Genomic DNA, 47802 nt, shown 5'->3' on the forward strand with positions numbered 1-47802 from the left:
CGAAGGCCGGGGCCCAGGAGCGCAACCGGCATGGCCGCAGGCTGCGCACAGTTGCAAAAACCTTCGCTACTGGGCCCCGGCCTTCGCCGGGGAAGCGTTTCTATTGGGGGGAAGCGGAGGATGTACCTTACGCGATCGGCGTCCCCGCAAGCTGCGCCCGCGCGCGTTCCTCGCTCAGCCGCTCGAGGATCGTCAGCGGGACCGGGCCGTCGCGCAGCACTTCGTGGAACTGCTTCTGGTCGAACTTCGCGCCCAAGATCTTCTGCGCCGTGTCCCGCGCCCGCATCCAGCTGAGATGCCCGAGCTTGTAGCTGCACGCCTGCCCCGGCATCGCGCAATAGCGCTCGATCTCGCTTTGCGAGCGTCCGCGCGTGAAGCCGACGACCTCGACGAAATAGTCGGTTGCCTTGTCGCGGCTCCAGCCCTTGGCGTGGATCCCGGTATCGACCACCAGCCGCGCCGCGCGGAACAGGAACGACTGGATATAGCCCGCGCGCTCGATCGGCGTCGCATAGCCCCCCAGCGGTTCGGCGAGCTGCTCGGCATAATGCGCCCAGCCCTCACCGTATGCGCTGAAGAAGCCGAGCTTGCGCAGCACCGGCATGTCGAGTGCGGCGACCAGGCTGAGCTGGAGGTGATGCCCCGGCACGCCCTCGTGATAGCTCAGCGACGGCAGCGTGTATTTCGGCCAGTTCTCGATGTTCTTCAGGTTGATGAAGTAGATCGCCGGACGCGAGCCATCGAGCGCGGCGCGCTTGTAATAGCCGTTGGGCGCGCCGTCCTGGATCTCGACCGGGACGGCACGGATATCGAGCGGCGCGGACGGCGGGTTGAGGAACGCCTGCCCGAGCTTCGCCTGCATCGCCGCGACCCCGGTGTTGAGCCCCGCGATCAGCTCGGCGCGACCGGCGGGCGTATCGGGATAGAGCTGTTCGGGCCGCTGGTTGAGCGCGGTCAGCCGCGCGCCGGTCGAGCCTTGCGTCAGCCCCTGCGTCTTGAGCAGCGCATCGAGCTGTGCGCTGAGGTCGGCGACCTGGTCGAGCCCGATCTTGTGGACTTCATCAGGTGTAAAGCTGGTCGTCGTCGCGGCGGCGAGCGCGGCGGCGTAGATCTCGCTCCCGCGCGGGAGCGGGGCGATCCCGGCGGTGCTGCGCGCGCCCGCGCGAAGCGTCTTGACCAGCGCGATCTGGCGATCGAGCGCGGGATAGACCTTGTCGTTCAGGCTCGCCGCCGCGCGCTTGTCCCAGTCGCCCGACAGGCCGCGCGCCTTGGCACGGGTCGCGACCGACGAGACGATCGAGCTGTCGGCGGCGGCGGGCGCGCGCAGCTTGGCGAGCTGCCCCAGCGTCAGGTCGAGCAGGAAATCGGGCGCGACCATCCCGCGCGCGGCTTCGCTCCGCTGCAGTGCGCTGTCCTGGTCGAGCGCGGTCGCGAACGCATCGACTCGCGCGCAATAGGCGTCGGCATCGGCGGCAGTAACGATCGTGTGCGTGCTGTTGAGAAAATCGGGAACGTCGAAATAGGCACCGGACTGCTGCGACAGCACATAGGGCCGGTTCGGCGAACCGAGCCCGAACTTCTCCGGCCCGACGGCGCGTTGGGTCAGCGAATAGAGCACGACCTCGCGGTTGAGCTTGCCGCTGCGCGACAGGCCGGCGACCGGCACCGCCTGCACCGCGGCGATCGCCTTGCGGGTGCGGGCAAGCGCTGCGGCGCGCGCGGCGGGGGTGCGTTCGTCGAGGCGGCTTTTCAACGCGGCGTTGGCGCCTTTGTCGAGCCCGAGGCTGCTCGCCTGTTCGGGCGATTCCTGGACGTTCTGCTCGAAGATCGTCTGGAAGGCCGCGTTGAGCGCGGCGTCGCCCGCGGGTACGGCGGCGGCGGCGACGCGGGGGACGAACGCGATGGCGGTAGCGGCGCTGCCTGCGCCAAGAAATGTACGGCGTTGCAAGGGGTAAGTCCTTCCGGTGACGATCTCTGGCGGGATCGTACCAGCGTCGACCGGATCGACAAGACGCCCCCTGCAGCAAATCTCCTGCGAAGGCAGGCGTCCAGGGTCGCGCGCACTCCAGGGCCGACCCCGCCCCAATGGTCATATGGCGCGTCGGCGGGAGGTACCGACGACGGTACAACCCGGGCGGCAGCTTTCCGGATTGACGCAGTGCAGCATAAAACCTACCTGCCCGCGCTCGTACGCTAAGCCCGTTCCGGCGCAGCCTTGCTCAGCGCTGGAGGCGCCGCGATCATGACCACGACTTTCGCCGATCTCGCCTTGTCCCCGCTGATTCTCCAGGCGCTGGCCGAGGAAGGCTATGCCACCCCGACCCCGATCCAGGCGCAGTCGATCCCGCTGCTGCTCGAGGGGCGCGACATGCTCGGCATGGCGCAGACCGGCACCGGCAAGACCGCCGCCTTCGCGCTCCCGCTGCTCCACCGCCTCGCCGCGAACCCCCGCCCGGCGCCCAAGGGCGGCGCGCGCATCCTCGTGCTTGCGCCGACGCGCGAGCTCGTGTCGCAGATCGCCGCGGGGTTCGAGAGCTTCGGCCGGCATCTGTCGCTCACCGTCACCACCATCTTCGGCGGCGTCAGCCAGTTCCATCAGGTCGCGGCGCTCGACGCCGGTGTCGACATCCTCGTCGCCGCCCCCGGACGCCTGCTCGACCTCGTCGACCAGGGCCTGTGCGACCTCTCCGCGCTCGAGGCGCTGGTGCTCGACGAGGCGGACCAGATGCTCGACATGGGCTTCGCCAAGCCGATCGAACGCCTCGTCGCGACGCTGCCGAAGGACCGCCACACGCTGCTGTTCTCGGCAACGATGCCCAAGGCAATCGCCGCGTTCGCCGAGAGCCTGCTGACCGACCCCGCCAGCGTCGAGATCGCGCCGCCCTCGACCACGGTCGACCGGATCGCGCAGTCGGTGATGTTCCTCGACGCCGCGAACAAGAAGACCGCGCTGCTCGAACTGCTGCGGACCCCCGACATTGGCCAGGCGGTCGTCTTCACGCTCCAGAAGAACATCGCCAACGAAGTCTGCGCGTTCATCACCGAAGCGGGGATCACCGCCGAGGCGCTCCATGGCAACAAGTCGCAGGGCCAGCGCGAGCGCGCGCTCGATGCGTTCCGCGCGGGCACGGTGCAGGTGCTGGTCGCGACCGACATCGCCGCGCGCGGGATCGACGTCGACACGGTGACGCACGTGTTCAACCACGATCTGCCGAGCCTGCCCGAAAGCTATGTCCACCGCATCGGCCGGACCGGGCGCGCCGGGCGCAGCGGTTTCGCGATCACGCTGTGCGATGCCGAGCAGCGCGCCTGGCTCCACGACGTGGAGCGCGAGATCGGGCGGACGCTGACCGTCCACGACGACCACGCCTGGCATTGCGAAGTCGCGCGCCACTCGACCAAGCGCGCGCCGGTGCTCGGTGGCGGCCCGGTCAAGCAGGTCAAGCCCGCGAAGGCACCGCGCGAACGCAAGGTCTGGACCGAGGAAGAAAAGCTCGCCGCGCGCATGGCGGCCCGCGCCGCCTGAGCGGAGCGCATCACAAGCGCGTGACGGGCGTCGCGGGACGTGTTCTTCTTATGTCGGACCGCCGTCACCCCGGCGCAGGCCGGGGCCGCCAAATAAGCGCGCAAAACCGGTGATACCGCACCCAGCCGTCTCGCCGCGCCCGGGTAACACCACGGCCCCGGCCTGCGCCGGGCCGACCGCGCAATCCTAGACCCGCGCCACCCCGTTGACCGCATCCGCCGCGCGCAACGCGCCGATCACGCGCATCAGGTGATGCACATCGTGGACTTCCACGTCGATCGTGTTGGTGTGGAAACCGGTATCGCGATTGTCGAGCCGCAGGTTGACGATGTTCGCCTTCTGCGCGCCGATGATCGTGGCGATCGTGCCCAGCGCGCCGGGTTCGTTCTTGACCTCGACCGAGATCCGCCCGGTCGCACCTTCGGTCTTGTCACCCCAGGACAGGTCGACCCAGTCGGCGTCGTCGGCATCCCCCAGCACGTCGCAGTCGATCGCATGGACCTCGATCCCCGCATCGGGTCGGCGCAGCCCGACGATCCGGTCGCCCGGGACCGGGTGACAGCATTCGGCCAGGTCGAACGCCACGCCCGCGGTCAGCCCGCGGATCGAGATCGCGTTCGATTGCGGCGGCAGGTCGCGCATCGCCTCGGTCCCCGCCGATCCCGGCATCAGCGCTTCCATCACCGCCGCATCGGGAATCCGCCGCCGCGCGATCGCCTCGAGCAAGGCCGCCTCGTCGGGCACCTTCAGCCGCTGCAACGCCATCGCCTGCGCCTCGCCCGACAGCGGCGCGGGCAGGCGCGAGACGAGCTCGTCGTACATCTTGCGCCCGAGCGCCTGGGTCTCGATCCGCTCCTTGTGGCGCAGATGCCGGCGGATCGCCGCGCGCGCCTTGCCGGTGATCGCGAAGTTCAGCCAGTTGGGTTGCGGCTCCTGCGCCTTGGATCGCAGGATCTGGACCTGATCGCCATTTTCGATCGTGGTGCGCAGCGGGACAACGCGCCCGTTGACCTTGGCACCGACCGCCTGGTCGCCGAGATCGGTATGGACCGCATAGGCGAAATCGATCGGCGTGGCGCCCTTGGGGAGCTGTTGCAGCTCGCCCTTCGGGGTGAAGGCGAAGATCCGGTCCTGGTACATCGCCATGCGCGTGTGTTCGAGCAGCTCCTCGGGGCTCTCGGCATTGTCGAGGATCTCGACCAGGTCGCTGATCCAGCTGTGCTGGGTGTCGGGGCGAACCTTGTCCTGCTTGTACGCCCAGTGCGCGGCGAGCCCGAGTTCCGCTTCCTCGTGCATCTCGCGGGTGCGGATCTGGATTTCGACACGGGTATTGTCGGCGTGGATGATCGTGGTGTGGAGCGAGCGATAGCCGTTGCGCTTGGGGGTGGAGATATAATCCTTGAACCGCCCCGGCACCATCGGCCAGCGCCGGTGGATGACGCCGAGCGCCTCGTAACACGCCTCCTCGCTCGGCACGATCGCGCGGAACGCCATGATGTCGCTCAGTTGCTCGAAGCTGATGTGCCGTTCGGCCATCTTCTTCCAGATCGAATAGGGGTGCTTCTCGCGGCCCGAAATCTCCGCTTCCAGCCCGTGGCGCGACAGCAGCAGTTTGAGCCCGGATCCGATCTTGGTGATCCGGTCGCCGCCGCCCTCCTTCAGTTGGGCGAGGCGGATCGTGATCGATTCATACGCTTCGGGCTCGAGCTGCGCGAAGGCGAGCGTCTGCATCTCCTTCATGAACTCGTACATGCCGATCCGCTCGGCGAGCGGGGCGTAGATATCCATCGTCTCGCGCGCGATGCGTTTGCGCTTGTCGGGGTTCTTGATGAAATGCAGCGTGCGCATGTTGTGCAGCCGGTCGGCGAGCTTGACCAGCAGCACGCGGATGTCGTCCGACATCGCGAGCAGGAATTTGCGCAAATTCTCGGCGGCGCGCTCGTTTTCGGTCTGCGCCTCGATCTTCGACAATTTGGTGACGCCGTCGACGAGTCGCGCGACGTTCGCCCCGAACAGCCGGGTGATCTCCTCGGGCGTTGCGACCGTATCCTCGATCGTGTCGTGCAGGATCGCGGTGGCGATCGTCTCGTCATCGAGATGGAGATCGGTCAGAATTCCCGCGACTTCGATCGGATGGCTGAAATAGGGGTCGCCATTGGCCCGCTTCTGGCTGCCATGCGCCTGCATCGAGAAGACATAGGCGCGATTGAGCAGGGCTTCGTTTGCCGTGGGATCGTAGTCCAGGACCCGATCGACAAGTTCATACTGACGCAACATCCGCATCAAGATGGCGTCGCGACGGCTTGATTTGCAACCTGTTTGCGCAACAAACCGAAAAAACCCCTCCCGCGCGCGCGGCGCGGAAGGGGGTAAAGGTCCTCGCGAGGAGGATCCGCGGGATCGGAAACCGCCAGCGCCTTGCTTCCGGCCCTTACTTGGCGTGCGCGTTGCACTTGGTCAGGGCCGCGTCGTCGAACACCTTGCCGCCGGCGCTGAAGGCGGAAAGCTTGCCCGCGTGCTGGACGATCATCTCGCACATGATGTTCTCGCGCTGCGGCCCTTTGCTGGCCGTGAACGCGGTATCGCGCCACTTCCACACGGTGCCGCTGGTGATCAGCATTTGTTGTGCAGGTGCAGCAGCCGGCGTTGCGACATAATAGCGACCGGCATCGGCGGCATGGCCGACGACCGGGGTCAACAGGAGGGCAGTCGCCAGGAATGGCGCCGCGGCACGAAAGGTCGAGGACATCAGAACGACTCCAGAGATATGTTTGCAATGCAGCAATTAGCAAAGTAGGTTGCGACTTGCAACTGAAACTTGCGGTGTTGGTGGCGTGCCGTTTCCCTGCCGTGCAAAAATGCGATACGATGAGGAATCATGGACGAAAAACTCCGCGAACCGCTGCGCGAACAATTGGTCAACTGCAGCCTGCCCGCCGCGCTCGAGGCGATGGGCGAGCGCTGGAGCTTCATGATCCTGCGCGCCGCGTTCAACGGCCTCCATCATTTTGAGGAATTCCAGTCCGAACTGGGGATCGCGCGCAACATCCTCGCCAACCGGCTGGGGCGGCTGGTCGAGCACGGTATCCTGACGCGCGACGCGATGATCAAGGACCGGCGCAAGATCCATTACCAGCTGACCGAAAAGGGCACCGCGCTGTTGCCGACGATGCTCGCGCTGCGCCAGTGGGGCGAGCGGTGGGAGACGGGATTCCGCGCGTCGCCGGTGCTGGTCGATGCGCGCGATCGCCGCCCGATCGGCCCGATCGAGGTGCGATCGTGGGACGGGCGCACGCTGACCAAGCACGACCTGTTGTGGGCCCTGCCGGAGGACGTCAATTATGCGGAGCCGGAAGGGATCGAAGCGACCGCCCGTGCGGCCGAATAGCGTGCGCGGGCCCGCGATGCCTTATGGATTCGCGCGGCGATCTTGCGTATCCCTGTCGCGTGCCTAGCCTTCACGCCCTTGCGAACCCCGCGCGCTTCCTCGCGCTCGCACGGCCGTTGACGCCGGTGCTGTTCTGGGCGGGGGTCGCGCTGATCCTGTTCGGCGGCTGGGCCGGGCTGACTCAGACCCCGCCCGATTATCTCCAGAAGGACAGCGTCCGGATCCTCTACATCCATGTCCCGACCGCGTGGCTCGGCATGGGGGGGTGGAGTGGTATCGCCTTGTCTTCGTTGGTCTTTTTGGTCTGGCGCCATCCACTGGCGATGATCGCGGCGCGCGCGATCGCGCTGCCAGGTGCAACCTTCGCTGCCTTGTGCCTGGCAACCGGATCGATCTGGGGGCGGCCGACCTGGGGGACGTGGTGGCAATGGGACGGGCGGCTGACCTCGATGCTGCTGCTGTTCTTCGTCTATCTGGGCTTCCTCGCGCTGGTCCGCGCAGAGGATGAGCGCGCGGGCTTCGGTGGCGGCGGGCGGATCGCGGCGCTGTACGGCGTGGCCGGGTCGGTGCTGTTGCCGATCATCCGTTACTCGGTGGTGTGGTGGAACACGCTGCACCAGGGGCAGAGCATCGGCCTGACCAAGTCGACGATCGCCCCCGCGATCCTGTGGCCCTTGTGGTTCACGCTCGGCGGTTTCACGCTGTTCTTCGCGGGGATCGTGCTGATGCGGATGCGCACGATCCTCGCGCGGACCAAGGCGGAGGCGCGATTGCGCCGGCGCGCGCATCATGTCGAGGTGCCGGCATGAGCCACTGGCCCTTCATCATCGCCGCTTATGCGCTGACCGCAGCCGGATCGGTCGCGCTGGCGGCGTGGAGCTATCTCGCGATGCGGAGGGCGGAGAAATGAAGGCCAAGCACCAGCGCCTGACGCTCGCCGCGCTCGCGGTGGCGGCGGTCGGCGGGTCGAGCGCGCTGGCGCTGTCGGCGCTCAAGGACCAGGCGGCGTTCTTCTACGCGCCGGGCGACGTGAAGAAGGACGGTTTGCCGTTGGGGCGCGCGGTGCGGCTCGGCGGGATGGTCGCGGGCGGGTCGCTCCACAAGCGCGCGGACGGCGTGACGATGCAGTTCGTCGTGACCGACGGGGTCGCGCGCGTGCCGGTCGCGTTCCGCGGGATCGCGCCCGATCTGTTTAAGGAACATTCGGGTGTGGTGGCGGAGGGGCAGTTCAACCCCGATGGCAGCTTCACCGCGAGCAACCTGCTCGCGAAGCACGACGAGAAATACATGCCCCCCGAAATGGCGGGCAAGATGCACGAGACGAAGACGCTGGTGCAATGAGGGTTGATTTGACGGTTGCTTCCTCGGGTTTTGCGCCGTGTTCCTGCGAAGGCAGGAACCCAGGGCTGGGGGGCGCAACGCCCGTTGGTATTCGGGACTCCTGGGCTCCCGCTTTCGCAGAACCTCCACGAAGGTTGGGTTATGGACCCGTCCTTTGCTGTTTTCCCGCGAAGGCGGGAATCCAGAGCCAAGCAGAACAACGGCTCACAGCTCTCGCAACCTCTGGACTCCCGCTTTCGCGGGAGAACGAAGAGACTTTAGCGATGAGGACGCGGCATGATCGCTGAAGCAGGTCTGGCCGCACTCTGGTTCGCCGCCGCACTGGCGGCGTTGCAGCTCCTGCTCGCGGCGCTCGGCGTCTGGCGGTCGGCCAAGCCCGCGCTCGCCGAGCTTGCGTCCACCGAGGACGTGCTGCGGGCGGTCCGCCCGGTCGCGGTTGTGCAGGGCGTGCTGGCGCTGCTTGCGATGCTGCTGCTGATCGCGCTGTTCGTGCGCAGCGACATGTCGGTGCTGCTGGTTGCGGAGAACAGCCACTCCGCCAAGCCGATGCTGTACAAGGTGGCGGGCGCGTGGGGGAATCACGAGGGCTCGATGCTGCTGTGGGTCACGATCCTCGGCATTGCCGGCGCGGCGGTCGCGCTGTTCGAACGCAGCCTCGCACGACCGACGCTGATCGCGACGCTCGGCGCGCAGGCGGCGATCGCGCTCGGCTTCTATGCCTTCCTGCTGTTCTCCTCCAATCCGTTCGCGCGGATCGATCCGGCGCCCGCGGACGGCAACGGGCTCAACCCGTTGCTGCAGGACCCCGGCTTGGCGTTCCATCCGCCGACCCTGTACATCGGCTATGTCGGCATCTCGATCGCCTTCTCGTTCGCGGTCGGCGCGATGATCACGCGCGATGTCGGCCCCGCCTTTGCGCGCGCGATGCGGCCATGGGTGCTGGGGGCGTGGATCTTCCTGACGCTCGGGATCACCGCGGGATCGTATTGGGCCTATTACGAGCTCGGCTGGGGCGGCTGGTGGTTCTGGGATCCGGTCGAGAACGCTTCGCTGATGCCGTGGCTCGCGGCGACCGCTTTGCTCCATTCGGTGACGGTGCTGGCGACGCGCGATGGCCTGCGTGCGTGGACGTTGATGCTCGCGGTGGTGGCGTTCTCGATGTCGATGATCGGCACGTTCCTGGTGCGCTCGGGCATTTTGACGAGCGTCCACGCCTTTGCGGTCGATCCGACGCGCGGGAGCTTCATCCTTGCGCTGCTCGCCATCTATATCGGCGGCGCGTTGCTGCTGTTCGCGCTCCGCGTGGGGACGGTGCGCGCGGGCACGACGTTCGACTTCGTCAGCCGAGAGGGGGCGCTCGTTGCGAACAACCTGTTGCTGACGGTGATCCTCGGCGTCGTTTTGATCGGGACGCTGTACCCGATCGTCGCGGCGGGGTTCGGGACGCAATTGTCGGTCGGGCCGCCGTTCTTCGACAAGGCCGCCGGGCCGGTCGCGCTGGTGCTGATCGCGGTGATGGCGGTCGGCCCGTTGCTGCGCTGGCGACGCGATACCGCGCAGGCGGCGCTGGGGCGCGTCACCATCCCGATCGCGGTAACCGGCGCGGTGCTGATCCTCGTCGCGGCGACCAGCGGCGGGATCGCGTTGCTGCCGTTGCTCGGGCTGGCGCTCGCGGGTGGCCTGGCGGCGGCAAGCGTCGCGCCCTTGTGGAAGCGCAACCTGCGCCGGACGCCGCTGTTCACCTATGGGATGGTGGTCGCGCATCTCGGGATCGCGGTCAGTCTCGCGGGGATGGCGTGCGATACCGCCTTCACCCAGGCGACGCTGGTCGCCGCGCGGGTCGGCGAGCCGCAGCGGGTTGGGCCCTATACCGTGACGCTCGACGGGGTGAAGCCGGTGATCGGCCCGAACTGGTCCGCGATCGAGGCGCGGCTCAGCGCGCGGCGGGGGGCGGATGGCGGCGTCTTCTTCCTACGGCCGCAATCGCGGTTTTTCGCCAATCCGGTAACGGTGACCAGTGAGTCGGCGATCGCGACGCGCTGGGACGGGCAGCTCTATACCGTGCTCGGCGAACCCGATGCGCAGGGGCGCTGGCAGGTGCGGTTGTGGTGGAAGCCGTTCGTCACGCTGATCTGGCTCGGCGGCGCGCTGGTGGCGGTCGGCGGGGCACTGTCGCTGCTCGGGCGGCTGTTGCGCACCCGCCGCGACCGGGTGCGCACGGACGCCTACGCATGAGTCGGCAACTGATCTGGATTCCGTTCGCGGTCGCGCTCGGGCTGCTCGCGCTAATTGCCTGGGGGTTGTACAAGCCGGCGGACCGCACGGTGCATTCGGCGCTGGTCGGGCAGACTCTGCCCGCTTTCGACCTGCCGCCGATCCTCCCGACCAAGCCCGGGCTGGCCAGCACGCAGTTCGGCGCAGGCAAGCCGCGATTGCTCAACGTCTTCGCGAGCTGGTGCATCCCGTGTGTCGCCGAGGCACCGCAACTGCTTCGGCTGCAACAGGCGGGCGTGGTGATCGACGCGGTTGCGATCCGCGATACGTCGGCGGACATTCGGCAGTTCCTGACGCGCAACGGCGATCCTTATGCCGCGATCGGCGACGACAAGACGAGTTCGCTGCAACTCGCGCTCGGCTCGTCGGGCGTGCCGGAGACGTTCGTGATCGACGGGCGCGGGCGGATCGTCCAGCAGCATGTCGGCGACATCCGCGAGGACGAGGTGCCGGGGCTGATCGCGCTGATGCGGGGGTTGCAATGAGGGGTTTCCCCGTTCTTCTTCCCCGGCGAAGGCCGGGGCCCTGTCGCGATGGCGGATTTCGCGGCGGACTGCGCGCGATGACAAAGCGCCCTCGTCTGGGCCCCGGCCTTCGCCGGGGAAGCGCGGTGGTGGGAATGCTTCTCCTCACCGCTCCGGCCTTCGCCGACAGCAGCCTGCCGCCCGCGCCACTCGCCAACGTGCAGCTCAAGGATCCGGCCAAGGAAGCGCAGGCGCAGGCATTGATGGCGACGCTCCGTTGCGTCGTCTGCCAGGGCCAGTCGATCGCGGACAGCAATGCCGAGATGGCGGGCGACATGCGCTCGCTGGTGCGGACGCGGATCGAAGGGGGGCAGAGCCCGGCGCAGATCCGCGACTGGCTGATCGCGCGCTACGGTGACTACATCAGCTACGATCCGCCCTTCAGCGCGCTGACCGCGCCCTTGTGGATCGCACCGCTGTTGTTGCTCGTGCTCGGCGTCTGGCTTGCGCGAGCCAGCTTCAAGCGACGGCGGCGGTAGCAGACCACCGTCACCCCGTCGGAAGCCGGGGCCGCGTCGTGCCGCGCGCGTGACGGTTCCGCGCGGCAACGGGACGGTGCCAGCCTCCGCCGTGGCGACGGAAGACCCGGGTCAGCCCAGCACCGTTCCCCAATCCCCCGCAACCGCCGCGTCCGCGGCCGCTGCGACCGCCGTCATGACCATCGCATCCTGCGCCAGCGCCGGATCGAACCCCAGCCCCGCCGATACCAGCCGTCCCAGCACCGCCGCTGCATCGCCGTCGCGCGCCGCCAGCGCGAGCGCTTCGCCCGCCGGATCGACGATCGCCACGCCGCCGCGCGCGCGCTGCATCAGGAAGGCGACCCAGCACCCCAGCGCCGCCACCACATGCCGCGGCAGCTGCCCCCGCGCGCGGTGCGCGGCGAGCGTGTCGCCGAGTCGATAGGGCAGCTTCTGGCTGCCATCGGCGGCGATCTGCTCGAGCCGGTGGACGATCGCGGGATTGCGGAACCGGGCCAGCACCGCAGCGCGATACGCGTCGTGATCGAACCCGGCGACGCGCGGAAGGATCGGTACGATCTCCGCGCGGATCATCGCGTCGACGAAGGCGGCGAGCGGCGCATCCTGCATCGCCTCGGCGACGCTGGTCGCGCCGCGCAACAATCCGGCATAAGCGAGCGTCGAATGCGATCCGTTGAGGACGGGCAGCTTGGCCTGTTCGTACCCCGCGACATCGTCGGTCAGCGTTGCGCCCGCGCTGGCCAGCGCCGCCCCGACCGGTCCGCCGAGATCCTGGATCACCCATTGCGCGAATCCCTCGCGCTGGACCGCGGCGCGATCTACGACGCCGAGCGTGTCCGCGACGTCGGCGTAGAGCGCTTCATCCGCGGCGGGGGTGATCGAATCGACCATCGTCCCCGGCACGCGGACTTCGCCCGCGATCCATTCGGCGAGATACGGGTCGAGCAAGCCGGCGTAGGCGATCAGCGCGGCGTGCAGCTTCGCGCCATTGTCGGCGAGATTGTCGCACGGCATCACCACATAGGCGGGCGTCCCCGCGGCGTGCCGCGCCGCCAGTCCCGCGACGATCCAGCCGATCACGCTGCGCGGGGTCTCGGTGCCGGTCAGATCGTGCGCGATATCGGGATGCGTCAGGTCGAGCGTCCCGTTAGGGGCGAGGCAATAGCCCTTCTCCGTCACCGTCGTCGTGACCAGCCGCACCGCCGGGTCCGCCAGCAACGCATGGGTCTCCACGGCGTCGTCGGGGCCGAGGAAACGGCTGTGCGCGCCGATCACGCGGTAGCGCGGTTCGGCATCGCGGATCGCGAGCGTGTAGAGCCCCTGTTGCGCGGCGAGCTCGGTCACCGTGCCCGCGCTGCGCAGCGAGACCGCGGCGATCCCCCAGCTCGGGTCGTGCTGGAGCAGCGTATCGATATACGCCGCCTGATGCGCCCGGTGGAACGCGCCGGGGCCGAAATGGACGATCCCGATCGGCGCGGGTGCCGACCGATCCGGACGGGCAACGGTGGCGGGAAGCGCACCGAGTACGGCATAATCCAGTCGCTGGCGGTCGTCCTGCATCGTCATCCTGCTTCCGCGCTGTTCGAACTGAAGATGTGCGGCGTTACCCGCAGAGGGGCCGGGGATGCCAGCCTCTTTCGCCATCTCCCGCTCGTTGCGGACGACGTCGAGAAACGGCCACGCATGCTGTGCCGGGTTTTTCGACCGGGCTCGCAACGACTGGGGGGGGCGGCGTTTCGGCTGTACGGGACGGGCCCGGCGTGCCGCAGCAGGTTGCCAACGTCGCCCGGCATCGCACCTTGTCCCTGTGCCCGCCACCGCCTACCAGATCGCACGGCAACCCGGTTCGGGAGAAACAGAATGACGCGACGCCTGGATTTGCACCCCGACCGCCTGTTTCCCGCCGATCCTTCCACGCGCGCCATCGCGCGGACGCTCTACGCCGAGATCGCCGACCTGCCGATCGTCAGCCCGCATGGCCATACCGATGCGCGCTGGTTCGCCGACGATGCGCCGTGGAGCGATGCGACCGCGCTGCTGCTCGCGCCGGATCACTATATCTTCCGCATGCTCTACAGCCAGGGCATCGCGCTCGACGCGCTCGGCATCCCGAGCCGCGCCGGCGTTCCCGCGACCGACCCGCGCGCGGCGTGGCGGACCTTCGCCGAGCATTACACGCTGTTCCGCGGCACCCCTTCGCGCATGTGGCTCGACCATGTCTTCGCCGACGTGTTCGGCTTCGACGTCGCGCTGGAAGATGCCACCGCCGACCTGTATTTCGACACGATCACCGAGAAGCTGGCGACGCCGGCGTTCCGTCCGCGCGCGCTGTTCGACCGCTTCGACATCGCGTTTCTCGCCACCACCGAGGGGCCGCAGGACGATCTGGACGCGCACCACCGGATCCGCGAGTCGGGCTGGAACGGGGGCGTCGTCACCACCTATCGCCCGGACGGGGTGATCGATGTCGAGCACGAACAGTTCGGTGCGGCGATGTCGCGTTTTGCCGAGCTGACCGGCGAGGACGTCCACAGTTGGCAGGGGTATCTCGCCGCGCACCGCAAGCGCCGCGCCGACTTCCGCGCGGCAGGCGCGACCGCCACCGATCACGGCCACCCGACCGTCGCGACCGCCAACCTTTCCGCGGTCGAGGCCGAGGCGCTGTTCGGCAGGATCGTCGGCGGCCGCTGGACGCCTGCCGATGCCGAGCTGTTCCGCGCGCAGATGCTGACCGAAATGGCGGCGATGTCGGTCGAGGACGGGATGGTGATGCAGATCCATCCCGGCTCGTTCCGCAACCACAATGCCGGCCTGTTCGCGAGCCACGGGCGCGACAAGGGTGCCGATATCCCGGTACGCACCGAATATGTCCACGCGCTCAAGCCGTTGCTTGACCGGTTCGGGACAAGCACAGACCTTTCGATCATTCTCTTCACGCTCGACGAGAGCGTGTACGCGCGCGAACTGGCCCCGCTGGCGGGGCATTATCCGTGTCTCAAGCTCGGGCCCGCCTGGTGGTTCCATGACAGCCCCGAGGGGATGCGCCGCTTCCGCGAGATGACGACCGAGACCGCCGGATTCCACAACACCGTCGGATTCAACGACGACACGCGCGCGTTCCTGTCGATTCCGGCGCGGCACGATGTCGCGCGGCGCGTCGATTGCGGCTTCCTCGCACGGCTGGTGGCGGAACACCGGATCGAGGAGTGGGAAGCGGCCGATCTCGCGCACGAGTTGACCAGCGGGTTGGTGCGACGGGCGTATCGGATCGATCGGTGACGGGCGACGCCGAGCACGCGCCGCATATGGCTGCCACTGTCCCTTCCCGTCACCCCGGCGAAGACCGGGGCCGCCACGTTGCGGGGCGCGACCGGCGATACGACACCTGGTCGCCCGCCGAGCGCGGGTAACCACACGGCCCCGGCCTCCGCCGGGGTGACGGACGCGGGGGCAAGCAAGTTCGCAGAGGTCTTGCCTCCGCGGGGATGACGGAGGGGGCAGTCGACAACACGGCCCACGCCCGCTTCAATAAAGGACGACACGATGAAGATCCTGGCATTCGGCGAGATCATGCTGCGGCTCTCCCCGCCGGGGCGCGAGCTGTTGCTCCAGACGCCCAAGCTCGACGTGTGGTTGGCGGGTGCCGAGGCGAACGTCGCGGGCGCGCTCGCGCGGCTCGGGCATGACGTCGCCTTCGCCAGCGCGCTGCCCGACAATGACCTCGGGCGATCCGCGATCGCGACGCTGCGCGGCGCTGGCGTCGAGACGCGCGGCATCCAGCTCCGCGGCGACCGCATGGGGCTGTATTTCGTGACCTCGGGCGCCGGCCTGCGCGCGACCGAGGTGATCTACGACCGCGCGCATTCGTCCTTCGCCGAAACGCCGAGCGAAGCGTGGGACTGGGACAGGCTGCTCGACGGAGTCGACCGGCTGCTGCTGTCGGGCATCACCCCCGCGCTCGGCCCGGTGCCGGCGGCCAGCGCGATCGCCGCCACCGAGGCGGCGTCCGCGCGCGGGATCGCGATCGCGTTCGACGGCAACTGGCGCGGCAAATTGTGGGAACGCTGGGACAGCGACCCGCGCGGCATCCTGATGCAGCTGGTGGACAAGGCGGACCTGCTGTTCGGCAACCACCGCGACATCGCACTGCTGCTCGACCGCGACTTCGCATCCGACGGCGAGGACCGGCGGCGCGCGGCGGTTGCCGCGGCGTTCGAGGCCTTTCCCCGCTTGCAGACGATCGCCTCGACCGCGCGGCACGTCGAGCATGTCGACCTCCACCGCCTGTCGGCGCGAGTCGATACGCGCGAGGCCAGTGCCCAGACCGAGGACGTCGTGCTCGCCGGGATCGTCGACCGGATCGGCGGCGGCGACGCGTTCGCGGCGGGCGTGCTCCACGCGCTGCGGCAGGGTGGCGATCCGGCCGCGGCGGCACGGACGGGGCTGGCGCTCGCCGCGCTCAAGCATTCGTTGCCGGGCGATGCGTGCCTGTTCCGCCAGGCGGATATCGACGCCTATCTCGCCGGCGGGCTGGACGTCCGGCGGTGAGCGCGCCGATCCGCGTCGGGCTGATCGGCTACGGTCTCGCCGGGGCGTGCTTTCATGCCCCGCTGATCACGGCGCTGGACGCTTTTACGCTGAGCACGGTGGTGACGTCGCGCGATGCGGCGGTCGCGCAGGCGCTGCCGCAAGCGCGGGTCGTGCGCGACAGTACCGACCTGTTCGAGGATCGCGCGATCGATCTGGTCGTGATCGCCGCGCCGGACGCGCAGCACGCGCCGCTGGCGCGGGCAGCGTTGGAGGCCGGCAAGCATGTCGTGATCGACAAGCCGTTCGTGACCGATCCTGCCGACGGCGCGGCGCTCGTGGCGCTGGCGGCCGCGCGCGGGCTTATGCTGTCGGTGTTTCACAACCGTCGCTGGGACGGGGACTTTCTGACGGTGCGCCACATGCTCGACTCCGGCGTGCTGGGGGAGATCGCCTTGGCCGAGCTGCGCTGGGATCGGTATCGCCCGGCGATCAAGCCCGGCTGGCGCGAAAAGCCGGGGGCGGGGCTGCTCAACGATCTTGGCCCGCATCTGATCGACCAGGCAATCCAGCTGTTCGGCATGCCGGACGGGGTTACGGGCGATGTGGCGATGCAGCGTGCGGATGCACTCGCCGACGATTATGTCGAGGCGACGCTGCATTACGGATCCCGCCGCGTGATCGTCTCGGCGGCCACGCTCGTGGCCGCACCGCGCCCGCGCTTCGCGCTGCATGGCCGGTACGGCAGTTTTGTCAAACACGGCATCGATCCGCAGGAAGCCGTGCTGCGCGGCGGTGGCGGACCGCGCGATCCCGGCTATGGCATCGATGCCCCGGCGGACCACGGGATGCTGACCTTCGGCGACGGACGGCGCCAGTCGGTGCCGACCGAACCGGGGAACTGGTACGCCTTTTACGAAGGGGTTGCCCGCGCGATCCGCGAGGATGCTGCGCCGCCGGTCGCCGCCGCCGATGCCCTGATGGTCATGCAAGTGATCACCCAGATCCGCCGCAGCGCCGCGCAACGGAGCCCATGATAGCGGCGGTGTGACGGTTCCTTGCCAGGATCATTCTTTAGATCGATGGCAGGAACCGAAGCGTCCCCCTTCGGTTTGACGCTGGTGGGAGGCACTTTGTCGCACGGCGTCCGAAGCGTCTCCGCAGGAGGAGCGTGGGATGAACGGAACCATCGTTTTTCGCGCCGATTACGAATTGATCGGGCGCGTACTCGCAGAAAAGCTGCGTCGCCGGACCGAGCGACCCGATTTTCAGGACTGTATCCGGGTCATCCCGCCACGCCCGCTCCCCTGGGCGGAACGGGCTGGTCGCTGACGGGGAACGGCGCGCGTTCGATCGCAGGACCGCCTTGCGCCTGACGGGACCGAGCGCTTTGTGCGACGTTGACAACGTTTGGCGGGTGGGCAGCTGTCAGGCCGACCGAACGATCCGCGCCGCATAGCACCCGCGCAACGCATAATGCGCGTGAAGATAGGCGACGCCCGGATCGGCGAACAGGCGTTCGATGCCGGGTATCAGCGCCTCGCCGGCACAGAGCTCCGCCGCGCGCATGTCGCCGACGTCGTCGAACGCGCGCAGCGATATCGGGCGACGGTAGAGCGCGTCGGGAATCGTATCGACAACGTCCAGTGCTTCCCGCGCTGTCTCCCCCACGAAGATCGCGTGGCGTGAGCGATAGGGCGTATCCGCCGGCTGATGTTCGTAGTTCAGCAGGATCGCGGTTTCCCCAATGGCGAGGTCGCGCACCGCGATCCTGTCGGGAAACCCGGGGTAGGTATCAACGCGACAGCGCCGCGCCCCGCACGCGGCTAGTTCGGCATCGGTACGCCCGATGAAATTGGCGAAAAGGCCGGGATCGAGGCCCAGAACGCGAAATGCCATGGTTTGCTCCTTTGTCGCAGACGGCATTGGCGCAATCCGGCGCCAATGCCGTCCCGGAGCTTGCGGGCAAAGAAATTGGCGCGTCTACGGCCTGTTCAGCGGCGCATGATCGATCTGCGGCAGCACATGTCGCGCGAACAGATCGGCCTCCGCAGCGTGCGGATAGCCCGACAGGATGAACGCCTCGATCCCCATGTTGCGATAGGCATTGATCTTGGCGAGTACCTGGTCGGGATCCCCGACGATCGCCGCGCCACAGCCCGAGCGCGCGCGGCCCACGCCGGTCCACAAATTCGGCTCGGCATAGCCGTCGTCCGCGGCATTCTCCCGCAGCGCTGCCTGTGCGGCGACACCGGCCGAGGTCGAATCGAGCGATCTGGCGCGGATCGCCGCGCCTTCCGCCGCATCGAGCTTGGACAGCAGCCGCACTGCGGCGGTGCGCGCCTCGGCCTCGGTGTCACGGACGATGACGTGCGCGCGGTAGCCGAACTTGAGCGTGCGCCCGTAAGCGGCGGCGCGCGTGGTCATGTCGGCGATGATCGCGGCGACCGCTTCCTGCCGGTCGGGCCACATCAGGAAGACGTCGGCTTCGCGCGCGGCGGCATCGCGGGCGTCGGGCGAAAGGCCGCCGAAATAGAGCAGCGGTGCCTTGCCGGAGACGGTGCCGATCCGGGGCGGGTCGAGCTTGAGCTTCCAGAATTCGCCGTCATGGTCGAGCGGCTCGCCGTTGAGCAGGGTCTTCAGGATCCGCATCAACTCGACCGTGCGCGCATAGCGCGGGCCGGAGCCGAGCGTCTCGCCGGGCATGTCGGACGAGATGATGTTGACCGTCAGGCGCCCGCCGAGCAGCCGGTCGATCGTCGCGATCTGGCGCGCGAGTTGCGGCGGCCAGCTTTCGCCGACGCGCACCGCCATCAGCAGCGCCATCCGCTTGAGCATCGGCGCGATCGCGGCGGCGAAGGCGGTGGTATCCATCCCGAGCGCATAACCCGAGGGGAGCAGGATATTGTCGAACCCGCCGGTTTCCGCCTGGAGGACGATGTCGCGGCAATGCTCCCAGCTCGACTTGAGCTTCGCATCGGGGACACCGAGGAACTCGTAATCGTCGTCGCACAGCGCCGAGAACCAGCTGACCTCGCACGGCACGCGGGTCGCGCTCATGGCAGGCGTTCCCCGCGCGAGGCGATCAGCACATCGTACCAGCTCTGGCGGGTGAAGCGGACCTTGTAGACGTCGGCGATCTCGGCGATTCGGGCGGCGTTCTGCGTCCCGACGATCGGGATCGCGCGTGCCGGATGCGCCATGATCCAGGCATAGGCCGCAGCCGCGCGCGACACGCCGGCGTCCTGCGCGACTACGTCGAGCGCGACCGAGACCGCCTTGGAGCGATCGTCCTCGGGCGACCCGATCCGCCCACCGCCGAGCGGCGACCAGGCGAGCACCGCATGGTCGCGTTCCATCGCGAGATCGAGCAGGCCGTTTTCGATCGGCCCCAGTTCGAGCGGCGACAGTTCGGGCTGAAGGCTGGCGAGCGGGATCGTGAGGAACGCCTCGAGCGCCCGGATCTGCGGAATCGTGAAGTTTGACACGCCGACTGCGCGAACCTTGCCCGACGACACCATCTGCTCGAGCGAACGCGCGAGCTCCTGCGGGTGGGTCAAAATGTCGGGCCGGTGGATCTGGTACAGGTCGACTTGGCCGACCCCGAGTCGCGTCAGCGAATCCTCGAGCGCCTTGGTCAGATAGGCGGCACTCTGGTCGTAGGGGACCGGCGGTAGGATCCCGCCCTTGGTGGCGAGCACCATCCGGTCGCGCAGGGCGGCGTCCTCGGCAAACACCTTGCCAAGCAGCGACTCGGCATCGCCGAAACCGTCCACCCCATTGAATCCGTAGATATCGGCGGTGTCGAACAGCGTGACGCCCGCCTCGAACGCCGCGTCGATCAGCGCGCGGCCTTCCGCGACCGAGGACTGGCCGAAGCGCCACATCCCCCAGGCGACCGGGCTGACCATCAATCCGCTCTTGCCGAGCGGACGCAATTCGGGTGTAAGGATGATCTCAGACATCGTTGTCATATAGAGGCGAAGACCTTGGCAGAGCAAGTGCGTTACGGGTTGGTCGGCACTGGCATGATGGGGGTGGAGCATATCGCCAACCTCACGATCACCCCGGGCGCGGTCATCACCGCACTGGCCGATCCGGCGGAAGGTTCGCTCGGCTGGGCTCGCGATGCGCTCAGCGACCGTGCGAGCGGGGCGACCGCGTTCGGCTCGGTAGAGGCTCTGGCGGCGAGCGGTCTGTGCGATGCGGTGATCGTCTCCAGTCCGAACTATACGCATCGTAGCGTGCTCGAGCCGTTGTTCGATGCCGGCCTCCACATCCTGTGCGAAAAGCCGCTCGCGACGACGCTGGACGATTGCCGCTGGATCGTCGAGCGCGCAGACCGCAGCGACCGCGTGTTCTGGACCGCGATGGAATATCGCTACATGCCCCCCGCCCAGGCGTTCATCGAGGAAATCCGGAACGGTGCGATCGGGCGATTGCAGATGCTGTCGATCCGCGAGCATCGCTTCCCGTTTCTCGTCAAGGTCGCCGACTGGAACCGCTTCAACCGCAACACCGGCGGGACGATGGTCGAGAAATGCTGCCATTTCTTCGACCTGATGCGGCTGATTACGCAGAGCGAGGCGGTGCGCGTCTATTGCTCGGGCGCGATGGACGTGAACCATGTCGACGAAAGCTATGGCGGCGAGCGGCCCGACATCATCGACAATAGCTACACCACCGTGGATTTCGCCAATGGGGTCCGCGCGATGCTCGACCTGTCGATGTTCGCGGACGGCGCGGAGAATCAGGAAGAGATCACCGCGGTCGGCGACCAGGCACGGCTCGACGTGCTGATTCCGGAGGGCGCTTTGGTCCATTCGCCGCGTGTCGGGTTCCGTAATCCCAAACAGGTGACGCGGCGCGTGGTCGAAGTCGAGCAGGCGGCGCTCGATGCGGGGAGCCACCACGGCTCGACCTTCTACGAGCATCAGCGGTTCAATGCAGCCGTGCGCGGGTCGGGGCCGGTCGAAGTGACGGCGCGCGACGGAATGCTCGCGGTTGCGATCGGCACCGCGGCGGAGATCAGTGCACGAGAGAAACGCGTCGTCGAGATGAAGGAGCTGGGGTTCTGATACTTTAATCCCACTCCCCCTCCCGTTCGTTTCGAGCGAAGTCGAACGGACGGAACGCGACAAGCACAACTTTACGCCGGGCAAGACTGACAGCGGTGTCCGGGACCGCAAAAGAGCAATACCCACCAAAGAAGTGGGATTTCTGTACAGGGAGGGAATGATGATGACCAAGGGACGCTATCTCGCGGGAGCCGCCGGCTTCGCGCTGTTCGCCGCCAGTCCGCTCTGGGCGCAGACCGCGGTTTCCGCGCCGGACCAGAGACCCGCGCCCGTCGCCGAAGCGACCGCGCCGGTGCCCAACGCCCCCGACGAAGCCCCCCCCGGCGACATCATCGTCACCGCGCAGAAGCGCTCCGAACGGCTGCAGGACGTGCCGGTCGCGGTCAGCGTGATCTCGGGCGATGCGCTCGCGAGCCAGGGCAAGGTCAGCCTCGAGGGCGCGCAATATCTCGTTCCCACGCTCAACTTCCTCAAATCGGGGACGACTCTCAACCAGTCGCTGTTCCTGCGCGGAGTCGGCACGTCGACCTTCTCGATCGCGGGCGAGCCGTCGATCTCGACCGTGGTCGACGGCGTCGTCTACAGCCGCGCGGGCGAGGCGTTCGGCGATCTGGTCGACGTCGATCAGATCGAGGTGCTGCGCGGGCCGCAGGGCACGCTGTTCGGCAAGAACGCGAGCGCGGGCGTGATCAACATCATTTCCAAGAAGCCGACCCGGACCTTCGGCGGCTATGTCGAGGCGGGGTTCTTCACCGACAGCGAATATCGCGGTCGTGCGGCGATCAACGTGCCGCTCGGTGACAGCGTGCGGTCGCGGTTGACGGGGTTCTACACCAATTACGACGGCAACATCCGCAACACTGCCGTGAACAAGATCGTTAACGGCTTCGAACATTATGGCGGGCGTCTGCAGGTCGATGCGGATGCCGGGCCCAATGTGAAGCTCGCGTTCATCGCGGATTATCATCACAATGAAGACGATTGTTGCGGCGAGGTGATCGCCACCGGGCCGATCAACACCACGACCGGCGCGGTCGTCACCAACCCGTCGTCGAGCGTGCTGCCGACCCCGCGCGGCACCGATACGCGCTCGATCGCGCAGGATCTGGTGACGCGGACCAAGGAGACCGGCTACGGCTTTTCGCTGCAGGCGGACATCAGCGCGGGGACGCAGACCGTCACCTCGATCACCGCCTATCGCAACTACAAGAACACCGAGATCCGCGACGGTGATTTCCTGCCCGGGGCCTATGTCGGATTCAACCAGCTCCACGATTTCGGGCCGCAGACCGGCGATACGTTCAGCCAGGAGCTGCGGCTGACCTCGCCCGGGCACCAGTTCCTGACCTATGTGCTGGGTGCCTATTATTCGCGCGCGGCGAGCGAGCGGATCTTCACGCGCAACGACGTAGTCTGCAACACGACGCCGGGGACGACCCCCAACCCGCTGGTGCCGTGCGGCAGCGCAGGCGCGCCGCGCACGACGTCGCCAACGGGCACCGCCGATTTCGGGTCGGTGTTCAAGAACATGGCGCTGTTCGGGCAGGGCACGCTCAATTTGACCGAACGATTCCGACTGATCGGCGGCTTGCGCTACACGGTCGACCAGCTTGACGTGTTCCATTCGCGCGTCACGGCGCTGGCGGGGCCGGGGATCAACGGCAATTTCGATCAGGGCGTGTATAACAATGGCCTCGGGGGGGGCGTTTCGAACGGCATCCCGTTCCGCGCCAAGGCGACCAACGAGAATCTGTCGGGCAAGGCGGGCGTCCAGTTCGACATCAACCGCGGGTCGACGGCCTATGCGACCTTCGCGCGCGGCTATAAGGGGCCAGCGTTCAACGTCTTCTACAATCTGACCGCTACGGGCACGAACACAATCGCGCCGGAAACGTCGGATTCGTACGAGATCGGGCTGAAGAACACGTTCCTCGGCGGCAAGCTGACACTCAACCTCGCCGCTTATTACGCCAAGTATCACAATTTCCAGGCGAACAACCCTGACTTGGTCGCTGGCGTGGTCGTCACGCGCTTTACCAATGCGGGCGACGTTTCGACTCGCGGCGGCGAACTCGACGCGACGTTCCGGCCGATCCGCGACTTGAGCTTCACGGGCGGCGTCGCGTACACCGACGCGCATGTCGACCAGTTCAACGCGCCTGCGGGGGCGGCGGTGGTCCCGGCGGGAACGCCGCTCGGGTTTGCCCCCAAGTGGAAGGGTAACCTCAGCGCCGATTATCGTGTGCGGACCGGCGGTTTCGCGGACATTTTCCTCGGCGCGCAGGGGGCCTACCAGAGCAGCGAACTCGCGCTGTTCTCGGCGGATGCGGTGCAGCGGCGGCTGGGGACGATCGGCGCGTACGGGCTGGTCAATCTGAGCGTCGGGCTGGCCACGCCGGACGATCACTACAAGCTGACCTTCCAGGTGCGGAACCTGTTCGACCAGAGCTTCGCTGCGTCGATCATCAACGGCGGCCCGGGCCAGGCGTATCGCTACCAGATCCCGCGCGATGCGGACCGGTATTTCGGGGTGACCGGGCGGGTTACGTTCTAAGCTTTGTTCTCCCGCGCAGGCGGGAGTCCAGGGTCACAGGCGTTGCGCGTGGGCTCTGGGCTCCCGCGTGCGCAGGAGAACGGTGGCGGTGAGGGGCGCACGTTCGCATCAACCGTTCGGGCTGAGTGAAGTCGAAGCCCCTTGCGCGGCGCCAGCCCTTCGACTTCGCTCAGGGCGAACGGGGGGCGTGTGAAAGCCTTCTCAATGCGCCACCATCAGCCGATCCCCGCGTTCGCTTGCGTCGATCGGCACGATAAGATGTCGCGCGATGCGGATCGGTATTTCGGCGTGACAGGGCGGGTTACGTTCTAACCTTGTTCTCCCGCGTAGGCGGGAGTCCAAGGTTACAGGCGTTGCGCGTGAGCTCTGGGCTCCCGCGTGCGCGGGAGAACGGTGGGGTGTGGTGCGGGCGCTCCCACAAACCGTTCGGGCTGAGCGAAGTCGAAGCTCCTCGCGCAGCGCCAGCCCTTCGACTGCGCTCCGGGCGAACGGAGGGGGCATGTGCAAGCTCCCTCAATGCGCCACCACCAACCCGTCCCCGCGCTCGCTCTCGTCGATCGGCACGATCCGCGGGATCAGCAGGTGGATCGCGAACAGCGCAGTCAGATACGACCCAGCGCAGATCGCCAGCGCCGGCCCGTACCCCCAGCCGTGCGCGAGCGCATAGGCCTGGAACTGGATCATCCCGATCGAACACAGATTGCCGCAGAACGCCGCGATCCCGATCCGCGACCCGACCGAACGCGCGGGCGTGATGTCGGTCACCACCCCGAACACGTTGGTCGAGAACCCCTGATGCGCGAACAGCACCAAGCCCAGCAGCAACGCCGCAGACCACGGGCTCGAAACGCTCTGGACGAACACCACCGGCAGCACGAGCAGCGCATAACCCAGCATCGTCACCTTGCGCGCGCGGTTGACGCTCCACCCCGCCGCCATCAGCCGCGAGGGGAGGAACCCGCCGGTCAGCGCGCCGCACGCCGCGTGCACATAGACCAGCGCGACCGGCAGCCCGAGCTTGCCCTGTTCCATCCCGAACAGCCGGTGGAACAGGTCGGGCAGCCACAGCAGCATGAAGAACCACACCTGATCTGACAGCACCTTGGCGATCGCGATCGCGAGCGTAGCGCGCGTCCACAGCACTTTCAGCCACGGCACGGGCGCAGGCGCGACCGCGTCGAGCGCGACCGGCTGGACGCGGATCGCGAACCACACGACGACCCAGATCAGCCCGAGCCCGCCCGCGACGAGGAACGCCGCCTGCCACCCGAACGCGAGCGCGAGCGCGGGAATGAACAGGGGCGTGACGATCGCGCCGATATTGGGCGCGGTGTTGCCGATCCCCAAAGCGATCTGGCGGTCCTTGTGGTTGAAATAGGTCGCCGCCGATTTGACCGCGGCGGGCGTGCCGACCGATTCCGCGATCCCGAGCAGAATCCGCGCGGCGAAGAAGGCGGGGACGGTGGTCGCGAAGGCATGCGCCATACCCGCGAGGCTCCACATTAGCACCCCGAGCGCGAACCCGATCCGCAAGCCCACCCGATCGAGGAACCAGCCGGTGCCGAGGAACGCGAACGCGGTCGCGACCTGGAAGGCGGTGCCCATGTTGGCATAGTCCTGGTCGGACCAGCGGAACTGCGCCTCGAGCGTCGGCTTGAGCAGCGCGAGGATCTGCCGGTCGACATAGTTGAGCATGACCGCGACGAACACCATCGCGACGATGATCCACCGGGCTGCGCCGCCTCGCATTGCCATATGCGCTCCACTCCTGTCTTTTTGTTGAGACAGCGTTGTCAGATATCGTTGCGTTCGGCTAGACTCGAACGCAATCCGTCGCCCGGTCTTGTCCCCGGGTCTGCCGCGCTCCAAGACATGAAGGTGCGGTGTGCGGCACGGGGAACCCAGGGACAAGCCCGGGTGACGCAAAAAGGGTCGGTGAAGCGCGATGGCATCCAGGCAACCGAACCGTCCGCTGCCGATGGCGGCCGATCTCTACGGTGACCTGTATGGCAACGTCGCGGAGACACCGAAGCGCGACTGGCGCGGGTATGCGCCGGGGCTGGTGGTGGTCGTCATGGGGACGCTCGCCGCAGGGTTCCTGTCGGATCATTACGGCGTGCCGCTGACGCTAATGGCGTTGCTGATCGGGCTGGCGCTCAATTTCCTCAGCGCGGATTCGCGGCTGACCCCGGGGCTGGCGTTTGCGTCGCGCTCGCTGCTGCGCTGGGGGATCGTGCTGGTCGGCGTGCGGATCACCTTCGGGCAGATCGTCGCGCTCGGGCCGGTCGCGTTGCTGTGCGTGGTGGCGATCGTCGCGCTGACGATGGCGGCGGGGGTGTTCGCGGCGCGGCGCTTCGGGTTCGATACCGCGTTCGGGCTGCTCGCGGGCGGGTCGGTCGCGATCTGCGGCGCAAGTGCCGCAATGGCGCTGGCGACGACGCTCGGCGAGAAGCGCACGACGCAGGCGCAACTGACGCTGGTGCTGGTCGGCATCTCCGCGATGAGCGCGTCGGCGATGATGCTCTACCCGCTGGTCGCGCATGCGCTCCACATGAGCGACCTCAAGGCCGGGTTCCTGCTCGGTGCGGCGATCCATGACGTCGCGCAGGCGCTGGGCGCGGGCTATTCCTACAGCGACGGTGCGGGCGGGATCGCGGCGATCGTCAAGCTGACGCGCGTGGCGTTGCTCGCGCCGGTGCTGGCGGTGGTCGCGGTGGGGCTGGCGCGGTTCGATCCGAAGGGCGGGGCGGGCAAGGCCAAGGGGCCCGGCGTGCCGTGGTTCGTGGTCGGGTTTTTCGTGCTGGCGGGGATCAATTCGTTCGGGGTGATTCCGCCGATCGTCGCGACAGGAGCGGAGAAAGCGGCGGCGGCGATGCTGGCGGCGGCGGTGACCGCGACCGCGATCCGCTCGCCGCTCGCGCAATTGCTCGAGGCGGGGCCAAAGCCGTTGCTCGTGATCCTGATCGCGACGGTAGCGGCGTTTGCGTTCGCGCTTGCGGCGGCGGTGTTCCTGATCGGGTGAGTCACCCCTGATCCATAGCGCCGTCATGCTGAACTCGTTTCAGCATCCACTTTCCGCCTGGCCCGTCAGCCCGTGTGGCGCGGTGGACCCTGAAACGAGTTCAGGGTGACGGCATGGGTGTGGGGCGACCGAAGTGGTGACGGTTCAGCGCGGACCCGCCACAACCCCGGTCGATTCCCGCACCACCAGCTCGAACGGCAATTCGCGCTGTTCCGCCGGCACCTCCGCATCGACCGGCGCCAGCAGCAAGTCCGCCGCCTGATACGCCATCTGCCGGGTCGGTTGGCGAATCGTGGTGAGTGGCGGCCAGACGAAGCCCGCCATCTCGGTATCGTCGAACCCCGCGACCGACAGCTGTTCGGGCACCTTCAGCCCGCGCCGATGCGCCGTCGTCAGCGCGCCCGCCGCCATGTCGTCGCTCGAGGCGAAGATCGCGGTCGGCGGCTTCGCCAGATCGAGCAGCACCGCCGCCGCGGTCGAGCCCGACGCAAAGTCGTAGCTTCCTTCGCACACCAGATCGGGATCGAACGCGATGTCCGCCGCGCCGAGCGCCCGGACATAGCCACGCAACCGCTGTGCGCTGGTCGCATAGCTCGGATGCCCTGCGATGAACCCGATCCGGTGGTGGCCGAGTGACAGCAGGTGGGTGGTCATCACCGCTGCCGCCGCTTCATTGTCGATGAAGGTTGCGGGGCCCAGCTCGAGCCCGCTGCCTGGCGAAACCCGCACGAACCGAACGCCGCGTCGCGCGAGCAGGTCTAGCACGTCGGGATTGTCCGAGACCGGCGGGGTGAGGATCAGCCCGTCGACATGCGTCGCGTCAACCAGGCTTTCGAGTTCGTCGAGCAGGGTCGTCGCGTTGCGATCATAAGGCTGCGCAATCATCCGCACTCCGTCGAGCACGCACCGGTCGCGGATTCCCGACTGCATCTCATAGACGTAATACGGGCTCGGGTTGTCGCAGATCAGCGCGATCTGGAAACTCCGCCGCCCGGCGAGCGAACGAGCCGCCATACTCGGGCGGAACTTGAGCTCGGCCACCGCGGCCTGCACGCGCGCGCGGGTTTCCGCGCCGACATAGCGCTCGTTGTTGAGTACCCGCGAGACGGTCTTGATCGACACGCCCGATACCCGCGACACGTCCTTGATCGTTACGCGCAATTCGTGTGCCCCCCGCGGCCATCTCCGGGCCTGGTCCGGGTTTGCCGCAGCGGGGGCACGACGGCAACCGTCACGCCATGATATTGCGCCCGCGGGATACGGTAGCCGTGTGCCCGATGCGTCCGGCGGCGGACTTGGCCTTGATCGTGTCGACCATGATCCAGTCGTTGCTGACCGTCGCGGGCGTCAGCGTCATCGCCATGTAGCCACGCCGGCTGGTGTCGCACCATTTCAGCTCGGGGTTGGTCCTGATCAACGCGGCTGCGATGGTCCTGGGATCGGTCTTGCTTGCCGTTTCATAGCCCGGCGACGTGACCGAATGCCCGGCGAACTCGACGCCGGCGGGCTTGCCGTCCTGCCCGAGGTCATAAGCCCAGGCATTGTGGCTATCACCCGACAGTACGACAAGGTTCGCGCCCAGCCCTTGCGCCTTGCGGAGGAAGCGTGCGCGCGCGGCGGGATAGCCGCCCCAATTGTCGTAGTTGAACGGCAACCCGACCTTCGCCGCGGCGACGCCAGCGAGCAGATAGCCGCGCGCGCGTTCCGGGGAATCGGGCGAAAGCCAGCTCATCGCTTCCGCCGGCATCACCGTCTGTCCCATGATCGTTCCGAAGCCGACGACCTGCCAGCGTTGCCCCTGACGGACCGATTGCGCCATCGCATGCGCGAGCCAGCTTTCCTGCTGCGATCCCATCATCGTCACGGCTGGGTCCATCCACAGGCCATCGCGGAACGCCTTCAGCGCGCTGGTCGGGTCGGTCGCCGCGAACAACGGTGCGACGTCGGGCTGCTTGGTGCGCGCGAGCAGCCGGGTCTCGGTGCGGAACAGCGTGGCGAGGGTGCCGATTTCATAGGCTTTCCACGGCTCGTCCGAGACAGGCATCCATTCGCGATATGCCTGGATCGACGCGGCCCGGCGCGCATTCCAGTCGCCTTCGTTCGGCTGATGGTTCTGCGCGCCGCCCTCCCAACTGTCGTTCGAGGATTCATGGTCGTCCCACTGGACGATCATCGGGTGCTTTGCGTGGAGCGCCATCAGGTCGGGATCGCTGCGATAACTGCCATAGCGCAGCCGGTAATCCGCCAGATGGAACAGCTCGTTTGACGGAAGCGGCACGCGCCCGGCCACCTGATCCTTTGCCGCCGGATAATCGCCGGTCTCATATTCGTAAAAATAGTCGCCCAGATGAATCGCCAGATCGATATCGTCGCGCGCGGCAGCGTGCGCATAGGCGTTGAAATAGCCGTACGGCATGTTCGAGCACGAAAAGGTGACGGTGCGGAAGCGGTCGACCGGGCCGACCGGCAGCGTCTTGGTCATCCCGAAGGGGGAAAAGCTGCCATCGGGCGCCACGAACCGATAGTGATAGCGCGTGTCGGGCTTGAGCGTGTCGACCGTGATCTTCGCGGTAAAGTCGCGCCACACCCCGGTGATCTGGGATCCGCCCGCGACGATGCGTGCAAAGTCGGGCGTTTCGGAGATTTCGACGCGGAGTTCAGCCGTATCGCCGGTCGTCGGGACGTAGCGCGTCCACAGCAGCATCGTGTCACTGCCGGGTTCGCCGCTGGCGACCGAATGGGTAAAGCCGCGCGCCTGCGTCACATTCGGGGTCTGCGCGAAGCCGGGAACGGCAAAGGCCCCAAGACCGAGCGATCCGGTCAACAGGAGCGAGCGGCGGTCGATCTGGACGGTCATCTTGGGGCTCCTACTGATACCATGTTTCTTCTGCCGTGCGGATATGGCGTGTTCGTGACAGGACCGAAACTGCATGCTAGGCGCCGGCGCGATGGAGCCAACCGTTCCCGGGCGTATCGGTCTGCCGCTTCGGCTTCTGGCCACGGTATTCGTGCTGTTCGCGCTGCTCGCGCTGCTGCGACCGATCGATCACGACGAAAGCCAATATGTCGCCGCCGCGGTGCTGAGCGCGCACGGCGATCTGCCGTATCGCGACTATGCCTATCTGCAGACCCCGCTCCAGCCGCTGCTGTTCGCGCCCTTGGCGGCGATTGCCGGGACCTTGGCGTGGCCGGCGCTGCGGCTGGTGAACGTGCTGCTCGGCGCGATCCTGGTCGGATGCGTCTGGCGAGCCGCGCGCGAAGCCGGCGTGGCGGCGCGAGTGGCGTTGGCGGCGGCGGGGTTGTTCGCGACCTGCGACTGCTTCCTGTTCAGCGTTGCGACCGCGCGCAACGATGCCTTGCCTGCTGCGCTGCTGGGTGGTGCGCTGGTGCTGATCGTCCGCGTCGCGACCGGGCGCGGCCGGTGGGGCGGCGCGCTGCTGATCGGGGTGTTGCTCGCGGCGGCGGCGGCGGCGAAGATCTCCTATGCGCTGCCCGCGGCCGGCTATGGCGCCTATGCGCTGTTCGATCGCCGCCATCGGCCACTAGCGGTGTTGGCGGGGGCGTTGCCGGTGCTGCTATTGGTGGCGTGGACTTGGGCGCAGGCCCCTGCGGGCTTCGTGTTCGGCGCGGTGCAGTTTCCGGCGCGCGCGCCTGCCGAATACTATCTGGCGACGCCGTGGAAATTGACATGGCTCGCCAAAGCGATCGACCTGCTGAAGTTTCTGGCGCTCGGACCGGGGCTGGTTGCGCTGATCGTAATGGCGCGCCGGGGGTGGCACCGGTTGCCGGTCGTTACCGTCGTGACGCTGGCCGGAGTGGCGGCGGCGATGCTGCCGTTCCCGACGTGGCGGCAATATCTGCTGCCGGTCCTCCCGCCGCTGTTCCTCCTGCTTGCGGTGGCGTGGCAGGAGCGGCCGCCGGTGCAGTGGGTGCGGATCGTGACGGCGGTGTTCGTGGCTGCAGGGCTTGCGCCGACGGTTGCCGGGCTGATCGCCGGTGGGGGTGGCGGAACCGGGCGGTTGCCGCTGCTGGCTGCGTTGCGCGACGGGCGTGCGGTGCGGAATGCACTCGATCGGGCAGAGGTGACGGGGCCGGTTGCGACGCTGTCCCCGCAGTTTCTGGCTGCGACCGGGCGGTTACCGGACCGGCGTTTTGCGACGGGGCCATTCTATTTCCGGAGCCATGCGCTGGTCGCGCCGGGGGCGGAAGCGGGGTTGCATCTCGTCTCGGGGGATCGGTTGGATGTCTTGGCAAGGCCTCTAGCAAGCGCTTCCCCGGCGAAGGTAGGCGGGCGCAGTACGCTGCCGCCCGCCGCGATTCTCCTCGGCGGCGAGGCCAAATGGAGCAGCGGAAACCCCGATCTCGACAGGCGGCTCGAACGTTGGGCGATCGCGCATCGCTATCGCGCGGTACAAGTCGCGTCCCCGCGCTTCCGGCTCTACGTCAGGCGACCCTGAGCAGTCGTCCGCTGCGCTTCGCGTCCACCAGCCCCTGGTAATAGTCCATGAGCTCGATCGTATGTTCGCGGTCGCTGCGAACCTTGGTCGCCGCGACCAGCGCCGCACGGCGCAGCACCCGCTGGTCGCGTGCGAACAGCCGGTGGATCGCGCTCGCGGCACTCTGCGCATCGCGCGCGGTGTAGAATTCGGACGACAGCGGGTCCGCCACCTCGGCACATCCGCCGGTATCCGGCACGATCAGCGGCAATCCGCCCGCCATCGCCTCGGATGCAACGAGCCCGAACGGCTCCGCCTCCGACCCGTGGATCAGCGCGTCGCAGCTCGCGACGATCCGTGCGAGCCGCTCGCGGTCATAGACCGGGCGGAACATGCGGATGTGCGGCGAGCCGGCGATCCGTGCCTCGATCTTCGCGCTTTCGACCCCGGCGCCGAGCAGCATCAGCCCGACCGGCAGGTCCGCACCCGCGCGCTCGACCGCGTCGATCACCAAGCGCCAGCGCTTCTCGGGATGATGCCGCCCCAGCCCCAGCAGGAGATGCCCGGTCGGCGGCAGGTCGCACTGCGCGAGCAATGCCGTGCGCAACCGGTCGTCGCGCAGGTCGGGCGAAAAGTGCCCGCGCTCGATCCCGAGCGGCATCGATGCGTCGATCCGAACGCCGCGGTTCTTCAACCGCTTCTCGAGTGCGGGGCCGTTGGTGACGACCGTGTCGAAATGCGTGAGGAAACTGTCCATGTAGCGGCTGTACCAGTTGAACGCACGCTCGATCCGGTCCTGCGGGGCGAGCCCTTCGAACCAGCGCAGCGCATAGGCAGCCATATTGTCGTTGTGCATGAAGAACGCCTTGACTGCGTCCCCCTGCCATTTGCCCACGACCCAGGGCAGGCGCCACGGGGATGACGTCTCGACCACGTCGGGCTGGAGCTGGTCGAGCAGGCGAAGGACTGGCGCGCCGTCCCAGAAGATGCCGTAATTGGCGTCGAGCGGCAGATGGCCGGTCTGCACCGTGATCACGCGGCCGCCGCCGGGGCGTTCCTCGATGCTGGGTTCGCGCCCCGGCGCGATGACGATCAGTTCATGCCCGAGATCGGACATAATCCCCATCTTGCGATCGATATACGTGCGCACCCCGCCGCCGGTCGGGGAGTAGAATTCGTTGACGTCGACGATCCGCATGCGATCAACCGCCTTGAATTGGACCAAAACCACCGAGCCCGCGAAGATATTGCGCGCGGATTTCGACCGAGACAACACCTTCCGGGACGACGATCCGGCCTTGCGTCACTTTGGGCCGCGCGCGACCGAGTTTGGTGTTGCTGGGGAATCCGGCACCGTCGGACCAGAAATTGAACTTGTTGCGGCCGTCGCGATTGTGCGTGAACAGCAGGGCGTACGGCCCCGGGGACGGCACCCGGATGCACAGCACGACCGGACCGCTCGCCGGGGTGGGGACCCGTACCCGGCGGAAGAACTTGCCTTCCTTGATGAGGTCGCGGTCGTCCTTGAGAAAGTCGGCCTCGTTCGCGGGGTATAGCTCGAGCTTGAGTTCGCCGGTCCGATCCTTCAGCCCGTCGACCGTGACGCGGATCGCCGGGCCGCCGCTGGTGCAGGCAGCGCTGTCGCTGCCGATCGGCGACTGCACCGCGCGCGCCGGGCCAGCCGCCAGCATCGCCGCTGCCAGCCCCGTCGTCATCACCAGCTTGCGCACCATCGTCACGACTTCCTAATCAGATCGACCAGCCCGAATATCGCGACCAGCACCACGTGGACCAGCAACGGCAGGGCCGCCGTCACTGCAATCAACACGGACAGTTGCGCGTCCTGGCCGATCAATAGGGTGGCGAAGGTGGCAAAAAGAAGGTCCTTGTTCGGCACAAGTGGCAGCCGTCCCACAATCATCCGAGCGGCGGACAGAAGCAGCCACATGCCGACCGGCACGATCGGCAGGCCGTAATGCCAGGCAAAGGCGGTCAGCACCGAGCCTGCGATCAGCCGCAGGCAATGCACGCCGAAGATCCACCACAGCGTCCGCCGTGGCAACGAGAATACACGCTTCGAAAAGATCAGGAACGGCAGCGACATGGCGAACACGGCGACGACCGACCAAGTTGCCGTATGCAGTTCCGATTCGGTCATCAGCCCGACGCCAAGCGGCAGTGCGAGCGCAATGATCGCCAGGGTCACCATGTTGCCCGCTATCGCCGACAGGATGCTGACATCCTTCACCGCGCCGAACGGCGCCGCGACCATCGACGAGCGTTGCCGCGCCCAGGCGTAGAAATAGGCTTCGCCCGAATAGTTCAGCACGTCGTTGGCGATGCGTTTCTTGGCGAGCGCGATATAGCCGGCGGCGGGGATGCCCCAGAGCCGCCGGAAAATCACGAAGTCGCCGGTCACCGGTGCAATGTAGACCAACGCAAAGAACACGTAGAACAATGGGTTGCTGGGCATGGCCGACCATAGATTGTCGACTCCCATCGCCCGCAGTTTCATGCCCAGCCACACGATCATGATCAGGGTCGCGGCGGCGCCGAGATAGGATGGCCAGCGTCGACGCCGACGGGCCATCGGCTCCAGCCCGGCAAGATCGGGGGTGCCTGCAATCCCTGGCAGCGGTGGCAAGGGGAGGTGTGCGGTCGGGGCATCCGTCGCAGCGCCGATTCCCGGCCCGGTCGTCAATTTGTTCACGTGGCGAAGGTGTCCGCTTGTACGCCGATCAGGGTGATCGAATGCCGCGCCTTACCCCGAACCGGGCCGCGCGGCAAATCGCGTGCGTACGGTCGGTCGGATCGTTCCACTCCCCGCAAATTGAAGGTTATTCCGGAACGGCCGAGAAACATTTGCGACACAGCGGGGTTACAAACACCCAATCATGCTGAATCCTCGTCCCCCCGCCGCGCACATTCTCGCCTTTGCCCAGACCCTCGACGGTGGCGGCGTGGAAAAGGCGTTGTTGCGTCTCGCCGGGGGGTGGGCGGAACTCGGGCGACGCGTGACGCTGGTGATCGGCGACGTTGCCGGACCGCTGTCGCGCGATCTTCCCGACGGCGTGGACGTACGGACGGTAAGGACGACGTCCATGGTCGGCATGCGCGCGATCGCGGCGTTGACCGAGTCGATCGATCCCGACGTGCTGTTCTGCCCGGGAAATCATTATACCGCGCTCGCGGCCTGGACGCGGCTTCGCCTCGGAACGCGGTGTCCGCCGATCGTCGCCAAGATTTCGAACGCGCTCGACCGCCGCGACCATAACGCACCGGTCGCTGCGGCCTATCGCACCTGGCTCAAATGGCATCCCAGCTTCGTCGACCGGCTGGTGGCGATGAGTCCGGCAATGGCGGACGAAGCCTGTACGATGATGGGGGCCCGGCGCGATGCGATCAGCGTGATCCCGAATCCGGTCCCGCGGCCGCTTGTCGCAACGGCACCGTCGGTCGTCCCTCGGGGACGGTTCCTGCTGGGCGTCGGCCGGCTGGCGCCGCAAAAGCGTTGGGACCGTTTGATCGATGCCTTTGCCGATATCGACGACCGCGACGTATCGCTGATGATCCTCGGTGAAGGGGCAGAGCGCGCAACGATCGAGTCGCGCATCGCCGCGCGCGGGCTCGGGCGGCGTGTCCTGCTGCCAGGCCATGTCGACGATCCCACGCCGGCGATCGCCCGCGCGACGGCGCTTGCGCTCGTCAGTGATTTCGAGGGCGTCCCCGGCGTGCTGCGCGAGTCGCTCGCGGTGGGAACGCCGGTGGTGGCAACTGACTCCAGCGTCGCGGTACGCGAGATCGTCACCAGTCCGGCGGTCGGCAGCGTGGTCGTGCCCGGCGACGCGGCGGGGCTAGTCGCGGCGCTTGAACATTGGCTGGAGCCCGGTCGCTCGCGGCCACAGCCAGTACCCCAGCCGGGCGAGAATGCCGCCGCGGCCTATCTCGATCTGTTCGACCACGCCGTTCTGGAGCGACGCTTCAGGCGGGGGTTGCAGCGCGCGGCTTGACCTGATCAGGGTGTGCCGCGGCGATTTCGGCGATCGTCGCTGCCGCGGCATCGGCAGCGACCAGCCGGGGAAAGCGATCGAGCGCCACATCGAACCGCCGGGCATTGTACAGTTGCGGCACGAGGCAGGCGTCCGCCAGATTGGGCCGATCGCCCCCGAGCAGCGGCCCCGCAGTCTCCGCCGCCATCTCCTCCAGGGCGCTTAGCCCCGTCTCGACCCAATGGACGTACCAGGCCCGGCGGGCCGCTTCGTCCGCGCCGAATTGTTCGGTCAGTCGATTCAGGACGCGCAGATTGTCGATCGGATGAAGATCGGCAACGACCGACAGCGCCTGCGCCAGCACCCGTGACCGTGCGATCGGGTCACGTGGCAGCATCGGGGTGGCGGGACAGGTCGCATCCAGATAATCGATGATAGCGAGACTCTGCGTCAGCACCGCGGTGCCGACATCCAGCGCAGGGACCAGTCCCTGGGGATTGCGCGCGAGATACGCCGGCGCGCGCTGCGCGCCCTGGGTTAGGTCGACCGCGACGCTGTCATACGCAACGCCCTTGAGGTTCAGCACGATCCTGACGCGATACGCCGCCGACGAGCGCCAGTAATCGTACAGGACCGGAGTCATGCGGTCTCTGCTTCGCCTTCCGCTTCCGAACTTCGTTCGAGCGCGACCTTGATCATCGCGGTCATCGGGTCGGCAAGCGTCAGCCCGAGCAGGCCGAACAACGTTCCCGCCAGGATCTGCGACGACAGCGTCAGGGCGGGCGGCAGGTCGACCGTCTTTTTGGCGACCATCGGGATGACGACATAGCCGTCGACCGCCTGGATGAAGACATAGATGCCGATCGCCCAGAAGCCGGTCTGCGTCCCGGCACTGAACCCCACCGCGACCATCAGAACGCCGCTGGTAATGGCGCCGATGTTCGGAATGAAGGCCAGCAGCCCGGTGATGATGCCCAGCACCAGCGCCATCGGCACGCCGGCGAATGCCAGCGCAACCCCGGTCATCGCGCCCTCCAGCGCCATGCCAAACAGACGCCCGGCAAGCAGGCGGCGCATCGTGGTTGCCATCTGGTCGATCGTGCCAGCGAAACGCGGGCGCATTTCGGTCGGGATCATCCATTCGAGCCCACGCCCGTACAGCCGTGGTTCCATCGCGACGAACAGGCCGATCACCAATACCATCACCAGGCTGGCCATCGCGCCGAAGAACGTCCCGAGATAGCTGGTCAGCTTACCGAACGAACCGAGCGCCTGCTGCAGCATCCCGTTGATATCGGCCTGTTGCGGCATGATGCCCTTGCTCGACGCCCAGCCCGCGAGACGGGTGGCCTGCGCGATCAGCGTCTGCTGGAGCTGCGCGAACTGCGCGGTGACCTGGACGCCGGTCAGCCACACCAGCCCCACAAGGAACACTACGGTCAGCAACACGACGATCATCAGCCGCCACGACCGCCCGATCGGCAGCACGCGGCCGAGCAAACGAACGCCCCCGTCGAGCATCGCGGCGAAGACCAGCCCGCCGAAGATGATCAGCAGCGGATGAATCAACAACACGAGCAGCGCGATGGCGCCCGCCAGCCCGAGCCACACCGTCGCCCGGGTCAGTTCCTTCCGAACGAACGGGTCGCGCAGCTCGTTGGGGGCAGGTTCACTAACCAGTTCTACGCTTTGGGACTCACTCATCAATTACGGCTCGCATGCAGGGAGGTGCCAGCGCGTCCACCACGGAACGACTGACCCCAGGTCAAGGGATTCCAGGAACCAAGCCCGGTCTTCGAAAAAGTAATGAATTCCGCGCGGCCACCAAGATATTCCCACGGCACTGGACCGCCAAGACCCTGTTCGGAAAGCGGAAAACGGCTGTCGGCGCTACGATCGCGATTGTCGCCCATCAGGAAGACATGGTTGGCGGGAATGGTCACTGCGGGATAATTGTCACCGGGATAGCTGCCCAGGTCGACCGTGTCGTAATGGCGGCCATTGGGGAGCGTCTCGGTCACCAGCGGCAGCCGGCAGAAGCTTTTGCCGTTGGGCGCGGTCTGTAGCGCATTGTCATATTGCGTCGGATCGCACGTCACGCCGGATTCGGGCGAGGGCAAGGGCGCATTGCCGTAATTGGGAATATCGACGTAATGGATGGGCCCGCGCTTCACGGGGACCCCGTTAAGAATGACGGTGCCGTCGCGCACTTCCAGCCGATCGCCGGGTAGGCCGATCAGCCGCTTGATATAGTCCGTCTTCGTTCCAGGCGGCGTCACGATCACGACGTCGCCGCGCTCAGGCAGGTGGCCGAGCAGGCGGCCGGGGAAGAAGGGCAAAAGGTGGAAGGTCGGCGAGACGAACGACCATCCGTAAGGGAACTTGCTGACCACCAGCTGGTCGCCGACGAGCAGACCGGGGAGCATCGATTCCGACGGAATGTAGAACGGCTTGGCGATGAAGCTGTGGAAGCCGAGGACGGCGAGGATAAGCCAGAAGATGCCGCGCAATTCCGATGCCCAGTCGGTGCCCGGCTTCTTGCTCTGCTTCCCGCCGGTCGTGGTGCGGGCATCGTTGGCGCCTGCGCGCGGCTTGGGGTCGTCTGCGCTCAGGGCCAGCTCCTCGTTCATGTCTCGTCCCTCGGAACCGCTTCGATGATCACAAACGCTTGCGCCCAGGGATGATCGTCGGTCATCGTCAAATGTAGTCGCGCGACGTGGCCGTCAGGCGTCAACGCGTCAAGCCTTGCCTTTGCGCCGCCCTGCAGGTGCAGGGTCGGCGCGCCGGAAGGTGCGTTGACGACGCCAATATCCTTCATGAACACCCCGCGCTTGAACCCGGTTCCGACCGCCTTGGAAAAGGCTTCCTTGGCAGCGAAGCGCTTGGCGAGCGTGCCGGCCTTGGTGAACGGTCGGGCGGCACCCTTTGCCCGTTCGACGTCGGTAAAGACGCGCTGTTCGAAGCGCTCGCCGAAGCGGTCGAGCGATGCCTGGATGCGCTCGATGTTGCACAGGTCCGAGCCAAGACCGATGATCATGCTGCTCCCTCTCCCCGCTTGCGGGGAGAGGGCTGGGGAGAGGGGCAGTCCGGCCGCGCTGCGCTCATTGCAGCCCCTCTCCCCGCAAGCGGGGAGCGGAGAATGTGGCGCGCTTCACCGCGCCGAATCCATTGCGGCGCGCATCGCTCGGACCGCGTCGTCCAGCCCCACGAAAATCGCATCCGCGATCAGGCTGTGCCCGATGTTGAGCTCGCGAATCTGCGGGATTGCGGCGATCGGCGCGACATTGGCAAGCGTGAGACCATGGCCGGCATGGACCTCGATCCCGTTCTTGACGGCGAGCGCGGCGGCATCGGCGATGCGACGGAGTTCGTCTGCCTGCGCCGCGCCTTCCAGCTCGCAATAGCGCCCGGTGTGGAGTTCCACGACCGGCGCGCCGAGCCGGAGTGCCGCGTCGATCTGCGCCGCGCTCGGTTCGACGAACAGCGAGACGCGGATCCCGGCGGCACCCAGCTGTGCTACCAGCGGCTGGAGCATCGCGAACTGTCCCGCCGCGTCGAGTCCGCCCTCGGTGGTGCGTTCCTCGCGTTTTTCGGGGACGATGCACGCTGCGTGCGGACGGTGCCGCAACGCGATGTCGAGCATCTCCGCGGTCGCCGCCATCTCGAGATTGAGCGGTATCGTCAATTCGGACGAGAGCCGCGCAATATCGTCGTCGGTGATGTGCCGGCGGTCCTCGCGCAGGTGTGCGGTGATCCCGTCCGCACCCGATTCGGCGGCCAGCAGTGCGGCCCGGACCGGATCGGGATAGCCCGAGCCGCGCGCGTTGCGCACGGTCGCGACGTGATCGATGTTGACCCCCAGACGCAGCGCCCCGGTCATGCCGCGCGGCTGCCGGGCTTGATCGCGGGGATCGCGGCGAGTTCGGGCGGAAGCGCGTCGGCGCTGTAGGTCGGCACGTCGAGCCGGATCAGCGGGAAGAAGGGCACGCCGAGATCGGCGGTGCCGTTCGACCGATCGACCAGCGCGCCCGCCGCGACCGTCTCGCCGCCCGCCCGCGCGATCGCGGCGATCGCCTCGCGCGACGACAGGCCGGTGGTGACGACGTCTTCCATCATCAGTACCCTGGTGCCCGGTTCGAGCCGGAAGCCACGGCGAAGCTCGAACGTGCCGTCGGGACGTTCGAGGAACATCGCGGGGACGCCGAGCGCGCGGCCCATCTCGTGACCGGCGATCACGCCCCCCATCGCGGGCGACACGACCGCCGCGATCGTGCTGCGGACATGCTCCGGGATCCGGGCCGCCAGCGCTTCCGCCAGCCGTGCGCCGCGCGCCGGATCCATCAGCACGCGCGCGCATTGCAGGTAGCGGGAAGATCGCAGGCCGGACGACAGGATGAAGTGTCCTTCCAGCAACGCCTCGGCGGCACGGAATTCGGCCAGAACATCGTCTTCGGTCATTGCTTGCGGTCCAGTGATTGCGGCGGCCTGATTACGGGGCAGTGCCGCCTGACGCAACGATATGCCCGTAAAAAGCGTGGCGCGGCAAAAACGCGTTCCATAAAAACGGCCTGCGCGACTTGAGGCATCGGCATAGTCCGCTTATAGGCCCAAAAGAAAAAGGCGTATCCCCGCCGGATTGTCGTCGTATAGTCGGTGGAGTCGCCAGGGGTAGAAACAGAGGATGCGTATGATCGGATTCAAGTCGATCGTGCTGGCCGCGGGCCTCGCGATGGTTGCTACAGGGGCGGTTCAAGCCGCGCCACAAGCCGCTCCGGTCGTTACCGTTTCCAAGCCCGAAGTCACGCCGGCGCCCGCTGCCGCAGCGCCTGCTACACCGTCCGCGGCAACTGACCCGATGCTCGCGGTCGACGGCGCGCCCGCGATGGGGATCGACCCCAATATCGGGCAGCCGGTGCTTGGCCATATCTCGCTCCAGCCGCAGGTCACCAAGACCGGACGGCAGGCGGCGTGGTTCCACAATGCGCTGCTGATGCCGGTCATCACCGTCATCTCGCTGTTCGTGCTCGCGTTGCTCGGCCTTGTGATCGTGCGGTTCCGCCGGGCAGCGAACCCCGTCGCGTCCAAGACCTCGCACAACACCATCCTCGAGGTCGCCTGGACCGGCATCCCGGTGCTGATCCTGCTCGGGCTCGCGCTGCCGTCGATCGGGTTGTTGCAGGCGCAGTACAAGCCCGCGCCCAAGAATGCGGTCGTGTTGAAAGCGATCGGCAACCAATGGTATTGGTCTTACGAATATCCCGGCAACGGCGGGTTTTCGATCACGTCGAACATGCTGAAAGAGGCCGATCAGGTCGGCAAGGGCGAACGCGCCCGCGCCGCGGTCGACGGGCCGCGGCTGCTCGCGACCGATAATCGGGTGGTGCTGCCGGTCGGCCAGCCGATCCGGCTGATCACCACCTCCAATGACGTGATCCACAGCTGGGAAATCCCGGCGTTCTGGATCAAGCTCGACGCCATCCCGGGTCGCCTCAACGAGACCAGCTTCACGATCGAGAAGCCCGGCGTCTATTTCGGTGTCTGCTCCGAACTGTGCGGCGCACGGCACGGCTATATGCCGATCACCGTCGAGGCAGTGCCCCCGGCGGTGTTCGCCGCGTGGGTCAAGGCCAAGGGCGGGACGATGCCCGCCAATGGCGCGCCTGCAGCGCCGGTCGCCAAGACCCCGTCCGCCGTCGCGACGGGCGAGCCGACCGCGATCGGCAACGCCGCGGCCGCGGCGCTGCCGGCCGTGGCGCCCGTCGCCGGTGCCAGCCCGGTCGCTGCCCCCGCCGCCAATGCTTCCGCAGGGAACTGAGTCATGACCGATACCGCCCTGACCCCCAGCGCCTTCGAAGCGCATCACGACGACGCCCATGCGCATGACGCGCATGACATGCCGTTCTTCGCGCGTTGGTTCATGTCGACCAACCACAAGGACATCGGGACGCTGTACCTGATCTTCGCGATCGTCGCGGGGATCATCGGGGGCGGTATCTCGGGCCTGATGCGCGCCGAACTGGCGCATCCCGGGATCCAGTATCTCGGCTATTGGGCGAGCTTCCTGCCCGGTGGCGAGCAGGGGCTCGATCATTCGCTCCATCTGTGGAACGTGCTGATTACCGCGCATGGCCTGATCATGGTGTTCTTCATGGTGATGCCCGCGATGATCGGCGGGTTCGGTAACTGGTTCGTACCCATCATGATCGGCGCGCCCGACATGGCCTTCCCGCGAATGAACAACGTGTCGTTCTGGCTGCTCATTCCCGCCTTCACGCTGCTGCTGGCATCGCCGTTCTTCGGTGGTGCGGGCAATGGCTGGACGCTCTACGCGCCGCTCTCGACCTATGGCGAGCCGGGGCCGTCGACCGACATGGCGATCCTCGCGCTCCACCTTGCGGGCGCATCTTCGATCCTCGGCGCGATCAACTTCATCACAACGATCTTCAACATGCGTGCGCCGGGCATGACGCTGCACAAGATGCCGCTGTTCGTGTGGTCGGTGTTGGTCACCGCCTTCCTGCTGCTGCTGGCACTCCCGGTGCTCGCCGCCGCAATCACGATGCTGCTGACCGACCGCAACTTCGGCACGACCTTCTTCGATCCGGCGGGTGGCGGCGATCCGGTGCTGTACCAGCATCTGTTCTGGTTCTTCGGCCACCCCGAGGTCTACATCATGATTCTGCCGGGCTTCGGCATCGTCAGCCAGGTGATCTCGACCTTCTCGAAGAAGCCCGTCTTCGGCTATCTCGGCATGGCCTATGCGATGGTCGCGATCGGCGTGGTCGGCTTCGTCGTGTGGGCGCACCACATGTTCACGACCGGTCTCAGCGTGAACACCAAGATGTACTTCACCGCAGCGACGATGGTGATCGCGGTGCCGACCGGCATCAAGATCTTCTCGTGGATCGCGACGATGTGGGGTGGCTCGCTCACCTTCAAGACGCCGATGCTGTGGGCGATCGGGTTCATCTTCATGTTCACGGTCGGTGGCGTGACCGGCGTCGTGCTCGCCAACGGCGGCATCGACGATTACATGCAGGACAGCTATTATGTGGTGGCGCATTTCCACTACGTGCTGTCGCTGGGGGCAGTGTTCTCGCTGTTCTGCGGCTTCTATTACTGGTTCCCGAAGATGTCGGGGAAGATGTACAACGAGTTCCTCGGCCAGGTGCACTATTGGGTGTTCTTCCTGGGCGTGAACGTGATGTTCTTCCCGATGCATTTCCTGGGCTTGCAGAACATGCAGCGCCGCGTACCCGACTATGCCGATGCGCTTGCGCAGTGGAACTGGGTCGCGAGCATCGGCTATATGATCATGGCGGCTTCGATGGTGGTGTTCTTCGTCAACGTCATCATCTCGCTGATCGGTGGCAAGAAGGCTGGCGACAGCCCGTGGGGCGAAGGCGCAACGACGCTCGAATGGACGCTGTCTAGCCCGCCGCCGTATCACCAGTTCGAGACGCTTCCGCGGATCGACTGACGTTTTAACTCCCCTCCCGCGTGCGGGAGGGGTAGGGGTGGCCCTGCGCTCTGCTCCGACCGATTCCGCGAGGGGATAGCGCGAGCCCACCCCCAGCCCCTCCCGCGAGCGGGAGGGGAGGATTTTGTAAATGACCGTTGTGACCGTTTCCAACCCGAGCCTTCCCGCCGACTGGCGCGACTTCTTTGCGCTGACCAAGCCCCGCGTGATGCGTTCGGTCGTGTTCACCGCGCTGTGCGGATTGCTCGCCGCGCCGGTATCGCTGCCCCCAGTCCTCGCCTTCACCGCGATCCTCGCCATCGCGCTTGCGGCGGGCGCGGCGGGCGCGCTCAACCAATGGTATGAGTCCGACATCGATGCGCTGATGAAGCGCACCGCCAAGCGCCCGCTCCCCGCGGGCAAGATGGAGCGCGAGACCGCGCTCCAGTTCGGCGTGGCGCTCGGCGTGTTCTCGGTGTTGTTGATGGGGCTGGCGGTCAACATCCCCGCCGCCGCGCTGTTGGCCGTATCGATCCTGTTCTACGTGCTCGTCTATACCGTGGGCCTCAAGCGCCTGACCCCTCAGAACATCGTGATCGGCGGCGCGGCGGGCGCGTTTCCGCCGCTGATCGGTTGGGTCGCGGCGACGGGGTCGGTCTCGACGCTGCCGCTGCTGATGTTCGCGATCATCTTCCTGTGGACCCCGCCGCACAGCTGGGCGCTCGCGCTGCTGATCCGCGACGATTACGCCAAGGGTGGCGTGCCGATGCTGCCCGTCGTCGCGAGCGCCAGGACGACGCGCGCGCAGATGCTGTTCTATGCAGTGCTGATGACCGCGGCGGCGATCTCTCCTTGGCCGCTCGGCCTCGCGGGCTCGCTCTACGGAATCGTGGCGTCGGTGCAGTCGGCGGTCTTCCTCGGACTGACCGTCTGGGTCGTCGTCCGGCGCGCGGAGACGCCCGCGACGATGAAGGCCGAACGCTGGCTGTTCGTCTATTCGATCGGCTATATCCTCGCGATCTTCGCGACCCTCGCAACCGATCGGTGCCTGGCATGAACGAGCTTCCGGATCCGACCGCACAGGCGACGCTGGTCCGCAAGCGCCAGCGCGCACGCGCGACCGCACTGGCGATCATCCTGTTCGCGTTCGTGATCCTGGTGTTCGCGATCAGCATCGCCAAGATCAAAGCGGGGATGCCGCACGCATGATCCGTTCGATCGCCCGGATGGATCGCAAGCTGCGGACCGCAATGCTTGCGGTGCTGGGCATCTGCTTCATGTCCGGGCTCGGCTGGGCGAGTATCCCGCTGTACCGGATGTTCTGCCAGGCGACCGGCCTCAACGGCACGACGCAACGCGGGACGGTCGCGCCGGGGGCGGTCAAGAACCACCAGATCCGGATCGACTTCGACACCAATGTCGCGCCGCACATGCCGTGGAAGTTTTCGCCGGAGAACCCGTATGACACGGTCGACGTCGGCGCGCGCGACATGGCGTTCTTTACGGCCACCAACACCTCGAACAAGCCGATCACCGGCACCGCCACCTTCAACGTGACCCCCGCGCAGGCTGGCAAATATTTCACCAAGATCCAGTGCTTCTGCTTCACCCAGCAGACGCTCAAGCCAGGCGAGACCGCGCGCATGCCGGTGATCTTCTTCGTCGACCCGAAGATCCTCTCGGATCCGGACGCAAACGACGTCGAGACAATCACCTTGAGCTACACGTTTTACCCGGTGGATTCGGCGAAAGCCAAAAGCTAGGGTAGTAAAAACCGATCGATCCAACGATCATACGACGGGGATGCAGCATGGCCGGTGCCAAGAACCACGATTACCACATCCTGCCGCCAAGCATCTGGCCGCTGGCCGGAGCGATGGCCGCTCTTGCCATGGCGTCGGGCGGGATCATGTGGATGCACTCCGCGGTCGGCGGCGGCTTGGTATTTTACGCCGGGCTCGCTGGCGTTCTCGCGGTGATGTACGGCTGGTGGCGGCAGGTCATCCTCGAGGCGAATGCCGGGGATCACACCCCGGTTGTCCAGCTGCACCTGCGTTACGGGATGATCCTGTTCATTGCGTCGGAAGTAATGTTCTTCGTCGGCTGGTTCTGGGCGTTCTTCGATTTCTCCCTGTTCCCGGCGGGCGTGCAAGTGCTCGACGGGAAGGTCAGCCTGATCGCCGACGTCGCGCGCGGCGCGGGGCAGTGGCCGCCCAAGGGCCTCGAGGTGATCGACGCGTTCAAGTTCCCGCTGCTCAACACGCTGATCCTGCTCACCAGCGGCACCACCGTGACCTGGGCGCATCACGCGCTGATCCACGGCGATCGCGACGGGCTCAAGAAGGGGCTGTGGGCGACGATCATCCTGGGGCTGATCTTCAGCTCGATCCAGGCGTTCGAATATTCGGAGGCGCCGTTCCCGTTCAAGGGGCTCAACTATGGCGCGGCGTTCTTCATGTCGACTGGGTTCCACGGCTTCCACGTGATGATCGGGACGGTCTTCCTGATCGTCTGCCTGATCCGCACCTATCGCGGCGACTTCACCCCCAAGCAGCATTTCGGGTTCGAGGCGGCGGCGTGGTACTGGCACTTCGTCGACGTGGTCTGGCTGTTCCTGTTCGTCACCGTCTATGTCTGGGGCGGCTGGGGCGCGCCGGTCCATAGCGGGTGATGCCGCCGGAGCGGGGCCAGACCTTCGTCGCGCCGAACCCGGCGGCCGCCGCGCTCAAAGGGCTTTGCCCGCGCTGTGGCGCGCCGGGTCTGTTCCGCGGGTGGTTGGACTTCGCTGCGAAGTGCCCACGCTGCGGGCTCGATTACAGCGCGTTCAACGTCGGTGACGGGCCCGCTGCGATCCTGACCTTGGTGCTGGGCGCGCTGATCGTCGGGATCGCGATCGCGATCCAGCTGGCGTGGGGGCCGCCGATCTGGCTTCAGCTCGTTATCTGGCTGCCGATTACGGTGTTCGGCGTGGTCGGGTCGCTCCGTGTCGCCAAGGCGGCGCTGCTGGGGGCGGAGTATCGCAACGCCGCGCATGAGGGACGAATCACCCCGCCATGAAGCGCGTTCCGGTCTTCGCGACGATTCTGGTCGCGCTGGCAATCATTGCGATGGTTGCACTTGGCGTGTGGCAGCTCGGGCGGCGGGCGGACAAGGCGGCGCTGCTCGCCCATTATGCGCGGAACGTCACACTGCCGCCGGTCGCCTTCCCCGCAATCCCCGTCGACGACGGGCTTTTATTCCGCCGTTCCAGTGCCTTATGCCTTGAGCCCGTGAGCTTCGCGATCGAGGGCGGGCGCAATGCGCGCGGTGGCACGGGCTGGCGCCAGATCGCGCATTGCCGTACCGGCGCGGAAGGGCCGGGCTTCACGGTGCAGCTCGGGTTCGGCAAGGATCCGCATGCCAGGCCGTCGTGGAAGGGCGGGCCGGTCACGGGCTATATCAGCCACGCGCCCGACCATCAGCCGCTGATCGCCGGTCTGTTCGGCAGCGCCGCGCCCAAGACGCTGATGCTCGTGGCCGACCCGCCGCTCGCCGGGCTCGATCCGAATCCGCAACCCGATCTGTCGGCAGTGCCCAACAACCACCTCGCTTACGCGGTACAATGGTTCATCTTCGCCGCGATCGCCGCAATAATCTATGCGCTTGCGCTCCGGCGACGCACGGTTGCCGAGTCGGACGCATCCCGCTAACCGCAGTCGCCATGCGCTATATCAGCACGCGCGGCACTGCGCCGGCACTCGATTTCCGTGACGTGACCCTCGCCGGGCTGGCGAGCGACGGCGGATTGTACCTCCCCGAAAGCTGGCCGCAGTTCACGCCGGAGCAGATCTCCGCGATGCGCGGGCTTTCCTATGTCGAGACCGCGGTGCAGGTGATGTTGCCGTTCGTCGGCGATGCGCTGAGCGAGGCGGAGCTGCGCGGATTGTGCGAGGAAGCGTACGGCCGGTTTGCGCACGCCGCAGTCGTGCCGCTCGTCCAGCTCGATGCGCAGCACTGGCTGCTCGAGCTGTTCCACGGCCCGACGCTCGCGTTCAAGGACGTCGCGCTGCAATTGCTCGGGTTGCTGTTCGAACGCTTCCTGACCGGGACCAGCCAGCAACTGACCGTGATCGGCGCGACGTCGGGCGATACCGGATCGGCGGCGATCGATGCGCTCGCCGGGCGCGCCGGGGTCGACGTGTTCATGCTCCACCCCAAGGGCCGCGTCTCGGACGTCCAGCGGCGGCAGATGACCACGGTGATCGCGCCCAACATCTACAATATCGCGCTCGAGGATTCGAGCTTCGACGATGCGCAGGCGCTGGTGAAGGCGATGTTCAACGACGATGCCTTTTCGAAGCGGTTCGCGCTGTCGGCGGTCAATTCGATCAACTGGGCGCGGCTGATGGCGCAGGTGGTCTATTATTTCTACTCGGCGGTCCGGCTCGGCGCGCCCGAGCGGCCCGTCGCCTTCTCGGTCCCGACGGGCAATTTCGGCGACGTGTTCGCGGGCTATGTCGCGTCGAAGATGGGGCTGCCGGTCGCCAAGCTGATCGTCGCGACAAACGTCAACGACATCCTCGCGCGCGCTTTTTCGACCGGGGATTATTCGAGCCGGAGCGTCATCCCGACGCCGAGCCCGTCGATGGACATCCAGGTGTCGAGCAATTTCGAGCGCCTGCTGTTCGATCTCGGCGGGCGCGATGGCCACGCGCTCGCGGCGCAGATGCAGGGGTTCGAGGCGACGCGCGCGATGCAGCTGACCAATGCGCAGCGTGCCGGTGCCGCCTCCCTGTTTGCGAGCGACAGCGTCGATCTCGACGACATGGCGCTGGCGATGCGGCGGACGTGCGAGCGAAGTGGGCAGGTGATCGACCCGCATACCGCGATCGGGCTGGCGGCCGCGCACCGGGCGGGTCTCCCCGCCGACGTGCCGGTGGTGACGCTGGCGACCGCGCATGCCGCCAAGTTCCGCGACGCGGTCGAGCGCGCGACCGGGCAGCGGCCGGGCCTTCCGCCCCGGATCGGCGACCTGTTCGACCGCGAGGAGCGCTATGACACGTTGCCGGGGACGTTCGACGCGGTGACGGCGTATATCGCCGAGCGGGCGACGGCGAAATGATGGCGCGTTGCGGTGTCGCTGTCTCCCCTCCCTGGAAGGGAGGGGCCGGGGGTGGGTCGGCTCGTGGCGGCGTCGGCGCTTTCTTCACACCGACCCACCCCCAG

General features: G+C 67.0%; 44 protein-coding genes. 25 read left to right on the forward strand and 19 right to left on the reverse strand.

All coding sequences use genetic code 11. The features are described from left to right. Positions 1-127: 127 nt before the first annotated feature. Positions 128-1948 carry a DUF885 family protein gene (locus L8G49_RS20445; protein ID WP_242187807.1) on the reverse strand — a complete coding sequence of 607 codons (1821 nt, stop codon included), beginning with the start codon at positions 1946-1948 and terminating at the stop codon, positions 128-130. A gap of 294 nt (positions 1949-2242) precedes the next feature. On the opposite strand from L8G49_RS20445, the gene L8G49_RS20450 reads away from it, so the two are divergent. Then, on the forward strand, positions 2243-3526 hold the full coding sequence (locus L8G49_RS20450; protein ID WP_242187809.1) for a DEAD/DEAH box helicase: 1284 nt from the start codon (positions 2243-2245) through the stop codon (positions 3524-3526). A 186-nt stretch (positions 3527-3712) separates the two neighbouring features. Here the strand turns inward: L8G49_RS20450 and L8G49_RS20455 are convergent, their stop codons facing one another. After that, positions 3713-5803, reverse strand: coding sequence for a bifunctional (p)ppGpp synthetase/guanosine-3',5'-bis(diphosphate) 3'-pyrophosphohydrolase (locus L8G49_RS20455; protein WP_242138728.1), 2091 nt, complete (start codon positions 5801-5803; stop codon positions 3713-3715). A 154-nt stretch (positions 5804-5957) separates the two neighbouring features. Next, on the reverse strand, positions 5958-6275 hold the full coding sequence (locus L8G49_RS20460; RefSeq protein WP_242187811.1) for a hypothetical protein: 318 nt from the start codon (positions 6273-6275) through the stop codon (positions 5958-5960). 129 nt (positions 6276-6404) lie between these two features. Here L8G49_RS20460 and L8G49_RS20465 point away from each other — a divergent pair, with 129 nt between their 5' ends. The 6 genes from L8G49_RS20465 (at position 6405) to L8G49_RS20490 (ending at position 11532) form a co-directional block, all read left to right on the forward strand. Beyond that, positions 6405-6914, forward strand: coding sequence for a helix-turn-helix domain-containing protein (locus L8G49_RS20465; RefSeq protein ID WP_242187812.1), 510 nt, complete (start codon positions 6405-6407; stop codon positions 6912-6914). Positions 6915-6973: 59 nt separating this feature from the next. Continuing rightward, positions 6974-7723: a heme ABC transporter permease CcmC gene (gene ccmC, locus L8G49_RS20470; RefSeq protein ID WP_242187815.1), complete on the forward strand. Its 750-nt coding sequence runs from the start codon at positions 6974-6976 to the stop codon at positions 7721-7723. Between the two features lie 97 nt (positions 7724-7820). Next, the gene (gene ccmE / locus L8G49_RS20475; protein WP_242187817.1) at positions 7821-8255 is read left to right on the forward strand and encodes a cytochrome c maturation protein CcmE; all 435 of its coding nucleotides are present in this window, start codon (positions 7821-7823) and stop codon (positions 8253-8255) included. Between the two features lie 276 nt (positions 8256-8531). Then, positions 8532-10490, forward strand: coding sequence for a heme lyase CcmF/NrfE family subunit (locus tag L8G49_RS20480; protein WP_242187821.1), 1959 nt, complete (start codon positions 8532-8534; stop codon positions 10488-10490). Continuing rightward, positions 10487-11014: a redoxin family protein gene (locus tag L8G49_RS20485; RefSeq protein ID WP_242187822.1), complete on the forward strand. Its 528-nt coding sequence runs from the start codon at positions 10487-10489 to the stop codon at positions 11012-11014. Before L8G49_RS20480 ends, L8G49_RS20485 begins: the two co-directional genes overlap by 4 nt. Before the next feature lie 134 nt (positions 11015-11148). Next, positions 11149-11532 carry a cytochrome c-type biogenesis protein gene (locus L8G49_RS20490; RefSeq protein ID WP_242138729.1) on the forward strand — a complete coding sequence of 128 codons (384 nt, stop codon included), beginning with the start codon at positions 11149-11151 and terminating at the stop codon, positions 11530-11532. A gap of 111 nt (positions 11533-11643) precedes the next feature. Here L8G49_RS20490 and L8G49_RS20495 read toward each other — a convergent pair whose 3' ends face one another. Beyond that, on the reverse strand, positions 11644-13098 hold the full coding sequence (locus L8G49_RS20495; protein WP_242187823.1) for a mannitol dehydrogenase family protein: 1455 nt from the start codon (positions 13096-13098) through the stop codon (positions 11644-11646). Between the two features lie 294 nt (positions 13099-13392). On the opposite strand from L8G49_RS20495, the gene uxaC reads away from it, so the two are divergent. The 4 genes from uxaC to L8G49_RS20515 all read left to right on the forward strand — a co-directional run bounded on the left by uxaC (position 13393) and on the right by L8G49_RS20515 (position 17391). Continuing rightward, on the forward strand, positions 13393-14811 hold the full coding sequence (gene uxaC / locus L8G49_RS20500) for a glucuronate isomerase (RefSeq protein ID WP_242187829.1): 1419 nt from the start codon (positions 13393-13395) through the stop codon (positions 14809-14811). Positions 14812-15075: 264 nt separating this feature from the next. After that, on the forward strand, positions 15076-16080 hold the full coding sequence (locus tag L8G49_RS20505; RefSeq protein ID WP_242187832.1) for a sugar kinase: 1005 nt from the start codon (positions 15076-15078) through the stop codon (positions 16078-16080). After that, positions 16077-17096: an oxidoreductase gene (locus L8G49_RS20510; protein WP_242187836.1), complete on the forward strand. Its 1020-nt coding sequence runs from the start codon at positions 16077-16079 to the stop codon at positions 17094-17096. Before L8G49_RS20505 ends, L8G49_RS20510 begins: the two co-directional genes overlap by 4 nt. A gap of 139 nt (positions 17097-17235) precedes the next feature. Continuing rightward, on the forward strand, positions 17236-17391 hold the full coding sequence (locus L8G49_RS20515; protein ID WP_242138224.1) for a hypothetical protein: 156 nt from the start codon (positions 17236-17238) through the stop codon (positions 17389-17391). Between the two features lie 96 nt (positions 17392-17487). On the opposite strand, the gene L8G49_RS20520 is transcribed toward L8G49_RS20515, so the two are convergent. The 3 genes from L8G49_RS20520 to L8G49_RS20530 form a co-directional block, all read right to left on the reverse strand. Then, a complete protein-coding gene (locus L8G49_RS20520) occupies positions 17488-17958 on the reverse strand; it encodes a DUF1203 domain-containing protein (protein ID WP_242187838.1) in 471 nt (156 codons plus the stop codon). A gap of 84 nt (positions 17959-18042) precedes the next feature. Further along, complete coding sequence (locus L8G49_RS20525; RefSeq protein WP_242187847.1) at positions 18043-19119, reverse strand: LLM class flavin-dependent oxidoreductase; 1077 nt, start codon at positions 19117-19119, stop codon at positions 18043-18045. Beyond that, positions 19116-20024 carry an aldo/keto reductase gene (locus L8G49_RS20530; RefSeq protein ID WP_242187849.1) on the reverse strand — a complete coding sequence of 303 codons (909 nt, stop codon included), beginning with the start codon at positions 20022-20024 and terminating at the stop codon, positions 19116-19118. The genes L8G49_RS20525 and L8G49_RS20530 overlap by 4 nt, the downstream gene beginning before the upstream one ends. Before the next feature lie 36 nt (positions 20025-20060). Between L8G49_RS20530 and L8G49_RS20535 the strand changes: the two genes are divergently transcribed. Further along, positions 20061-21137, forward strand: a complete 1077-nt coding sequence (locus L8G49_RS20535; RefSeq protein ID WP_242187878.1) for a Gfo/Idh/MocA family oxidoreductase — start codon at positions 20061-20063, stop codon at positions 21135-21137. A gap of 157 nt (positions 21138-21294) precedes the next feature. After that, a complete protein-coding gene (locus L8G49_RS20540) occupies positions 21295-23691 on the forward strand; it encodes a TonB-dependent receptor (protein ID WP_242187850.1) in 2397 nt (798 codons plus the stop codon). A 513-nt stretch (positions 23692-24204) separates the two neighbouring features. Here L8G49_RS20540 and L8G49_RS20545 read toward each other — a convergent pair. Then, positions 24205-25446: an MFS transporter gene (locus L8G49_RS20545; protein WP_242187853.1), complete on the reverse strand. Its 1242-nt coding sequence runs from the start codon at positions 25444-25446 to the stop codon at positions 24205-24207. A 223-nt stretch (positions 25447-25669) separates the two neighbouring features. On the opposite strand from L8G49_RS20545, the gene L8G49_RS20550 reads away from it, so the two are divergent. Further along, entirely contained in the window at positions 25670-26713 is a 1044-nt protein-coding gene (locus tag L8G49_RS20550) for a putative sulfate exporter family transporter (RefSeq protein WP_242187879.1), read from the forward strand. 144 nt (positions 26714-26857) lie between these two features. Here the strand turns inward: L8G49_RS20550 and L8G49_RS20555 are convergent, their stop codons facing one another. Together L8G49_RS20555 and L8G49_RS20560 are read right to left on the reverse strand one after the other, a co-directional pair. Continuing rightward, a complete protein-coding gene (locus L8G49_RS20555; protein WP_242187855.1) occupies positions 26858-27874 on the reverse strand; it encodes a LacI family DNA-binding transcriptional regulator in 1017 nt (338 codons plus the stop codon). A 70-nt stretch (positions 27875-27944) separates the two neighbouring features. Next, on the reverse strand, positions 27945-29570 hold the full coding sequence (locus L8G49_RS20560) for an alkaline phosphatase D family protein (RefSeq protein WP_242187858.1): 1626 nt from the start codon (positions 29568-29570) through the stop codon (positions 27945-27947). A gap of 91 nt (positions 29571-29661) precedes the next feature. Here L8G49_RS20560 and L8G49_RS20565 point away from each other — a divergent pair, with 91 nt between their 5' ends. Continuing rightward, positions 29662-31170 carry a DUF2029 domain-containing protein gene (locus L8G49_RS20565; RefSeq protein ID WP_242187859.1) on the forward strand — a complete coding sequence of 503 codons (1509 nt, stop codon included), beginning with the start codon at positions 29662-29664 and terminating at the stop codon, positions 31168-31170. Here the strand turns inward: L8G49_RS20565 and L8G49_RS20570 are convergent. From L8G49_RS20570 to L8G49_RS20580, 3 genes are read right to left on the reverse strand one after another with little or no spacing between them, the layout of a single operon-like run. Then, complete coding sequence (locus tag L8G49_RS20570) at positions 31157-32347, reverse strand: glycosyltransferase (RefSeq protein ID WP_242138233.1); 1191 nt, start codon at positions 32345-32347, stop codon at positions 31157-31159. The genes L8G49_RS20565 and L8G49_RS20570 overlap by 14 nt on opposite strands. 4 nt (positions 32348-32351) lie before the next feature. Next, positions 32352-32882, reverse strand: coding sequence for a DUF2141 domain-containing protein (locus L8G49_RS20575; RefSeq protein ID WP_242187861.1), 531 nt, complete (start codon positions 32880-32882; stop codon positions 32352-32354). A 2-nt stretch (positions 32883-32884) separates the two neighbouring features. Continuing rightward, entirely contained in the window at positions 32885-33739 is an 855-nt protein-coding gene (locus tag L8G49_RS20580; protein WP_277923414.1) for a hypothetical protein, read from the reverse strand. A gap of 304 nt (positions 33740-34043) precedes the next feature. Between L8G49_RS20580 and L8G49_RS20585 the strand changes: the two genes are divergently transcribed. Continuing rightward, positions 34044-35159: a glycosyltransferase gene (locus L8G49_RS20585; RefSeq protein WP_242187863.1), complete on the forward strand. Its 1116-nt coding sequence runs from the start codon at positions 34044-34046 to the stop codon at positions 35157-35159. Here the strand turns inward: L8G49_RS20585 and maiA are convergent. The 6 genes from maiA to pyrE form a co-directional block, all read right to left on the reverse strand. Continuing rightward, a complete protein-coding gene (gene maiA / locus L8G49_RS20590) occupies positions 35131-35781 on the reverse strand; it encodes a maleylacetoacetate isomerase (protein WP_242187865.1) in 651 nt (216 codons plus the stop codon). The genes L8G49_RS20585 and maiA overlap by 29 nt on opposite strands. Next, positions 35778-36842 carry an AI-2E family transporter gene (locus tag L8G49_RS20595; RefSeq protein ID WP_242187867.1) on the reverse strand — a complete coding sequence of 355 codons (1065 nt, stop codon included), beginning with the start codon at positions 36840-36842 and terminating at the stop codon, positions 35778-35780. The genes maiA and L8G49_RS20595 overlap by 4 nt, the downstream gene beginning before the upstream one ends. Then, positions 36842-37768 (reverse strand): signal peptidase I, encoded by a 927-nt coding sequence (lepB, locus tag L8G49_RS20600; protein WP_242138239.1) that lies wholly within the window; start codon positions 37766-37768, stop codon positions 36842-36844. Before lepB ends, L8G49_RS20595 begins: the two co-directional genes overlap by 1 nt. Then, positions 37765-38175 carry a holo-ACP synthase gene (acpS, locus tag L8G49_RS20605; protein ID WP_242187869.1) on the reverse strand — a complete coding sequence of 137 codons (411 nt, stop codon included), beginning with the start codon at positions 38173-38175 and terminating at the stop codon, positions 37765-37767. The genes lepB and acpS overlap by 4 nt, the downstream gene beginning before the upstream one ends. Positions 38176-38289: 114 nt before the next feature. Then, positions 38290-39018, reverse strand: a complete 729-nt coding sequence (locus tag L8G49_RS20610) for a pyridoxine 5'-phosphate synthase (RefSeq protein WP_242187871.1) — start codon at positions 39016-39018, stop codon at positions 38290-38292. Further along, positions 39015-39596 carry an orotate phosphoribosyltransferase gene (gene pyrE, locus L8G49_RS20615; protein WP_242138242.1) on the reverse strand — a complete coding sequence of 194 codons (582 nt, stop codon included), beginning with the start codon at positions 39594-39596 and terminating at the stop codon, positions 39015-39017. Before pyrE ends, L8G49_RS20610 begins: the two co-directional genes overlap by 4 nt. A 229-nt stretch (positions 39597-39825) precedes the next feature. On the opposite strand from pyrE, the gene coxB reads away from it, so the two are divergent. The 9 genes from coxB (at position 39826) to thrC (ending at position 47698) form a co-directional block, all read left to right on the forward strand. Continuing rightward, entirely contained in the window at positions 39826-40953 is a 1128-nt protein-coding gene (gene coxB / locus L8G49_RS20620) for a cytochrome c oxidase subunit II (protein WP_242187872.1), read from the forward strand. Positions 40954-40956: 3 nt separating this feature from the next. Further along, the gene (gene ctaD / locus L8G49_RS20625) at positions 40957-42618 is read left to right on the forward strand and encodes a cytochrome c oxidase subunit I (RefSeq protein ID WP_242187873.1); all 1662 of its coding nucleotides are present in this window, start codon (positions 40957-40959) and stop codon (positions 42616-42618) included. Positions 42619-42748: 130 nt separating this feature from the next. Then, a complete protein-coding gene (locus L8G49_RS20630; RefSeq protein ID WP_242187874.1) occupies positions 42749-43654 on the forward strand; it encodes a heme o synthase in 906 nt (301 codons plus the stop codon). Beyond that, positions 43651-43806, forward strand: a complete 156-nt coding sequence (locus tag L8G49_RS20635) for a hypothetical protein (protein WP_242187875.1) — start codon at positions 43651-43653, stop codon at positions 43804-43806. Before L8G49_RS20630 ends, L8G49_RS20635 begins: the two co-directional genes overlap by 4 nt. Further along, positions 43803-44360, forward strand: a complete 558-nt coding sequence (locus tag L8G49_RS20640) for a cytochrome c oxidase assembly protein (protein ID WP_242138247.1) — start codon at positions 43803-43805, stop codon at positions 44358-44360. The genes L8G49_RS20635 and L8G49_RS20640 overlap by 4 nt, the downstream gene beginning before the upstream one ends. Before the next feature lie 47 nt (positions 44361-44407). Further along, positions 44408-45268 (forward strand): cytochrome c oxidase subunit 3, encoded by an 861-nt coding sequence (locus tag L8G49_RS20645; protein ID WP_242138248.1) that lies wholly within the window; start codon positions 44408-44410, stop codon positions 45266-45268. Further along, the gene (locus L8G49_RS20650) at positions 45268-45654 is read left to right on the forward strand and encodes a DUF983 domain-containing protein (protein ID WP_242138249.1); all 387 of its coding nucleotides are present in this window, start codon (positions 45268-45270) and stop codon (positions 45652-45654) included. Before L8G49_RS20645 ends, L8G49_RS20650 begins: the two co-directional genes overlap by 1 nt. Continuing rightward, positions 45651-46286 carry an SURF1 family protein gene (locus L8G49_RS20655; RefSeq protein ID WP_242187876.1) on the forward strand — a complete coding sequence of 212 codons (636 nt, stop codon included), beginning with the start codon at positions 45651-45653 and terminating at the stop codon, positions 46284-46286. The genes L8G49_RS20650 and L8G49_RS20655 overlap by 4 nt, the downstream gene beginning before the upstream one ends. A gap of 11 nt (positions 46287-46297) precedes the next feature. Beyond that, positions 46298-47698: a threonine synthase gene (gene thrC, locus L8G49_RS20660; protein WP_242187877.1), complete on the forward strand. Its 1401-nt coding sequence runs from the start codon at positions 46298-46300 to the stop codon at positions 47696-47698. The last annotated feature ends 104 nt before the right edge of the window (positions 47699-47802 follow it).

The organism is Sphingomonas sp. CARO-RG-8B-R24-01 (genome assembly GCF_022662295.1).
Lineage (GTDB): Bacteria > Pseudomonadota > Alphaproteobacteria > Sphingomonadales > Sphingomonadaceae > Sphingomonas.

Excerpts from the sequence above, each read along its gene's own strand:
- L8G49_RS20485 (WP_242187822.1), top strand. The coding sequence starts at position 10,487 with ATGAGTCGGCAACTGATCTGGATTCCGTTCGCGGTCGCGCTCGGGCTG.
- uxaC (WP_242187829.1), top strand. The coding sequence starts at position 13,393 with ATGACGCGACGCCTGGATTTGCACCCCGACCGCCTGTTTCCCGCCGAT.
- coxB (WP_242187872.1), top strand. The coding sequence starts at position 39,826 with ATGATCGGATTCAAGTCGATCGTGCTGGCCGCGGGCCTCGCGATGGTT.
- L8G49_RS20540 (WP_242187850.1), top strand. The coding sequence starts at position 21,295 with ATGATGATGACCAAGGGACGCTATCTCGCGGGAGCCGCCGGCTTCGCG.
- L8G49_RS20635 (WP_242187875.1), top strand. The coding sequence starts at position 43,651 with ATGAACGAGCTTCCGGATCCGACCGCACAGGCGACGCTGGTCCGCAAG.
- acpS (WP_242187869.1), bottom strand. The coding sequence starts at position 38,175 with ATGATCATCGGTCTTGGCTCGGACCTGTGCAACATCGAGCGCATCCAG.
- lepB (WP_242138239.1), bottom strand. The coding sequence starts at position 37,768 with ATGAACGAGGAGCTGGCCCTGAGCGCAGACGACCCCAAGCCGCGCGCA.
- L8G49_RS20520 (WP_242187838.1), bottom strand. The coding sequence starts at position 17,958 with ATGGCATTTCGCGTTCTGGGCCTCGATCCCGGCCTTTTCGCCAATTTC.
- L8G49_RS20565 (WP_242187859.1), top strand. The coding sequence starts at position 29,662 with ATGGAGCCAACCGTTCCCGGGCGTATCGGTCTGCCGCTTCGGCTTCTG.
- L8G49_RS20645 (WP_242138248.1), top strand. The coding sequence starts at position 44,408 with ATGGCCGGTGCCAAGAACCACGATTACCACATCCTGCCGCCAAGCATC.
- pyrE (WP_242138242.1), bottom strand. The coding sequence starts at position 39,596 with ATGACCGAAGACGATGTTCTGGCCGAATTCCGTGCCGCCGAGGCGTTG.
- L8G49_RS20465 (WP_242187812.1), top strand. The coding sequence starts at position 6,405 with ATGGACGAAAAACTCCGCGAACCGCTGCGCGAACAATTGGTCAACTGC.
- L8G49_RS20525 (WP_242187847.1), bottom strand. The coding sequence starts at position 19,119 with ATGAGCGCGACCCGCGTGCCGTGCGAGGTCAGCTGGTTCTCGGCGCTG.
- L8G49_RS20630 (WP_242187874.1), top strand. The coding sequence starts at position 42,749 with ATGACCGTTGTGACCGTTTCCAACCCGAGCCTTCCCGCCGACTGGCGC.
- L8G49_RS20570 (WP_242138233.1), bottom strand. The coding sequence starts at position 32,347 with ATGCGGATCGTCGACGTCAACGAATTCTACTCCCCGACCGGCGGCGGG.
- ctaD (WP_242187873.1), top strand. The coding sequence starts at position 40,957 with ATGACCGATACCGCCCTGACCCCCAGCGCCTTCGAAGCGCATCACGAC.
- ccmE (WP_242187817.1), top strand. The coding sequence starts at position 7,821 with ATGAAGGCCAAGCACCAGCGCCTGACGCTCGCCGCGCTCGCGGTGGCG.
- L8G49_RS20575 (WP_242187861.1), bottom strand. The coding sequence starts at position 32,882 with ATGGTGCGCAAGCTGGTGATGACGACGGGGCTGGCAGCGGCGATGCTG.
- maiA (WP_242187865.1), bottom strand. The coding sequence starts at position 35,781 with ATGACTCCGGTCCTGTACGATTACTGGCGCTCGTCGGCGGCGTATCGC.
- L8G49_RS20480 (WP_242187821.1), top strand. The coding sequence starts at position 8,532 with ATGATCGCTGAAGCAGGTCTGGCCGCACTCTGGTTCGCCGCCGCACTG.
- L8G49_RS20495 (WP_242187823.1), bottom strand. The coding sequence starts at position 13,098 with ATGACGATGCAGGACGACCGCCAGCGACTGGATTATGCCGTACTCGGT.
- L8G49_RS20490 (WP_242138729.1), top strand. The coding sequence starts at position 11,149 with ATGCTTCTCCTCACCGCTCCGGCCTTCGCCGACAGCAGCCTGCCGCCC.
- L8G49_RS20460 (WP_242187811.1), bottom strand. The coding sequence starts at position 6,275 with ATGTCCTCGACCTTTCGTGCCGCGGCGCCATTCCTGGCGACTGCCCTC.
- L8G49_RS20580 (WP_277923414.1), bottom strand. The coding sequence starts at position 33,739 with ATGGCCCGTCGGCGTCGACGCTGGCCATCCTATCTCGGCGCCGCCGCG.
- L8G49_RS20450 (WP_242187809.1), top strand. The coding sequence starts at position 2,243 with ATGACCACGACTTTCGCCGATCTCGCCTTGTCCCCGCTGATTCTCCAG.
- L8G49_RS20455 (WP_242138728.1), bottom strand. The coding sequence starts at position 5,803 with ATGTTGCGTCAGTATGAACTTGTCGATCGGGTCCTGGACTACGATCCC.
- L8G49_RS20650 (WP_242138249.1), top strand. The coding sequence starts at position 45,268 with ATGCCGCCGGAGCGGGGCCAGACCTTCGTCGCGCCGAACCCGGCGGCC.
- L8G49_RS20505 (WP_242187832.1), top strand. The coding sequence starts at position 15,076 with ATGAAGATCCTGGCATTCGGCGAGATCATGCTGCGGCTCTCCCCGCCG.
- L8G49_RS20545 (WP_242187853.1), bottom strand. The coding sequence starts at position 25,446 with ATGGCAATGCGAGGCGGCGCAGCCCGGTGGATCATCGTCGCGATGGTG.
- L8G49_RS20640 (WP_242138247.1), top strand. The coding sequence starts at position 43,803 with ATGATCCGTTCGATCGCCCGGATGGATCGCAAGCTGCGGACCGCAATG.
- L8G49_RS20560 (WP_242187858.1), bottom strand. The coding sequence starts at position 29,570 with ATGACCGTCCAGATCGACCGCCGCTCGCTCCTGTTGACCGGATCGCTC.
- L8G49_RS20585 (WP_242187863.1), top strand. The coding sequence starts at position 34,044 with ATGCTGAATCCTCGTCCCCCCGCCGCGCACATTCTCGCCTTTGCCCAG.
- L8G49_RS20595 (WP_242187867.1), bottom strand. The coding sequence starts at position 36,842 with ATGAGTGAGTCCCAAAGCGTAGAACTGGTTAGTGAACCTGCCCCCAAC.
- L8G49_RS20655 (WP_242187876.1), top strand. The coding sequence starts at position 45,651 with ATGAAGCGCGTTCCGGTCTTCGCGACGATTCTGGTCGCGCTGGCAATC.
- L8G49_RS20530 (WP_242187849.1), bottom strand. The coding sequence starts at position 20,024 with ATGTCTGAGATCATCCTTACACCCGAATTGCGTCCGCTCGGCAAGAGC.
- thrC (WP_242187877.1), top strand. The coding sequence starts at position 46,298 with ATGCGCTATATCAGCACGCGCGGCACTGCGCCGGCACTCGATTTCCGT.
- L8G49_RS20610 (WP_242187871.1), bottom strand. The coding sequence starts at position 39,018 with ATGACCGGGGCGCTGCGTCTGGGGGTCAACATCGATCACGTCGCGACC.
- L8G49_RS20515 (WP_242138224.1), top strand. The coding sequence starts at position 17,236 with ATGAACGGAACCATCGTTTTTCGCGCCGATTACGAATTGATCGGGCGC.
- L8G49_RS20550 (WP_242187879.1), top strand. The coding sequence starts at position 25,670 with ATGGCGGCCGATCTCTACGGTGACCTGTATGGCAACGTCGCGGAGACA.